This is a genomic window from Agrobacterium sp. CNPSo 3708 (assembly GCF_028674915.1).
GTDB classification, from domain to species: Bacteria; Pseudomonadota; Alphaproteobacteria; order Rhizobiales; family Rhizobiaceae; genus Agrobacterium; species Agrobacterium cavarae.
Window position 1 is genome coordinate 396,454 of record NZ_JAQZSF010000003.1, and the last position, 56,652, is coordinate 453,105.

Sequence of the window (56,652 nt, forward strand, 5' to 3'; positions counted from 1 at the left end):
CCCATGTGCGCCAGTTCTTCTCGCTTCCGGAGAAGACGTTGATGTCGGTCGGGGTGCTGATGCCCGGAATGACGCCCGTGCCGGTATATTGCCAGAAAGCCCATTGGCGCTGCGGATAGATTTCCGATGGATGAGCTGCGACCGAACGAACCCAGAAATGATAGTTCTTGAACTGGCCGACCAGATTGTCCCGGTGGAAATCGACGCTGGTATAGATGATCGGCCGCTTGCCGTAGTAGTTTTCGATGCGGGTAAGGAAGCGCTGGATTTCGGAGCGAACCACATCGGGTGACGGCCGCGTCTTGCAGGTCGGGGAGGCGGGGTTCCACTCCACATCGAGTACCGGCGGCAGCTTCATCGATTCCTTCGGCACGTTGCGGATGAACCAGTCGGCCTGCGCATCGGCGGGCGCACAGAAGTAATAGAAGTGGTAGGGCGCGTGCGGCACACCGGCTGCGGCCGCGCCGCGCCAGTATTCTTCGAATCGGGAATCGAGACGATCGGTGCCTTCGGTCGCCTTGATGAAGGCGAAGGATACGCCGGACTTGCGCACGGTCGCCCACTCGATTTCGCCATTCCATTTGGAAACGTCGATGCCGTGCACCTCGTGCCTGTGCGGCGAGTTGCGCCCGAAATCGTGCGGATCGTTATCCTTGAACTTCGGTCGTGCGACGGAGGCGGTCTCGAGGAAATCGTAACTGGTCGAGGTGCAGCCACTAAGGACCAGCAAGGTGCCAAGAAGAGCCGGAATGAGCCGCCGCATGATGTTCCCAGTTGAATGAGTTCCCGCCGATTGCGCGCGCCGGCTCATTGGCCGACGCGGCATATCGTTAATCCGTATTTACCATAACAGGGTAAACAACCGGTTATGACAAGAGGAAGGATTAAGAATTCATTCCTGAGCGGTGAGGCGGCTTTCTCAAATTTTCGGCATCGTCAGCACCGCACGCCACGCATAGCCGCGGGCGAGCGGCTCGAACTCCAGGGATGCATTATGGCTTCCGGCAAGCGTCTCCAGTACGTAGCGGAGGTTTGAACGCGGTGTGACGTGGAACTTCGTCAGCCACGCCTGCAGCAGGCTGCGGAACCAGACGGGCAGGTGCTCCTGCTGGCCGAAATCGACGATGTGCAGCGATCCGCCCGGTGCCAGCGACAGGAGGGCACGTTCCACGGCCTTTTCCCATTCGGGAATCATCGAGATCGCATAGGAGATCATGATGCGATCGAACCCTTCGCTGCGACCGAACTCTCCCAGCCTGAAGGTGGTGGCGTCAGAAACGCGCAGCGTTGGACGCGCCACCTTGCCCGAGAAGTTCTCTGCCGCCGTGCTCAGCATCTCGGCGGAGATATCGAGACCGTAGAGCTTGGCCAGCGGAAAATGACGGGCGGCGAGCAGGAGATTGCGGCCTGTGCCGCAGCCGACCTCCAGAAGGCTGCCGCCATGGGGAATATCCAGACGTTCAATCGTGCGGTCACGTCCGAGCAGATAGTATTTGCGGGTAATGTCGTAGATGTGCCGCTGATGGCGGTACATTCTGTCCATCAGGGTCGCATGCTGGGCGTTTGCGAGGCCGACGCTGTCTCCGATGCTCTTCATGCCGATGCCCTCTGATAGATGTGGAAGCCGCCATAGATGGCCGACCGGTCTTTAGCATTGAGTTCAAGGGAGCGGTCTTCGAGATAGGACCATTGGGCGCGGATATCAGCAGAGAGGCGGCCTTCGATGACACTCTTTTCTGCCGCCGTGCGGAAGATCACGCGGGCGTCGGGTGTCGCGGTACGGCTGATCTGGGCCCATAGCTCGTTGATCTGCACGTCGCTCATCCAGTCCTGCGCATCGAGCAGCACATAGCGATCCACCGACGAGGCGGGTTTGGACGCCAGAAGCTCGGTGAAGGTGGCGTGGTGGACGGTGACGCGATCGGCATTCTTGCGAATGGCGTCGTAATATTCGGGTTTCAGATAATCCGGTAGCGTCCCTTCACTGGCATCGGGGTAGCGGCGGGCGAAGGCTTGCCAGGCAAAGTAGTTGTCTTTCAGGGAGAAGTCGCAGGCGAGCTTTTCCAAGCGTCTGCGCAAGACGGGCGCGATGGTGTTGCCGTCCGAGAGGCTGGCAAGCTCGTCATATTGGCGCGGTGGAATGCCAAGGCCGAAGAGCGAGCTTTTGCGCTTGGTCAGCCAGCGGATCATCGGCTTGTCAAAGAGAGGTCCCACCTTCTCATCGAAGAACCGGCGCTGCTCTTCTATCGAGCGGGTCTTTGCAATGTCCTGGAGCTTGACGCCGTGCAGGCGCGCCAGCAGGTGTCCGGCGCCGATGAAGCGGCCGAGCAGTCCGGTACGGTAGATGTTGCGATCGAAAACGGAGATGCGACGGCGTCCTGCAATCGTGCGCTTCGACCAATAAGCGCGCGTCTGCGCATCGAGGTTCGGGGCGATAAAGCGGTCATAGCCTTCGCTATTGGAGCCAATATTGGCCTTGCCGAATTGGCGCACGACATCGCCATGGCTCGGCAGGTGGCGGAAGGCCGCGAGCTTCAGCCGATTGAGAGCGATGTGGTGGGGGTTGAGATCGACGACGTCGATGCTTTTCGGGCTCTGCGACAGGTAGGCCAGCGCATTGCAGCCGCCCGAACCGATGGTCACGATGCTATGACCTTCGCAAAGCTCCATGGCCTGCATGTCGACATCCGGGTCTTCCCAGATTTGCGGATAGACGAGGCCGGAAAACAGCATGCCAAACAGCCGCTCCGACAGGCCGCTCGTTGAAAGCGCCTTGTGCTGGAGAAGGGCGGCCTGGAGCTTGGTATTCTTGCTGAAGCCGGTTTTGGGGGCAGCACTCGTCATATGATTCCACCTATCGTTCGGGTGACAGGCGTGTAGCGTCAGGACGCAACAGTTTAATGACGGGAGGAGATGGAGGCAGTCACTCCGTTAGCGCGCGTTGATAAAAGGTTGCCCTGAGCAGTGCCGCAGACGCCAAAAGGCGTTCGACTGCCCTTTGTTCAAGGGCAGGTCAGATCATAGAGAGTTGAGGGAATAGAGCGTTCTGCTACTGACGCAGGACGTGGAGCATGTTCTTGCGCTTGGCGTCGTAATAATAGCCGCGGGCATAAAGACGCACAGCGCCGTCACGATCGTTCTCAGATACCTTCCACGCACCGCTCAGATATTTGACGGCATAGCGCAGATTTGTCTCTGCATCGAAAAGACCGGAGGCGGGGCCACTGAAACCCATGGAACGGGCGGTGGCATGCTTGATCTGCATCAGGCCAAAGTGACCACGATTATAGGCGCCGGGATTGTAGCGGCTTTCGCGCATGACGACGCGGTGCACCAGATCTTCAGGCACGCTGTACATGGTGGCGTATTTGGAGATCAGACCGCTGAGCTTCTCGCGACCGACGGGCTGCGGCCCGGTGCTGAGCCCCTCGCGCGTGCTGATCGCAGCCAATGCTGCGTTCTGCGGGGCGGAAGCGTAGGCGAGAACGGTGCTGTCAGGCTTGGGCAGCGGCACGATCGTTTGCGCGCGCACCATGTCTTCCGTCAACTGCACAGGGGCCGCCGATGGCGTACCGGGTGGTGGCGGGGCCGGTGGGAAGGAGCCCTTGACGGCTACGACCTGCGGCAGGGATGCGGTGGCGGAGGTGTTTGCTGCGGCCTGAAGGCCGGCGGCGTGATTGGTCGTCATTGCCGTCGCGGCAACTGGCGTTGCGCCAAGCGATGCTGCCGTTGTAGCCGATGCCATTTGTGGCGTGCCGGTCGGCGATTGCATCTGTGCGGAGATTGCGGCTGCGGCTGCAATTTCTGCTGCCGGGGGAAGGGCGACACGACCGCCCTTTAGGGCCGGCGTGGAGGGCATAGGGGTTGTCGCGGAATTGGATGCGACCTGAACCGGGGAGGCCGCGTCGGCTGTCGGCGCGTTGGTCGCTGCCGCTGCTACGGTGCCGGGCTGATGGCCCTCGGTCGTCGTTTGCGTGCCGGGCGCTACCGTACCTGCCGCCGTTGCCGGCGCTGCGACGGGTGCGGCTGCAATCTTCGGGGAATGAACGTTGGAATTCGCTGAATATTCGACGCTGGTGCATCCTGCCAATGCCAGCGTCAAGCCCATGGTGGACGACAAAAGTGACGCCGATTTACGGCGCAAATTGCCAGAAAATATCATGCTGCCGCCTCTACTTTGCCTGCCTGTTGATGCCCCCGTATCAAACGAAGCACGCAGTCTCCTGGGCGGATCATTAACCTATCGTAAGGATTCCGGCAAGACGGGAGGCGTCAGATGTGTTTCAGGCGGCGATGCGACGGTAGCCGGCGGAGACGGCGCGACCGGTAATGAAGCGCGTTCCGCGGTTGTTTCGGACCTTTTTCGTCACCGATGCACGACGCACCATGGCGATCGTCGAGCGGGCAAAAGTGGCCTGCAGAGTGAGGCAGAGGAGGGACAGGACCAGGGTCGCGGCCTGCATCTGCGTCAATGTTTCCACCACGTCGCGGGAGCGATTGATGAACTGCGACAGGAAGGCGATGAAGAAGGCGAAGTAGCGTAGGCGCAGCGCCGCCAAGACGAAGCAATCGACAAATATGGTGCCGAGTGTTCTGGCGCGCAGATTGTCATTCTCCGCCTGTGATTCGCGCGCGGCGGGCGTTGCGATCGTCCACAGGCCGAACAGCATCAACCAGCCGATTCCAGCCCATTGGATGACATCGAGAAAGGACGAGGGCACATAGGACGCGCCAGCCACCACGATGGCCGCCGCGGAAAATGTCGTCATGACGCCAAGCGTCGCGCCGCTGACCGACGCGATCATGGTGCGCTTGCCGCGCACCGCTGCATAATTTGCAACCTTGAAAGCAATTGGCGATGGCAGCGCAAAAAGAATGGCACAGGCTGTGCAGAACACCAGCCAGACTTGTGCGGACATGACGACCTCCTTGCCCTTCACATCTTTTTACCAAGCGATGAGGCGATAATAAAGCCTTCGTCACATGGAGTTTGGAACAATGCGGGCTTTCCCGCGCTGCGTTGTGCGAAAGCCACGCATTCCTCCAGGAGAAGACCATGGGGGAATAAAGCATCGGCCCGGAAACCAAAACGGATTTCCGGGCCGATGGATGCATCACGTCAATCACGTCTTCCTAATTATTTAGGGAGACTGGAACTGTTACGCCGCTTTGAAGGGCTGGCCGATATGGTCCATCACCTCGGAGAACCAAGGCGTCGAGATATCGAAATGCTTGCCGCCCTTGATGCGCGGGAACTCGATGGTGCGCAGCTTGCCGCCCTGATCCTCATCATGACCGGTGACGCCGGACACCTTGTTCAGCGCGCTTTCGACCGCCAGATCCACCATGCTGTGGATCAAGCGCAGGTCTTCGCCATTGGCCGGGGCAGACCGTGCATAGTAGCCGGACTTCTGTACCATGGTGCGCTCGGCGCCGATCAGGCTTGCAAACTGCTTCTGGAACCAGCCGCCGACATTGATCGTGTCGATCTTCACATGGCCGAAGGCATCGCGCTTGACCGCTTCGCCGGCCGCTTCACGCTCCGCCACGATCGAATCGAGGCCTGCACCTTCGGAGACGAAGAGGGTGACGAAGCCGTTCTTTTCCATGATTTTCTTCAGGCGGGCCGCTTCTGCCTGGATGTCGAAGGCCATTTCCGGCAGGTAAAGACCGTCGATGCGCTTCAACTCTTCTCCCATCAGCAGGCCCTCGACATAGTCGTTGCCCTTGACCTTCTGGATGTAGGCGCGTGCGGTGGCCGCCGTGAGCCAGCCGCAGTGACGCCCCATGACTTCGTGAATGACGAAGGTCTTGGGCGCCGCACTCTGTTCATTGCCGACATTGTCGAAGAAATTTGCGCCGACTTCGGCAGCCGTCCAGGCGCCAAGCGACTGCTTGATCGGGACCACGTCATTATCAACCGTCTTGGGAAGACCGACGACCGTCAGGTTATAGCCATTGGCGCCGAGATAGGCGGCAAGGTCTGCCGCGGTCGTGTTGGTGTCGTCGCCGCCAATGGTGTGAAGAATGGTGACGCCATCCTTGGCGAGGCGATCGGCGGCAACCTGCAATGGGTTTTCGCCTTCCTTCACCAGTCCACGCTTGGCGCAGTCGGCCGCATTGGTGAGCTTCACGCGGCTGTTGCCGATCGGAGAGCCGCCATAGCGATGCAGCAGGGGAGCCTTCTCACGCATCTCTTTGGTGATGGCGACGCTGTCGCCGAGAAGCATGCCCTGATAGCCGGAGCGGTAGGCCACGATGTCGATTTCGGGAGCGATGTCGGTGTAACGCTCGATCAATCCGCCCACGGCAGACGAGAGGCAGGGCGCCAGTCCGCCTGCGGTCAACATTGCGACTTTCTGTTTGGCCATTGGGGCTCTCCTTTGTCGGTTCTCAATGCGTGTTGGGGCAAATGGATGCGACAGCCTGTTTTGCATGTAAAGTTAATTTCTCAAGAAAAACGGGTATTTCGCGGTATTTTCGAATATCGGTGAACTGCTTGGCGAATATAATCGTTTCAATGCCAAGAAGTGTCGACGACCTCGGAACCGGCTTGTGGAAAAGCTGTTACGGCGGTGTCAGACAATCAGCATAAAGCGAAGCTAAGATGACGAAAACTTAATGATCTGCGACCTTTATGCGTCTTGCATTCACACCATGGAGCCGTCATGCTGAGAGACATGATGTTCGATTTCGCCTGTTTGCACATTTCATCCCTCTGGGAGCGGCTGCTCGGCGCGATCGGCGAAGCGGCAGGAAATGTGCTGGGTCGAGTGATCGAAGCGGTTAGAACCGTTTTCGAAGGCGATCCGGAAACCCGCCGCAAGGTTTCCTTCTCAGTCGCGATCATCGCTCTTTCCGCCAAGATGGCGAAGGCTGACGGTGTCGTGAACGATGCCGAGGTGCGCGCCTTTCGCCAGATATTCGATTTTCCGGAGGAGGAAGCCAAGAACGTCGCAAGGCTCTATAACCTCGCGCGTCAGGACGTTGCCGGTTATGAGGCCTACGCCGAGCGGCTTGCGGGTCTCTGCGGTACGGGCCGTGAAAATTGCGAGATGCTGGAAAGCGTCGTCGATGGTCTGTTCCACATTGCCAAAGCCGATGGCCTGATTCATGAGCGTGAAATGGCCTTTCTCGGACGGATCGCGGAAATCTTCCGGATCACCGAGGATCATTTCGAAACGATCATGGCGCGCCATGTCCACATGGACGGCCGAGATCCCTACCGCGTCCTCGGCGTTTCGCCATCCGACGACTTCTCCGATATCCGCAAGCGCTACCGTCTGTTGGTGGCCGAGCATCACCCCGACAAGCTCATTGCCCGTGGCGTTCCGATGGAATTGCATGCGGCCGCGAATGAGCGTATGGCGGCACTCAATGCCGCCTATGCGGCCATCGAGAGAGAACGCCGCGTCGCATGAGTGACTTTCTGCCGGATTATGCCGGTGCCAGCGTCCAGCCCTCGCCAAACCATGGCGAGCGGGTGGGGGTGAGCGCACCCGACTCCATCATTCTTCACTATACGGGGATGGAAAGCGCCGAGCGCGCGCTGTCCTGGCTTTGCGAGCCGGAAAGTCAGGTTTCCAGCCACTATCTCGTTTTCGAAGACGGACATGTCATTCAGATGGTGCCGGAGAGCCGTCGGGCCTGGCATGCGGGCAAGAGCTTCTGGGCGGGCGAAATCGATCTGAACTCGCGTTCCATAGGCATCGAGATCGCCAATGGCGGCCACCCTGCTGGCCTTCCGGATTTTCCTAAAGCCCAGATCGACGCCGTTGCCGAATTATGTCGCGACTGTGGCGCGCGGTGGTCGATTGCGCCGGAGCGGGTGCTCGCGCACTCCGATATTGCCCCTGTTCGCAAGGTGGATCCGGGCGAGAAGTTCCCATGGGACATCCTGTCGCAGAAGGGCGTCGGCCACTGGGTCCAACCCGCGCCAATCGGCGGCGGACGCTTCTTCCAGCGCGGCGACAGCGGACAACCGGTTGAGGCCTTGCAGTCCATGCTGTCGCTCTATGGCTACGGCGTTGAAATTTCGGGCAGTTATTGTGAAAAGACGGAAGGCGCAGTTGCAGCTTTCCAGCGTCATTTCCGGCCTGCGCTGGTGGATGGCATCGCCGATTTCTCCACCATCGACACGCTGCACCGGTTGATTTCGCAACTGCCCAAGTTCAAGCGCGCGTAGGCGTCGTTGTCGATAAAAGCGGCGTGATCGGCGCTGGTCCACATTGCGTTCCTAGGCCCTTGCCACAGTAAATCCTTATTGGCCGACTTTAAACGCCGCATCGAAATGCGGCCGGCTGGGTGTTGTCCTAGACGCCGTCAATATCAATGACGAAGACTTTCCGAAGGATTGTTCCCGTGACTTTCCCGATGCGTGCCCTTGCGCGTCCATTACTGGATGTCTTTGTGACTGGAGACTATTTCTACTGATGAGAAGAGTGATTGTTGCTGTCTCGGTCTGCATCTCGATGCTGGCCGTGCAGACCGGAATTGTTGTTGCCAAGGATGACGTGAAAACCAAGACCGTGACGCTGCAGACCTATTTCCGCAAACCCGGTTACCCCATCCCTGAGCGGACCCTTCCTGCCACGCTGAAGAACGATTACTCCGATCTTATCGTCAAATATGCCAAGCGTTACGGCGTACCGACGAACCTGGCGCACGCGGTCGTTTCGGTGGAAAGCCGGTTCAATCCGAAGGCCCGCGGAAGTGCTGGCGAAGTCGGGCTCATGCAGATCAAGCCAGCTACCGCAAGGATGATGGGCTATCGCGGCACGGTGAAGGCGCTCTACGATCCGGAAACCAATATTCGCTGGGGGATGCAGTATCTCGCCACGGCGCATCAGCTGGGCGGCGGCGAAGTCTGCAGCACCATTTTGCGCTACAATGCAGGTCATGGGGCAACCCGTATGAACCCGGTGTCGAAGGCCTATTGTGGCAAGGTGCAGGCGCTGCTCCAGGGATGATCGTATCGGTGCGGTTTGGGCTTCTTTCTGCCGGCAGATTTTGTTAGTCGAGAACGGCGATAGCATCGGCCCGAAAATTGGATGCGATTTTCGGAAAGCACGATGCGTCCATTCAAAAAGGTAAAGCGTCCTTCGTGCGTCCAATAGGACGCACGGCGCTCTACGACGGAGCGCAGGATGACCGACTTCAGATACATCGTGATCGGAGCTGGAATGATGGGGGCCGCTGCGGCACGCCATCTTTCTTCGCAGACGGAGGGCGTGGCGCTGATCGGTCCTGCCGAGCCGACAGACCGCAAGAGCCACTACGGCGTGTTCTCCAGCCATTATGATGAGGCGCGGATCACGCGCGGTTTTGACGGCGACCCGGTATGGGCGGAACTCGCGAAGCGCTCGATCGAACGATATGCCGAGATCGAGCAAAAGAGCGGCATCCGGTTTTATCACGAGTTGGGCTGCCTCTTCACCGGCAATGGCAATGGGCTGGGCGGTGATTATGTCTCGGGCGCCATGGGCAGGAAAGACGCGCTGGGTCTGACAGTCGAGACCTACGAGCCGGACGCGCTTTCCTCTCGTTTTCCAATGTTCTCTCTGCCGGACGATCACCATGGCTGGTTCGAGCCGCACAATGCCGGTTACGTCAATCCACGCGCCTTGGTGAAGGCTCAAATCACGATTGCCGGGCAACAGGGTGCCTCGATCCTTCGTCAGACGGTGGTGAAGGTTTTCGATGGCGGTTCAGGCGTCGAAATAGAGACCTCGGAGGGGCATCGATACACGGCGGAGAAGGTGATCGTCGCAGCGGGCGGCTTCACCAATATGGCCGACATTCTGCCTGTTAAAGTGGACATGGCGGCAACCGGCCGCACCATCGCCTTCTTCGAACTGGACGATGAGAAGCAGGAAGCCTTTGCCGGCATGCCCTCCACCATCGTGCTGGCGGCGAGCGAAGACGACATCGTTTACATTCTCCCACCTGTTCGCTATCCGGATGGCAAGGTCTATTTGAAGATTGGCGGGGAAAGCGAAAAGGGCAGGCTGGAAACACTCGATCAGGCGGTCCAGTGGTTTCATTCCGACGGGACTGCGAGTGAGGTGGATTTCCTTGTCCGTCGCGCCATCGAGTTGATGCCCGCTCTTGCCGGATGCCCCGTGACGTCCGGCTCCTGCGTTGCCTCCATTACCCGCACTGGCTATCCGTATATCGGCTACACATCGTCTTCCAATATTGCGGTGCTGACCGGTGGCAATTTCGTTTCGGCGAAATCTTCCGATGAGATTGGCCGGCTTGGGGCGGTGCTTCTGCTTGAGGGGCAGTTGAGCGAGGATAATTTTGCGGCGCAGATGGCGCCGGTGCTCGTCTGACGGCCTATGTGTCAGGAGGCAGTCCTTCATCAAGACACTCAAATCCCTCTGGCGGTGAATCAGGAAGCCGCTACAAGTCTTTGACGCAGAATCTGAAATCGGTTGAGAGCAGTTATGGCAGCGCAGTTCAAATATATTGTCGTCGGTGCGGGCATGATGGGGGCTGCTGCTGCTCGGCATCTTTCTCTCGAATCGGATGGTGTGGCGCTGATCGGGCCGCATGAGCCCGCCGACATCCGACATCATCAGGGTGTGTTTGCCAGCCACTACGATGCGGCGCGGATCACGCGGACCATCGATGATGATGCGGATTGGGCGCGGCTCGCCAATCGCTCGATTGAGCGCTACCGGGAGATCGAGCGCGAGAGCGGGATAGGCTTCTACCACGAGGTCGGTTGTCTGATTGTCGGCAAGGCGCGTGGCACCGGTGTGCCCTATATAGAGAATGTCTGCGCTGCGGCCGAGACGCTTGGGGTTGATACCGACGTTTTTGAAGATGCCGAGTTGATCGAGCGCTTCCCTTATTTTTCCTTCGAAAGTGGTTGCGAAGGTGTCTTCGAAAGGCGCAATGCCGGTCACATCAATCCACGCGAAATGGTGCGCGCGCAAATCCTGGCAGCGCAGAAGCGCGGCGTGATGCGCTATGACGATATTGTCGTTTCGGTCCGGGACGAGGGTGGTGTGGCGACCGTCACCACTGCCTCCGGCAAAAGCTATACGGCGGAAAAGGTGCTCGTGGCTGCGGGCGGATTTTCGATTGCGGAAGGGCTGTTGCCGCAGGCACTTTCGATGAATGTGTATGCTCGCACCGTTGCATTCTTCGAGGTCGATGATGCCGATCTTCGAGGCTTTTCAGAAATGCCGTCGCTGATCTATGAGCCGAGTGACCCGACCAAGCACATCTATCTTCTGCCGCCGGTCGTCTATCCCGATGGCAAGGCCTATCTGAAGATTGGCGGCGATCCGGAAAATATTCTGCTCGGTACGGATGCGGAGATCCGCGCCTGGTTTCGGACTGGCGGAAAGCCTGAGGTGCGGAATAATTTCGCAGCCATCATAGAGACGCTTGTTCCCAGCATCGATGTGACACGACTGTCGATGGCGGCCTGTGTCACGTCCTATACGCCAAGCGGATATCCGGCGATAGGTTATTGCGGATCTGGGCGGATTGCGGTTCTGACCGGCGGCTGTGGCGCAGCGGCGAAGAGTTCAGATGAGATCGGGCGGCTCGGCGCGGTGCTGTTGGCCCAAGGCCATATCGAGGACGAAGGTTACGAGACGGATTTCGCACCGGTCTTCGCCTCGTAAGTCTGGCGGCTCCCTTTAACCGCAGCTCAACTTGCGACGATTTTCCGTTGGCTTTTCATCTTGAACCCGTCTAAGGAGCGCGTGCCAGTTGGCCGGGCAGCCGCGCTTTATCAATGTCGAAAGACGGTGAGGTGAGGAAAGTCCGGGCTCCACGGAAACACGGTGCCGGATAACGTCCGGCGGGGGCGACCCTAGGGAAAGTGCCGCAGAGAGTAGACCGCCACCTTTCAGGTGGTAAGGGTGAAAGGGTGGGGTAAGAGCCCACCGCGCCGCTGGTAACAGGGGTGGCATGGTAAACCCCACCGGGAGCAAGACCGAATAGGGATGACGTGGGGTGCCGCGGAAGCAGCGCCTACAGCCTGTTTCTGGGCGAGTCATCCGGGTGGGTTGCGCGAGGCGGCATGCAAATGTCGTCCCAGATGAATGGCTGCCACGTTCCGGGTCAAACCGGGGCCATACAGAACCCGGCTTACAGGCCAACTGGCGATTTCTCTCTTTTTCACTCCTCATGCGAAGCCGATTCCGGCGATCGCAATAGGTCATTGTTATCGTTCAACTATTTTTCATTAAAACTTCCGTTACGGAAGGCAGAGATGCCGCGTGAAACGGTTGCCGGTAAACCATTCGTTAAACTTAACGGGATATGAATATTCGAATCCGAAGTCGGTTCGCGCCGCCTTCTCCCATTGACGCCCATAGTGTCCCATGGTATCCCAAATGCACACCACAAGGGGTCGTGTTTTTGACCCGCAATCGCTGAAACGGAGACAAGGCCTTTCCAAGGCTGCAGGACTTTTTGTTCTGCCGGTCAGCGATTTGTCGTGCGTATCGGTGTCGCCTGAGCATGCGGCTTCAGGCGTTTCTGGCGAGTTGTCATATGGGGCGCTTTTTATCGAACGTGACGAACAGGATCGACGCCAAGGGGCGCGTTTCGGTTCCATCGGCGTTTCGTTCGGTGCTGGCACAACGCGACATCCAGGAGCTTTATTGTCTTCAGGATTTCGCTTTTCCGGCCATCAGCATTGGCGGGCCGGACCTGTTGGATCGCTACGAGCGGCAGATCGCGTCGATGGACGCGTTTTCGCCGGAAGCCAATGCAATGTCGCTGCTGGTTCACGGTGGCGGCGTGTTCATGAAGCTCGACGGGGAAGGGCGGTTGATGGTCACGGATTTCATCCGGGACTTCACCGCTATCACCACCGAAGTGACCTTTGTCGGTCGGGCGGATCATTTTCAGTTGTGGCAGCCGGAAGCGTTTCACGAGGCGCAGACGGCGGCAAGAACGGGGCGCAGTTTTTCTGCTGTTCGTCCCGTATAAGGCGGGGACACGGAATGGCGGCGAATTCTGGCGGACGATCTTCTGATGCCGGTGGCGGACCTGTTCGCCACATTCCGGTTCTCCTTCGCGAAGTTCTAAGCGCGCTCGATCCCGCGGAAGGCAAGATCATTCTCGACGGTACATTCGGCGCTGGCGGCTATACCCAGGCGATCCTCGAGCGCGGTGCGAATGTCATTGCTCTCGATCGTGATCCCACTGCCATCGCTGGGGGCCAGCCGATGGTTGCCGCCAATGGCGGGCGGCTCTCTCTCATTCAATCGCAGTTTTCCGATCTGGCAGCGCATGCGCCTGCACAAGGCCTCGATGGCGTGGTCTTGGATATCGGTGTCTCCTCCATGCAGATCGATGAGGCCGAGCGCGGCTTCTCCTTTCAGAAAAACGGACCGCTCGACATGCGCATGTCGGCATCCGGCGTCTCCGCGGCCGATGTCGTCAACCGCTGCAAGGTCGGCGACCTGATCCGTATCTTCGGCTTTCTCGGTGAGGAAAAGCAGTCAGGGCGTATTGCCCGTGCCATCGAAAAGAAGCGCGCGGAAGAGCCCTTCCGCACGACGCGCGACCTTGCCGGGCTGATCGAAATCGTCACGCCGCGCAAGGCGAAGGACAAGATCCATCCCGCAACCCGCGTCTTCCAGGCGCTGCGCGTCTTCGTCAATGACGAGTTGGGCGAACTGGCAAAGGCCTTGTTTGCGGCCGAACAGGTGTTGAAGCCCGGCGGACGCCTCGTCGTCGTTACCTTCCACTCGCTAGAAGACCGTATCGTGAAGAAGTACTTCGCCGATCGTTCCGGTCGCGCGGCAGGGTCTCGCCACATGCCGATGGTGGAAGACAAGCCGGCGATCTTCGATTCGCTCGGCAAGCCTATGATTGCGGCGAGCGAGGAAGAGGCGGAGTTGAACCCGCGCGCCCGGTCCGCCAAGCTGCGCGCCGGCATTCGCACCACCGCTCCGGCACGTCCGGCAGATATTTCCATTTTCGAACTTCCCGATCTCGCCAGCCTTGAAAAGATGGGAGGCTGACCATGCTGCGTACACTCGACCTCATTCTCGTCGGCGTGATGGTGTCAGCGGCCGTCGTCACCTATTCCATCAAGCATCAGGCCGATCTCAAGCTTGAATCCGTCAAGAAGCTTGAAGCCGAAATCAAACTCGAGCGCGATACGATCGATCTTCTGCGCGCCGACTGGGCGCTTCTGACACAGCCGAACCGATTGCATCGTCTGGTCAACGCCTATCAGGCCGATCTTCAATTGACGCCGACGCTGCCGACGCAACTCGCACAGCCGCAGGAGCTGCCGATGTTGCGTTCGCAACTGCCGCAGCCGCCAGAGCCGGAGGGCATGAGCGTCGAGGATGTGATCGCTGCTGCGGTCAACGGCTCCAAGCCGGGCGCCACACTTGGTGGTGCCAAGCCGAAATCGGCACCTGCCGGCCAGATCGTCGCCACTGGCGGCAAGCCTGTTCCGGCACCAGCGCCGCGCTCGCATGTGGCCCGTGTGCCCAAGCAGCCAATGCCTGCTGCGAAAGCGCCGATTGGCGACGAGTCCGGCGAAATGGATGAAACGATAACAGGATCGGTGGACTGATGTCTTTTCTCTCTCGCGTCATGGTTTTGAAGAGCAAGGCCCATTTTTCCGCCAGCACGATCGGTGGGGCGGACCATGCTGCCTTTGAGGGCGCACGCAAGAAGCGCGCTTCGCAGGCCAAGAGCCGCGTTGGCCTGTTGATCTTCGGCTTCGTCTGCTTCTACGGCGTTATCGGCGGTCGTCTGGTGCAATATGGCTTGGCCCAGCAGGAAACCGTTTCCAGTATTGCGCCCGCCGACAGGCTGATGGCCTCGCGTCCCGATCTTCTGGATCGCAACGGCGAAGTGTTGGCCACCGATATCCGCACCGTGTCGCTTTTTGCCGAACCGCATCGCATCGTTGACGTGGATGAGGCGATCGAGAAGCTGCGCACCGTTCTGCCCGATCTCGACACGCGCGGCACCTATCAGAAGCTGACAAACAATTCGCGCTTCCAGTGGTTGCGCCGTCAGTTGACACCGAAGCAGCAGAGCCAGATCCTGGCGCTTGGCATTCCCGGCATCGGTTTCCGTCCTGAAAAGCGCCGCTTCTATCCGGGTGGTCCGACGGCGGCCCACGTTGTCGGCCACGTGAACATCGACAACCGCGGCGTTGCCGGCATGGAGCGCTATCTCGACAGCCAGGGGCTGGCCGATCTGACAGCGCTTGGCATGACCTCCGACCAGCCGCTTGAGCCGGTGAAGCTTTCCATCGATCTGCGCGTCCAGGCGATCGTGCGCGAAGTGGTGGTCAATGCCATTCAGAAGTTCCAGGCGATTGGCGCAGGTGCTGTTGTCATCAACGTGCATACGGGCGAAATCCTCGCCATGGCGTCGCTGCCGGATTACGATCCGAACAACCCGGCGGAAGGCGCCAAGGAAGGCTGGCTGAACCGCATGTCGAACGGCACGTTCGAGATGGGCTCGACCTTCAAGTCCTTCACCATCGCCATGGGTCTGGACGAAGGCGGCATCTCGCTCGGCTCCACCTTCGATGCGCGCTTCCCGATCCGCATCGGTGGCTTCACCATCAAGGACTTCCACGGCAAGGGACGCATCTTGTCGGTGCCGGAAATCTTCCAATACTCCTCCAACATCGGTACGGCGAAAATTGCCGATACGGTTGGGACCGAAGGGCATAAGGAGTTCCTGACCCGTCTTGGCCTGCTGTCCCGGATGCAGACGGAATTGCCGGAAGTGGCGATGCCCACACAGCCGCGCCAGTGGAAGAAGATCAATTCCATCACGATTTCCTTCGGTCACGGTGTATCGACCACGCCGCTGCAGACGGCGATTGCCGGTGCGGCCCTCGTCAATGGCGGCAAGCTGATCGAACCGACCTTCCTGCCGCGCACCGTCGAACAGGCCGACCTTGTGGCGAAGCAGGTGATCAAGCCGACCACCAGCCGCGACATGCGCTTCCTGTTCGAATGGAACGGCGTCAATGGCTCCGGCCGCAACGCCCGCGTCGAAGGCTTCAACGTCGGCGGAAAGACCGGAACGGCCGACAAGGTTGTCAATGGCCGCTATGTCCACGACAAGAACTTCAACGCTTTCCTATCGGCCTTCCCGATGGATAAGCCCGAATATGTGGTTCTTTCCTTCATCGACGAACCGAAGACGGACAAGGGCAATGGTGCGGCACTTGCAGGCACGTCCGCGGCCCCGATGGTGCATGACATCATCACCCGCTCGGCTGCGATCCTCGGCGTGAAGCCGAAGTTCGGCAAGGATGGCTCGGCCTTGCTCGTGTCTTATTGATTGGTACAGCTTATGATGGACCGGCGATTCGCGTCGGGGGGACATGACGGACACATCAATGAATTTGCGAGATCTATCGGGACAGTCGTTTCCGGAACTGAATGAATTGCTTCGCGCAGATGCCGGAGCGCTGACCATCACCTCAATCACGGCGGACAGCCGCAAGGTTGAGCCGGGCGCGCTCTTCGTCGCCGTTTCCGGCAACAAAGCGGATGGCGCGACCTTCGTGCAGGACGCGGTTGCCAAGGGTGCTGCCGCGATCGTTTCGGGCCAGCCCGTTTCCGCAGATGTGCCGGTTCTCGTCGTTTCCGATCCAAGATTGTATCTCGCGCTTGCCGCTGCCCGCTTCTACTGGAAGCAGCCTGAGACGATGGTTGCCGTCACCGGCACGGCCGGCAAGACGTCGGTTGCGTCCTTCACCCGACAGATCTGGGCTTTCGCTGGTCATCCAGCCGCGCAGATCGGCACGACCGGTGTGATTGCGCCCGGCCGCGAAGAATATGGTTCGCTGACGACGCCCGACCCGGTTTCGCTGCATGCGCTTCTGGCTGAGTTGGCATCGGAAGGCGTGACCCATGCGGCAATGGAAGCATCCAGCCACGGTCTTGATCAACGTCGTCTGGATGGCGTGAAACTCTCTGCTGCCGGCTTTACCAATCTCGGTCGCGACCACATGGATTACCATCCAACGGTCGAGGACTATATGGCCGCGAAGATGCGGCTGTTCGATACGCTGCTTCCGAAGGGCTCACCCGTCGTCATCTTTGCCGACGATCCATGGTCGGCTCAGGCGATAGAGGTGGCGACGAAGGCCGGTCACGATGTGCGCACGGTTGGCCGTAAGGGCGATTATCTGGCGTTGAAGCGTGTCGAGCACTTCCGCCATAAGCAGATGATCGAGGTGCATCACGAAGGTGCAATCCACGAAGTTGATATCCCGCTTGCGGGCGATTTCCAGGTTGCTAATGCACTGGTCGCGGCGGGTCTTGCCATGTCGACCGGCGTGTCCGCATCGGTGGCGATGAAGGCGCTGGAAAAGCTGATCGGTGCTGCCGGTCGTCTCGAACTCGTCGGACAGACGAAGAATGGCGCGCTGGCTTATGTGGATTATGCCCATAAGCCCGACGCGCTGGAAAATGTTCTGAGCTCGGTGCGTCCCTTCACCTCGGGCCGCATCATCACTGTGTTTGGCTGCGGCGGTGATCGCGACAAGGGCAAGCGTCCAATCATGGGCGAGGTGGCAACACGGCTTTCGGATGTGGTGATCGTCACGGACGACAACCCACGCTCCGAAGAGCCTGCCACCATTCGATCCGAGATCATGGCGGCGGCGCCCGGTGCAATGGAAATCGCAGACCGCGCAGAGGCGATCCGCCATGCCGTGTCGATGCTGGGGAATGGAGACACATTGATCGTTGCGGGCAAGGGGCACGAGGAAGGTCAGATCATCGGCGGCGTAACACTGCCGTTTTCGGACCATGAACAGGTGCGTTCGGCGCTGGAAGGATTGAAGATTTGAACTGGTTATGGACAGTTGCGGACATGATTGCCGTTACGTCGGGACGTCCGGTCGGCAATCTGCCGCAAGGTATCACGGGCATTTCCATCGACAGCCGCACGGTGCAGCAGGGTGAAGCCTTCTTCGCCATCAAGGGCGACCGGGTCGACGGCCATGATTATGCAAGTTTTGCCGTTGCCAATGGCGCGAGCCTGATGGTTGTCGCCGAGGCCAAGCTGCCGGCACTTGGACGCCTGACGGTGCCGATGATCGTCGTCGATGACGTTCTCTCCGCCCTCGTCAAGCTTGGTATTGCTGCGCGTGAAAGGACCTCAGCACGCATCATTGCGGTTACCGGCTCGGTGGGCAAGACGACGACCAAGGAAATGCTGCGGCAGGTGCTGGCCCCATCGGGCAAGGTGCATGCCGCGGTCTCGTCCTTCAACAATCACTGGGGCGTGCCGCTGACGCTGGCGCGTATGCCCGCCGATACCGAATTCGGCGTGTTCGAAGTGGGAATGAACCATCCGAACGAAATTCGTCCACTGGTAAAGCAGGTGAAGCCGCATGTGGCGATCATAACCACCATTGCAGCGGCGCATCTCGGCAACTTCAACAGTCTCGAAGAGATCGCCGACGCAAAGGCTGAAATTTTCGAGGGTGTTCTGCCCGGCGGTGCGGTGATCCTCAACCGCGACAATGCGCAGTTCGAGCGGCTGGAGGCGGCAGCACTTCATGTCGGCATCGACCATATTCTGACTTTCGGCCAGCATGCCAAGGCTGATTTCCGGCTTGCAGATTTCGAAAGCACGCCGAATGGCTCGACCATCTGGGCGATCATCAATGGCGAGACCAGCGAGCTGAACATCGGTACGCCGGGTCGTCATGTCGCAGAAAATGCCATGGCTGCCCTTGGCGTCGTCGCTGTGACCGGTGCCAACCTCGATCGCGCTTTCCATGCGCTCGGCAATCTTCGAGCCGTCAAGGGCAGGGGAGAGCGCCACCGCTTGTCGGTTGGCGATGGGTCATTCCTCCTGATCGACGAGAGCTATAACGCCAACCCGGCCTCCATGCGCGCGGCGATCGCGCTCCTGGCGCAGGCGGAAGTGCGCGGCAACGGACGGCGCATTGCGGTTCTCGGCGACATGCTCGAGATGGGCGAGTTTACCGCGGAGGTGCATGAAGAGCTATCCGGTCCGATCCTTTCTGCCGGCATCGAACATGTGTGGCTTGCCGGAGAATCGATGGCGCATCTTCGCGATGCGCTTCCCGAAAGCGTCAATGTGTCCTGGTTCCCGACGACCGCTGAGCTGGCTGACTTCGTGTTGAAATGGGTGCAGCCGGGCGATGTGGTAATGATAAAATCGTCACTTGGCATCGGTTTTGGCAAGATTGTCTCGGCTCTTCTTGACAAGTATCCGGCATTCCCCGAGACGGAGCGCCAGAATTAGGAAGCCTGAAAGCCCGAATTTTTCGGCTTTCTGCGCTCGATACGGAAACAAGGACCTTGAAGCGGCGCTGGCATTACCTCCCGCCCGCCGCTTCGACCGCCTTTCGAAAGGGCAAACATGCTGATCTGGCTCGTTGAACTGTCGGACAAAATTCAAATCTTCAACCTGTTCAGGTACATCACGTTCCGGGCGGGTGCAGCGCTCTTCACCTCCGCTCTCATCGTCTTCCTGTTTGGACCGGCCATCATCAATTCGCTGCGCATTCGCCAGGGCAAGGGTCAGCCGATCCGCGCCGATGGCCCGCAGACCCACTTCAAGAAGGCCGGTACGCCGACCATGGGCGGCCTAATGATCCTCGCAGGCATTCTTGGCGGGTCGCTGCTCTGGGGCGATCTGTCGAATGTCTATGTGGTTGCGGTTCTTCTGGTGACGCTCGGCTTTGGCGCCATCGGCTTTTACGACGACTACCTGAAGGTGACCAAGCAGAGCGACAAGGGCTTTTCCGGCAAGGCGCGTCTCGGCATCGAATTCGTTATTGCTGCCATCGCCACCTTTTTCATGATGAAGATTGCGCTTGCGACGGCACCGCATGGCGGAACGCTTGGAAGCTCGGTCGCCTTTCCCTTCTTCAAGGAATTCGTGATCAATCTCGGCTATTTCTTCGTTCTCTTCGGCGCGTTCGTTATCGTGGCGGCCGGTAACGCGGTCAACCTGACCGATGGTCTCGATGGTCTTGCCATCGTGCCGGTGATGATTGCGGCTGCGACCTTCGGCGTGATTTCCTATCTCGTCGGTAATGCGATCTTTGCGAACTACCTCCAGATCAATTTCGTGCCCGGAACCGGTGAGCTTGCGGTGATCGTCGGTGCCGTAATCGGTGCCGGTCTTGGCTTCCTCTGGTTCAATGCGCCGCCCGCTGCCATCTTCATGGGGGACACCGGTTCTCTGGCGCTTGGTGGCCTGATTGGCTCCATCGCCGTCGCTGTCAAACATGAGATCGTGATGGTGATCGTCGGCGGTCTCTTCGTCATGGAGACGCTCTCCGTCATCATCCAGGTGTTCTGGTTCAAGCGCACCGGACGGCGCGTGTTTTTGATGGCGCCGATCCACCACCATTTCGAAAAGAAGGGCTGGACGGAGAGCCAGGTGGTCATCCGCTTCTGGATCATCTCCGTCGGTCTCGCCATGCTCGGCCTCGCCACGCTGAAGCTGAGGTAAGCGATGATCCCCGTCACCACACTTGCGGACAAGAAGGTTGCTCTCTTTGGTCTTGGTGGCTCCGGCCTCGTGACCGCCAAGGCCCTGGTCGCCGGCGGCGCCGATGTCATTGCCTTTGATGACAACCCCGACAGTGTTGCGAAGGCGCAAAGCGAGGGTATCCCGACTGCTGACCTGCGCACGCTGGACTGGTCGAAGCTTGCCGTTTTCGTGCTGGCGCCGGGCGTGCCGTTGACGCATCCGAAGCCGCACTGGTCTGTCGATCTTGCCAAGGCGGCGGGCGTCGAGGTGATTGGCGATATCGAGCTTTTCGTTCGCGAACGCCGCGCTCATGCGCCGAAGTGCCCTTTCATCGCCATTACCGGCACCAATGGCAAATCCACCACGACGGCATTGATTGCGCACATTCTGAAATCGGCAGGCCGCGATACACAGCTTGGCGGCAATATCGGCACGGCCGTTCTCAGCCTCGACCCGCCGAAAGCAGAACGCTTCTATGTCGTCGAGTGCTCGTCCTATCAGATCGATCTCGCTCCGACATTGAACCCGACCGCTGGTATTCTGCTCAACCTGACGCCGGATCACCTCGATCGCCACGGCACGATGCAGCACTATGCCGATGTGAAGGAGCGTCTCGTTGCAGGAAGCGATACCGCCATCGTCGGCGTCGATGATAGCTACTGCACGCTGATTGCGGACCGCATCGAACGTGCTGGCGTCAACGTCACCCGGATATCCAAGCGCAATGTCGTGGCGGACGGGCTTTATGCCGAAGGCAGCCGGGTCATGAAGGCCGCGGGTGGCACGTCGTCGCTGCTCGTCGATCTTGACGGTATCCAGACGCTGCGCGGCAGCCACAATGCCCAGAACGCGGCCGCTGCGATTGCGGCTTGCCTGGCGGTCGGCATCTCCGACGATGAGGTGAGGGCAGGCTTGACATCATTCCCGGGCCTGAAGCATCGCATGCAGCCTGTCGGGCGGCGTGGCAATGTCACCTTCATCAATGACAGCAAGGCCACCAATGCAGACGCTTCGGCACCGGCGCTTTCGAGCTACGACCGGATTTACTGGATTGCTGGCGGCTTGCCCAAGGCCGGCGGCATCACCAGCCTGTCACCGCTCTTTCCCCACATCGCCAAGGCCTATCTGATCGGCGAGGCGGCGGCGGAATTTGCTGCGACGCTGGGTGAGGTGGTGCCTTACGAGATCTCCGGTACGCTGGACAAAGCGGTACAGCATGCCGCGGCCGATGCCCTTGCCGATGGTGCGAGCGGCAATGTCGTGATGCTCTCCCCGGCTTGCGCAAGTTTCGATCAATATAAGAATTTTGAAATACGTGGTGATTCGTTCGTTTCCCACGTCGCTGCACTCGATGGTGTGACGATGCTGGTGGAAGTGCAAAAGGAGCACTGAAGACATGGTAAGCCGTACTGACCGCGGTCCAGTCGCGGAGTGGTTCTGGACAATCGACCGCTTTTTCCTGGCGGCCTTCATTGCTCTCATCGGCATTGGCCTGATGTTGTCTTTTGCTGCGTCCCCCGCAGTTGCCGAGCGCATCGGTCTCAATAGCTTCTTCTTCGTCGAGCGCCAGGCGATGTTCATCGTCCCGTCGCTGGCGATCATGATCGGTCTGTCGTTTCTGTCGCCGCGCCAGGTGCGGCGCGTCGCCATCGTGCTGTTGATCGCCTCGCTGCTGATGATGATCTTCGCGCTGTTCTTCGGCATCGAGGTCAAGGGTGCCCGCCGCTGGATTTCGATCGGCAGCTTTTCCATCCAGCCGTCCGAATTCATGAAGCCGGCCTTCGTCATTGTCTGCGCCTGGCTCTTCGCCGAGCGGGCTCGTCATCCGGAAATCCCCGGCAATCTTTTCGCCATCATCACCTTCGGCATTGTTGCAGCCCTTCTGATTGCACAGCCGGACTTCGGGCAGACGATTCTGACATCCGTCGTCTGGGGCGGCATGTTCTTCATGGCTGGTGTGCCGTGGTTCTGGATCATCATGCTCGGCGGTCTTGGTGTCGGTGGTATCGTCACCGCGTATCTGATGCTGCCACACGTTGCGGGTCGTATCGACCGTTTCTGGACGGGTGAGGGCGACACGTTCCAGGTGGACACGGCGCGTGAAGCGATCATTCGCGGCGACTGGTTCGGCCAGGGACCGGGTGAAGGCATCGTCAAGCGCATCATTCCCGATAGCCATACCGACTTCATCTTCTCCGTTGCTGCGGAAGAGTTCGGTATCGTCTTCTGCATGGCCCTGGTTGCGATCTTCGCCTTCATCGTGCTGCGGGGCTTAAGCCACGCCTTCAAGGAAAAGGACGATTTCGTCCGCTTTGCCGTGGCAGGTCTGGTTCTTCAGATCGGTATCCAGTCGATGATCAATATTGGCGTCAATCTCGAACTCATGCCGGCCAAGGGCATGACGCTGCCGCTGATTTCCTATGGCGGTTCTTCGATGATGGCGATATGCGTGACGGCTGGCTTCCTGCTGGCGCTGACACGACACAGGCCCGAGAAGCGCGCACAGGAGCGCAGCTTCTTCCGCGTCGGCGCGGGTCTTCCTGCGGAGTAAAAGAGTGATGAGCAAGGGTATCGTTTTGCTTGCCGCCGGTGGAACCGGCGGCCATGTTTTTCCGGCAGAGGCACTTGCCTACGAGTTGAAGGCGCGCGGTTACTCCGTGCATCTGGTGACCGATAGCCGCGCCGAGCGCTATGCGGGCAAATTTCCTGCCGACGAAATTCACGTCGTGCCGTCTGCGACGATCGGCTCGAAGAACCCGATCCGCGTCATCAAGGCGCTTGCCACGCTCTGGACCGGTCTTCGCTCTGCGCGCAAGCTGATGACGCGCTTGAAGCCGGTTGCCGTCGTTGGCTTCGGCGGCTATCCGACAGTGCCGCCGCTTCTCGCCTCGACCGGCATGGGTGTTCCTTCGCTGCTGCATGAACAGAATGCTGTCATGGGTCGCGCCAACAAGGCGCTGGCAAAGCGGGTGAAGGCGATCGCCGGTGGCTTCCTGCCGGAGAACCAGGGCGAGTTCGGTGACAAGATCGTCATGACGGGCAACCCTGTCCGCCCTGCGGTGCTGTCTGCTGCCGAGATTGCCTACACGCCATCTCAGGCGGGTGAAGATTTCAACCTCGTGGTATTTGGCGGAAGCCAGGGCGCGCAGTTTTTCTCGGCTGCTGTCCCGGCGGCGATCTGCCTGTTGCCCAACGATCTGCGCAACCGTATCAAACTGACCCAGCAGGCGCGGGTCGAGGACAAGGACAGCGTCGTCGAGTCCTACAAAAAGCTCGGCGTGAAGGCGGATATCTCGCCCTTCTTCGGTGATATGGCCGAACGGCTCGCGCAAGCAGATCTGGTGATCAGCCGATCCGGCGCTTCGACCGTCTCGGAGCTTTCCGTAATCGGCCGTCCATCTGTTTTGGTTCCCTATCCGCACGCTCTCGATCACGATCAGGCGGCCAATGCGGCGGCCCTTTCTGCCGCTGGCGGTGCCAGCGTCATCAAGCAGCCCGAGCTTTCGCCAAAAGCACTTTCTGCCCTGCTGGCAGACGCGATGAACGACCCAGCACGACTGGAGAAGACTGCCGCCGCCGCCAAGGCCACCGGCAAGCCGGATGCCGCCAAGCGCCTTGCCGATCTTGTGGAGGCGATCGCCGCGGGGACAAGTGTTCAGCAATTCAAATCGAAGAATGAAGGAGTGCATCCATGAAGATGCCGAAAGCCATCGGTCTTGTCCATTTCATCGGAATTGGCGGCATCGGCATGAGCGGTATTGCCGAGGTGCTGCACAATCTCGGCCATCGCGTTCAGGGTTCCGATCAGGCAGACAGCGCCAATGTGCAGCGTCTGCGCGACAAGGGCATCGAAGTTTTCGTCGGTCACAAGGCCGAAAACCTGGGTGACGCGGAAGTGGTCGTCGTGTCGACCGCCATCAAGAAGAACAATCCGGAACTGGTTGCCGCGCGCGAAAAGCACCTGCCGATCGTTCGCCGTGCCGAAATGCTGGCCGAACTGATGCGCTTTCGCAATGCGATTGCCATTGGCGGCACGCATGGCAAGACCACGACGACCTCCATGGTGGCGACGCTCTTGGAAGCCGGCAATCTCGATCCGACCGTGATCAATGGCGGCATCATCAACGCCTACGGCACCAATGCCCGCATGGGCGAGGGTGAGTGGATGGTGGTGGAGGCCGATGAATCCGACGGCACCTTCCTGAAGCTTCCCGCCGATGTTGCGGTCGTGACCAATATCGACCCGGAGCATCTCGACCACTACGGCAATTTCGATGCCGTGCGTGAGGCCTTCCGCCAGTTCGTGGAAAACGTGCCATTCTATGGCTTCGGCGTCATGTGTCTTGACCATCCAGAAGTGCAGACGCTGGTCGGCAAGATCGAGGACCGCAAGGTCATCACCTATGGTGAGAACCCGCAGGCCGATGTGCGCTTCTCCAATGTCCGTATCGACGGCACGAAGTCCGTCTTCGACGTGGAGATCCGCCGCCGCCGCACGGGCAAGGTGTTTTCCTTCAAGGATCTTGTCCTGCCGATGCCCGGCCGTCACAATATCTCGAACGCCACGGCGGCGATCGCTGTTGCCAACCGTCTTGGCATTTCAGAGGCCGACATCAAGAAGGGGCTCGGATCTTTCGGCGGGGTCAAGCGTCGCTTCACGCTGACGGGAGAATCGAATGGCGTTCAGGTCTTCGACGATTACGGTCATCATCCGGTGGAAATCAAGGCGGTGCTGAAGGCCGCACGTGAGGCCTGCCAGGGCCGTATCATCGCCGTGCATCAGCCTCACCGCTTTACGCGCCTGTCGAGCCTTTTCGAGGATTTCGCCCATTGCTTCAACGATGCGGACACGATTCTTCTTGCTCCGGTCTATGCTGCGGGTGAAGATGCCATTGAGGGCGTGAACTCCGAGACGCTGGTTTCCGCAACCAGAGCTGCGGGACATCGCGATGCCCGATACCTCGCTTCGCGGGACGATCTGGCAAAGACGGTCGCAGCCATTGCGAATCCGGGTGATTTCGTGGTTCTCTTGGGGGCTGGTAATATTACGCAGTGGGCGGCAGCGCTGCCCTCGGAATTGGATAGCATTTCAGGAAAGTCTGCATGAGACAGGTGGATGGGGTAAAGTTGCTGGGAAGGCTCGGCGACGGAGTAAAGGAACTAAGAGGACGTGTGACGCCGGACTCGCCAATGGATCGCGTGACGTGGTTCAGGGCCGGTGGTCTTGCGGAACTGATGTTCCAGCCCCACGATACGGATGATCTCATCACTTTCCTCAAGCTTCTGCCGGACGATGTGCCGCTGACAGTCGTTGGCGTCGGTTCCAACCTGCTCGTGCGTGATGGCGGCATTCCAGGCGTGGTCGTACGTCTGTCCGCCAAGGGTTTCGGTCAGGTGGAGCTTGCAGGCGAGAACCGCATCAAGGCCGGTGCCATCTGCCCGGACAAGCATATCGCTGCCATGGCAATGGACAACAGCATTGGCGGCTTCCATTTCTACTATGGCATTCCAGGCTCCATCGGCGGCGCGCTGCGCATGAATGCCGGCGCCAATGGTGGCGAGACCCGCGATCGCGTTGTCGAAGTCTATGCTTTGGATCGCAAGGGCAACAGCCATGTGCTCTCCAATGCCGATATGCAGTATAGCTACCGCCACTCGGGTGCGGACAAGGACCTGATTTTTACCGGTGCGCTGTTTGAGGGCTATCCGGAAGACCGTGCGAAGATCCGGGCCGACATGGACGCTGTGCGTCATCACCGCGAGACGGTTCAGCCGATCCGCGAACAGACGGGCGGCTCGACCTTCAAGAACCCGGAAGGTCATTCCGCCTGGGAACTGATCGACGAGGCGGGTGGTCGCGGCATGGTGATCGGCGGCGCACAAATGTCGTCGCTACATTGCAACTTCATGATCAATACCGGTCACGCGACGGGCTACGATCTCGAATATCTTGGTGAAGCCGTGCGCAAGCGGGTCTTCGAAAATTCGGGTATTCGTCTTGAATGGGAAATCAAGCGCCTCGGACTTTTCATGCCGGGCCGGGAAGTCGAGCCGTTTCTCGGCGCATAAGCGCCGTCATTAGCAATCAAAGAAAAGCCCGCGGAGTCAGAAACTTCGCGGGCTTTTTTGTGAGCTTGATTCAGGGGCAAGCGGCGCATCCGTGATGGTGCGCCGCTTGTCCGTGGTCCTTAGACTTCGTCCTTGCCGGAGGCCAGGATGCAGATCAGCGTGATGACGGCAGCAAGGCCGAGATAGTAGCCGACGGCTGCCATGCCGTAAGTCGTCTGCAGCCACGTCGCGATGTAAGGAGCGAGTGAGGCGCCGACGATGCCTGCGAAGTTGAAGGTCAGCGACGCGCCGGTGTAGCGCACGCTGGTGGGGAAGGGTGCCGCGAGTGCTGCACCGATCAGCGCGTAGGTCATACCCATCAGCGCCATGGCGGAAGCTGCGAAGATCGCAACACCTGCTTCACCGCCGCCCAGCAGAACCGGAAGCAGGAAGGAGAAGGCGGCAATCAGGACCGTGATGACGATCAGCGACAGGCGACGACCGACCTTGTCACCGACGATGCCGGTCAGCGGAATGAAGATGCCGAAGACGACGGCGCTGAGGATCTGGATTTCCAGCGCGTCGAGGAAGGGGATCTTCAGAACCTTGACGTTGTAGGACAGCAGCCAGGCGGTTGCGATGTAGAACAGCACGAAGGTGACGAGCGCTACGAAGGTGCCGAGGAACAGGCTGCGCTTGTACTTGGTGAAGATTTCCTTGGCAGGAACCGCAACGCGCTCATGCTTGTCGATGGCCTTCTGGAAGGCAGGTGTTTCCGAGATGGAGAAACGGACCCACAGACCAACGGCGATCAGCAGCGTGGAAGCGATGAATGGAATACGCCAGCCCCAGGAAATCAGCGCTTCATTCGACATGACATGCAGAAGCAGCCAGAAGATGCCGGAGGACAGGAAGAGACCGACCGGTGCGCCAAGCTGCGGGAACATGGCATACCAGTTGCGTTTGCCGGGAGGCGCGTTTTCCGTTGCCAGAAGAACGGCACCGCCCCATTCACCGCCAAGACCAAAGCCCTGACCGAAACGACATAGTGCCAGCAGCAGCGGAGCGAGAACGCCGGCTGTCTCATAGGACGGCAGAAGACCGATCACGACGGTGGAAATGCCCATTGTCAGAAGAGCCGCAACGAGCGTCGTCTTGCGGCCGACGCGGTCACCGTAGTGGCCGAACACCAGCGCGCCGAGCGGACGGGCAAAGAAGGCGATCGAGAAGGTGGCGAAGGATGCAAGAAGCGCCGTCATCGGATCGCTGTTGGGGAAGAACAGCGTCGGAAACACGAGCACGGCTGCGGTCGCATAAACGTAGAAATCGAAGAATTCGATGGTCGTGCCGACCAGGCTGGCAGTGAGAACTCGTGCAGGCGAATTTGTCTTTACATCGTTCGGCTTGTCAGCTGTCGGCGATACAGGCGATATCGCGTCAGTCATTATATTCGTTCCATTGTTAAGTAGGACTTATGACCTTCAAGAGGCTGCGGTTGCGTTAACGCAATTTTCGATCCTTTGAAACGCTTAAAGCGCAATAAGCAGCAAAAAATATGAGGGAATGCAGGGTGTTTCCGTTCGTGGCGACTTCAACCGGCTTGTCGTTTGCCCGTGATCGGCATGACGAACGGTGTCGCGAGGCGGTGTCAAAAACCCTGGGGACAAGCCGGCGATCTTAACGAATCGATCTTGCTTTCGATGCCGATGCTCAAACTCCGCGCAACGGTTTTATTTGATCCGGTTGAAATTCTGAATCTTGCATCGACCGCAACACTCTGATTCCAAGGAAGGAATCCGTGCCTCATGTGATTCTTTAACAAAAATCGCATCGCGGGCCGTTTCGGTTAAGGAAAGTAAACGCTTCGTTAACCTTAATGACGTTTAAGTGGCTCGTACGGGTCGGGCGAGAGAATCGCGAACCATTCCGGTTCCGGTGCCTCGTCTGAAATTTCAGGTGTTAGAGGTTTTTATGAGCGGCAAGCACGTAGCTGTTCTTATGGGTGGGTTTTCTGCGGAGCGGCCGGTCAGCCTCTCGTCGGGAGAGGCTTGCGCGTCCGCGCTGGAAGGCGAGGGCTATAAGGTCACGCGTGTGGATGTCGACCGCAACATCGCTGCCGTTCTTGCGGATCTGCGGCCCGATGTCGCCTTCAATGCGCTGCATGGCCCATTCGGTGAAGACGGTACGATCCAGGGCATCCTGGAATATCTTGAAATTCCCTATACGCATTCTGGTGTCGCGGCGTCTTCTCTGGCGATGAACAAGTCGCAGTCCAAGAAGATTGCTGCTGCCGCCGGCATTCCTGTTGCTGCTGAAAAGCTGATGAACCGTTTCGATATCGGTTCGGAGCATCCGATGGCGACGCCTTACGTCGTCAAGCCGGTCCGCGAAGGCTCGAGCTTCGGTGTCGTCATCGTCAAGGAAGATCAATCTCATCCTCCGCAAGTGCTGGGCTCGACCGAATGGCGTTATGGTGATTCGGTCATGGTCGAGCGCTATGTTCATGGCCGTGAAATGACCTGCGGCGTGATGAATGGCGAAGCCCTCGGTGTCACGGAAGTGGTGCCGCTCGGCCATAATTTTTACGATTACGACGCGAAATACGCCAAGGGTGGCTCAAAGCATGTCATCCCGGCGGAAATTTCACCGAATATTTACCAAAAAATCCAATCATTGGCAGTCATGGCGCATCAGGTGATTGGCTGCCGTGGCGTGAGCCGTTCGGATTTTCGCTACGACGACCGTTTCTCAGAAGATGGCGAACTTATCTGGCTGGAGATCAATACCCAGCCGGGCATGACGCCAACCTCCCTCGTGCCCGAAATGGCGGCTCATCAGGGCCGTTCCTTTGGTGAGCTTGTCCGGTGGATGGTGGAGGACGCGTCGTGCTTGCGGTAAACGGCAAAAGATCGACAGCTAAAAAACGTGTGAACAACGCATCGGTCGGTGCGGACGATCGCCTCGTCCTTCCGCGTCCGCTACGTCGTGTGTTCCGTTTTTGCGCCAGCCTTGCGACCGGGCGCATTCACATTCCAGCTCACACCGGTACGGCTTCGACACTGGTATTCTTCTCCGCCGTTGGTCTCTATGGCATGTCGCTTGGTGGCCACACGGAACTGGTCGCTCAGGCGACGACCTCTGCTGCCGGTTTTGCCGTCGAAGACGTGAAGGTCTCCGGCAATCTGCAGACGTCGGAGATCGAAGTCTTTCAGCTTCTTGGTCTCGATGGCGCGACGTCGCTGATCGCTCTTGACGTCAATGCAGCGCGCAAGAAGCTGACCGAGCTTCCCTGGGTTGAAGATGTCGAAGTTCGCAAGGTCTATCCGAAGACGATCGAAGTTCGTCTGAAGGAGCGCCAGGCTTTCGGCATCTGGCAGCACGGTTCGGAACTGTCGCTGATCGAAAAGAGCGGCAGCGTGATTGCGCCGTTGCGGGACAACAAATATGCCGGTCTACCGCTCTTCGTCGGCCGTGACGCCGAAACGGGCGCTGCGGGCTTCGTCGACGAGTTGGCCGACTGGCCGGAAATCCGCAACCGCGTTCGCGCTTATGTGCGCGTCGCCGGTCGTCGCTGGGATCTGCATCTCGACAACGGTATCGTCGTCAAGTTGCCGGAAGAAAATGTGCCGAAGGCGCTGCAGCTTCTTGCTCGCCTCGATATGGAGCAGAAAATCCTCTCGCGCGATGTCGCTGCCGTTGACCTGCGCCTTTCCGACCGCACCACGGTGCAGTTGACGGAAGGTGCGGCCGAGCGTCGCCAGACCGCCGTTGACGCCCGCAGCAAAGCCCTCAAGAAAGCGGAGAAGAGCACATGAGCTTGTTCGGTTCTTCTCAGTTCGGTCTTCCGCGCCTGAAGCCCTTGTCGTCGAAGCGCAACCATGTGGTTTCCGTTCTCGATATCGGCTCCACCAAGGTGGTCTGCATGATCGGCCGCCTGACGCCGCGTCAGGAGAGCGAAGTTCTGCCCGGTCGCACCCATAAAGTGGATGTGATCGGCATTGGTCATCAGCGCTCGCGTGGCGTGAAATCCGGCGTGATCGCCGATCTCGACGCGCTGGAAGGCGTCATTCGTCTTGCGGTCGATGCGGCCGAGCGGATGGCGGGTCTGACCGTCGACAGCCTGATCGTCAATGTTTCGGCTGGCCGTCTGGCAAGCGACATCTACACCGCCTCCATCGATCTCGGCGGCCAGGAAGTGGAAGCTGGCGATCTTCGCAAGGTTCTGATTGCCGCAAGCCAGCAGTCGCTGCGCCAGGACCGTGCAATCCTCCACTCGCTGCCGACCGGCTATTCGCTGGATGGCGAGCGTGGCATTCGCGATCCGCTTTCCATGTATGGCGACCTTCTGGGCGTGGACATGCATGTTGTCACCGCTGAGCGCACGGCGCTGAAGAACCTCGAGCTCTGCATCAACCGCGCGCATCTGTCGGTCGAAGGCATCGTTGCAACCCCTTATGCCAGCGGTCTTGCGGCACTTGTGGATGACGAAGTCGAACTCGGATGTGCTGCCATCGACATGGGCGGCGGCACCACGACGATTTCGGTTTTTGCCGAAGGTCGCCTGGTTCACACCGATGCTATCGGTCTTGGCGGTCATCACGTCACCACCGACCTCGCACGTGGTCTTTCCACGCGCATCGAGGATGCCGAGCGTCTGAAGGTCGTTCACGGTTCCTCGCTTGCCAATGGTGGCGTGGACGATCGCGAGATGATCGCCGTTCCGCCGATTGGCGAGGACGATCGCGATCAGCCATCGCAGGTTTCGAAGGCTCTGGTCAGTCGCATCATTCGCGCTCGCATCGAAGAGACGCTCGAACTGATCCGCGACCGTATCCAGAAGTCCGGTTTCAGCCCGATCGTGGGCAAGCGCGTGGTGCTGACGGGTGGCGCAAGCCAGCTCACCGGTCTGCCGGAAACGGCGCGTCGCATTCTGGCTCGCAATGTGCGCATCGGTCGTCCGATGGGCGTGGCGGGCCTGCCGGTTGCGGCCAAGGGCCCGGCCTTTTCCACGGCTTGCGGATTGATGATCTATCCGCAGATCGCGGACATTGAAATTCACGCGGCGCAGAGCGGAATGTTCTCGCCGTTTGGAATGGGCAGCGGGCGGATCGCCCGTGTGGGGCAGTGGCTGAAAGAAAGTTTCTGATCCTTTTCCTGCGTATCACGGAAGAGGAATGAGTGAAGTTCAAAGAAATTGGCCAGCGGGGCGTTGCCGGCCATCAAAAGAAGGAATGGTAAAATGACAATACAGCTGCAAAAGCCGGATATCACCGAGCTGAAGCCACGCATCACCGTTTTCGGTGTTGGCGGCGGTGGCGGTAACGCTGTCAATAACATGATCACGGCAGGTCTGCAGGGCGTCGATTTCGTCGTCGCCAACACTGACGCGCAGGCCCTGACGATGACGAAGGCCGACCGGGTGATCCAGCTCGGCGTCAACGTCACCGAAGGTCTCGGCGCGGGTTCTCAGCCGGAAGTCGGTCGCGCTGCTGCCGAAGAGTGCATCGATGAAATCATCGACCACCTGAATGGCACCCACATGTGCTTCGTCACCGCCGGCATGGGCGGCGGCACGGGCACGGGTGCGGCTCCGGTCGTTGCTCAGGCTGCCCGCAACAAGGGCATCCTGACGGTCGGGGTTGTTACCAAGCCGTTCCATTTTGAAGGTGGACGCCGCATGCGTCTGGCCGAACAGGGCATCGAAGAGCTGCAGAAGTCTGTCGATACGCTGATCGTCATTCCGAACCAGAACCTCTTCCGCATTGCCAACGACAAGACGACCTTTGCCGATGCCTTCGCGATGGCCGACCAGGTTCTCTATTCCGGCGTTGCCTGCATCACCGACCTGATGGTGAAGGAAGGTCTCATCAACCTCGACTTCGCCGACGTTCGCTCGGTCATGCGCGAAATGGGCCGCGCAATGATGGGTACGGGTGAAGCGTCCGGCGAAGGCCGCGCAATGCAGGCTGCGGAAGCGGCAATTGCCAACCCGCTGCTCGACGAAACCTCGATGAAGGGCGCACAGGGCCTCCTGATCTCCATCACCGGTGGTCGCGACCTGACCCTCTTCGAAGTCGACGAAGCTGCAACGCGTATTCGCGAAGAAGTCGATCCGGATGCCAACATCATCCTCGGCGCGACTTTCGACGAAGCGCTCGAAGGCCTCATCCGCGTCTCCGTCGTTGCCACCGGCATCGACCGTGTACCGGGCCAGATGGAAAAGAACATCGCCGAGATGCGTGCAGCCGCCGCTGCAGCAGCAAAGCCCGTTATCCGTCCCTCCGCGGCCGTTGCATCCGCTCCGGCCGCAGTTCAGCCTGCCCCAGTTATGCAGGCACCAAAGTCCGTAGATCCGATTGCTCAGACCATCCGCGCTGCGGAAGTCGATATGGAGCGCGAACTCGCTCTGGCCGCTGCTGAACAGCAGTTGCGCCAGGCACAGGCAGAAGCCGAGTTCCGCCCACAGAGCAAGCTGTTCGCATCTGCTCCGGCCGAAGCGCCGGTCGTTGCTCGCCCCGCAGCACCGGTTCAGGCTGCTCCGGCACCTGTATACCACGCTCCGGAGCAGGTCGCAGCGCCGGCTCCGCGCATGGCACAGCCACAGGCTCAGGTTTATCATGAACCAGCTCCTGTCGCGCGCCAGCCGGAGCCGGTTCGCATGCCAAAGGTCGAGGACTTTCCGCCAGTGGTGAAGGCTGAAATGGATCACCGTGCACAGGTTGCTCACGCAGCACCTGAAGAGCGCGGCCCCATGGGACTGCTGAAGCGAATCACAAATTCGCTCGGCCGTCGCGATGAAGAAGAAACTGTTCCTTCCGATATGATGGATGCTCCGAGCCTCGCTCCGCAGCAGCGCCGTCCGATGTCTCCGGAAGCGAGCATGTACGCACCGCGTCGCGGCAACCTGGATGACCATGGTCGCCAGTCGCCGGCTTCTGCCAGCCATCACGAAGACGATCAGCTCGAAATTCCGGCCTTCCTGCGCCGTCAGTCGAACTGATCGGATAGCCGGTCGGTGAACCGATCAGGCGATTCTGCGTTAAGCGAATACCCGGGTCTAAAAGGCCCGGGTATTCGTGTTTCACCGCCTCGGTGCGAGGGTGCTTCTCTCAATTCTTTCAAATGCTTGGGTCTGTAACAAAGCGAAATCAACAGTGATTTGTGATGGCGCTGCAGTGTGCGTATGTAAGAACATGGGAATGGGAAATAACGTCTCCGTGAGCGCTTCATTTCCCCTCTTTTGACTTCGGACCAAGCCGGCATTGCTGGCGGGGTCACATGAAAAGGCTTGATACGCATGACCATCGGATTGCTCGGTTTTCAGACAACTATCGCCAACCCTGTTCAACTCAAGGGTATCGGCGTGCATTCGGGCAACCCGGCTTCCATGACGTTTCAGCCGGCGGAAGCCGGAACGGGCATCGTCTTCAGCCGCACGCTGGAGAACGGTACCGTGGTGGAAGTGAAGGCGGTTTCTGCCAATGTCGGCAACACCGATCTTTGCACCGTGATCGGTCGTTCACCCGCACAGTCCGTTGCAACCGTTGAACATGTTATGGCCGGCATCTACGCGATGGGCATCGACAACCTGATCGTTGAAGTCGACGGTCCGGAAGTGCCGATCATGGATGGCAGCTCCGCACCGTTCATCGAAGCGATCGAATCGGTTGGCATCGTCAATCTTGGCGTGAAGCGCCGCTACATCCGCGTCATCAAGCCGGTTCGCATCGATGCTGGCGCGTCCTGGGCGGAGTTCCGCCCATATGATGGTACGCGCTTCGAAGTCGAAATCGATTTTGATACGCCGCTGATCGGTCGCCAGACCTGGAAGGGCGACCTGACGGCTGAGACGTTCAAGAACGAGCTTTCGCGTGCTCGCACCTTTGGCTTCATGCGTGATGTGGAGCGCCTGTGGGCTGCCGGTTACGCGCTTGGCTCCTCGCTGGAAAATTCGGTTGTCATCTCCGACGACCATACGGTCATCAATATGGAAGGCCTGCGCTACGAGAAGGAAGAGTTCGTCCGTCACAAGACGCTCGACGCCGTTGGCGATCTGGCGCTCGCCGGCGCACAATTCATCGGCTGCTACCGTTCCTATCGCGGCGGTCACAAGGTCAATGCGAACGCGCTGAAGGCGCTTCTTAGCGACCCGACCGCCTATGAGATCGTCGAAGCGCCTGCCGCGCGTCAGCCGGTCGTTCGTGCGCGTGAATTCGTGGCGATCAACCAGTCGGAATTTGCGCCCTGGTCCGCATAAGATCATAATTCTATTCGACTTTTCATAAAGGCTGTCCTCCAGGCAGCCTTTTCTCTTTTGTCCGTGCTGAGGCGTGATCGAGTGCTGCCGAAGGGCGGTGGCGTTGCCAGATGGGAGGCTGGCAAAAGCGATGACAACCGTCAGAGAGTTTCCCGAGGTGAGGGTGGTTTGTCGGGGAATTGTTTGCCGCGGCCACGGTGATCGGCTTTTCTGTACCTGTGGGTACGCTCTTAGGTAGTCACCTTCGGCGCAAAGGAAATCTGCTCCGGCAGAACGCTTCCATTTAAAAAGGAAACGCTCTAATAGGAGTTGCAAGGGTGGAGGCCGGGATTATCGCGTTTGATGCGTGAGCCTGCCATAAAAATGCGTTAATGCGTCATCATTGCGTTGCCCTGCTGGTGCTTTTGCGGCTAGAACCGCCTGCGAAAGCCTAAGCTCTGTAGTGACGCGGGAAGTGGGAACTGTCGAATGAAGCGTGTTGGGTCTGGTGCAATGAATGGAACGGTGCGGGTTGGGCTCGTATCGCTGATGCTGCTTGGCGCCGGAACGCTGGTCACTGCCTGCCAGTCCGATCCCGATATTGACATTACCAAGCTCGGCGTTGAAACCGATCCGCCGGATGTGCTTTACCGCCAGGCGCTTGCCAATATGAACAAGGGCAACATGACGGAAGCCGGTCGCAAGTTCACCGCGATCGATAAGCAGTACCCGTTTACCGAGTGGGGCCAGAAGGCTCTGGTGATGAACACCTTCATCGCCACGCGTCAGAACAAAAACGAAGCAGCGATCACATCCGGTCAGCGCTTCCTCAAGCAATATCCGCGCGCCAAAGACGCAGCCTACGTTCAGTACATGATTGGTCTTGCTTACTCCAAGCAGATCGCCGACGTGACGCAGGACCAGCGCGCTGCGCAACGTACCATCGAAGCGATGAGCAAGGTGGTCAACGACTATCCGAATTCGGAATATGTCGCCGATGCGCAGGCGAAGATCCGCTTCGCGCGTGACCAGCTTGCCGGTCGCGAAATGCAGGTCGGTCGCTACTATCTTGAGCGCAAGGAATATCTGGCTGCTGTGTCCCGCTTCCGCATCGTCGTGGAGCAGTACCAGAACACCAACCAGATCGAAGAGGCGCTCGCACGTCTCACAGAAGCCTATTACGCCATGGGACTGGTGGATGAAGCCCAGACGGCAGCTGCCGTTCTCGGCAACAACTACCCGGACAGCCAATGGTATGCCGATTCCTACAAGCTCTTGAAGGGCCAGGGTCTGGAGCCGCGTGAAAACCGCGAATCCTGGATTTCCCGCGCCGGCAAGAAGCTGATCGGAGCGTAAGGCAAAGGCGTTCCCATGCTGGTCCAGCTTTCGATCCGCGACATCGTTCTGATCGAACGGCTCGACCTTGGGTTCGAGGCCGGTCTCTCCGTGCTGACCGGCGAAACCGGCGCCGGTAAATCCATTCTTCTCGACAGCCTGTCGCTTGCCCTTGGTGGGCGTGGCGATGGCGGTCTCGTGCGCCATGGCGAAGATAAGGGGCAGGTGACGGCCACTTTCGAAGTTGGCATGGATCATCCTGCGCGCCTGCTGCTGCGCGAAAACGGTCTCGACGATGATGGCGATCTGATCTTTCGTCGCGTGCAATCCGCCGATGGGCGCACCAAGGCCTATGTGAACGATCAGGCCGTGTCGGTACAGATGATGCGCCAGCTTGGCCAGCATCTGGTGGAAATTCACGGGCAGCATGACGATCGGGCACTGGTGGACACCAATGCGCACCGTGCGCTTCTCGATGCCTTTGCAGGCCTCAGCGATGAGGTTACCTCCGTTCAAGCCCTTTACCGCACCTGGAAGGACGCCGAGCGCGGCTTGAAGGTGCACCGCGCCAAGGTGGAGGCGGCTGCCCGAGAGGCGGATTATCTGCGCTCGTCCGTCGAAGAGTTGGAAGCGCTTTCTCCTCGCGATGGCGAGGAGGAAGAACTGGCGGAACGCCGTTCTGTGATGCAGAAATCCGAACGCATTGCCGGCGATATCGCCGAGGCCAGCGAATTCCTGAACGGCAATGCCTCGCCTGTGCCGATCATCGCCTCGATGATGCGGCGGCTGGAGCGCAAGAGCCATGAGGCTCCGGGTCTGCTTGAAGACACGGTGCAACTGCTCGACGCCGCGCTCGACAATCTTTCCAATGCGCAGATGGAAGTGGAAGCGGCGCTTCGCCGGACCGAGTTCGATCCGCGCGAGTTGGAGCGCGTCGAAGAGCGTCTCTTTGCCCTTCGCGCTGCGGGCCGCAAATATTCCGTTCCCGTAAGCGATCTTCCAGCGCTCGCCGAGCGCATGGTGACGGATCTTGCCGATCTGGATGCCGGCGAAGAGAAGCTGGCGAAGCTCGAAGCGCAGCTCGGCGTCGTGAAGGCCGATTTCGACCGAGCGGCACTGTCGCTTTCCGACAAGCGGCGCAATGCGGCCGCGGCACTGTCCGAGGCGGTGATGGCGGAGCTTCCGGCCTTGAAGCTGGAGCGGGCGCGCTTTACCGTGGAAGTCACGAGCGATGCCTCGTCAGCCACAGCAGACGGTATCGATGTGGTCGAATTCCACGTTCAGACCAACCCCGGCACCCGACCTGGCCCGATCATGAAGGTGGCGTCCGGCGGCGAGCTTTCACGCTTCCTGCTGGCGTTGAAAGTGGCGCTTGCCGATCGCGGTTCGGCCCCGACACTGGTCTTCGATGAAATCGACACCGGCGTGGGTGGTGCGGTGGCGGATGCCATTGGCCAGCGGCTGAAGCGGCTATCAAAGACAGTTCAGGTCTTGTCGGTCACCCATGCGCCACAGGTGGCAGCACGTGCCTCAACCCATCTGCTGATCGCCAAGGGACCGGCGGGCGATGGCACCGAGCGGATCGCGACCCGCGTTGCGACCATGCAGCCGGAACATCGCACCGAAGAGATTGCGCGCATGCTCGCCGGTGCGTCGGTGACGGATGAGGCGAGGGCGGCTGCTGCGCGACTGCTGGCCGCACAGGACTGAGCTATCGATCGAAGCTTCCTTTAAAATTATGCGGCAGGTGCCAGCACATCCGCGATCGTGCTGGGCACGGTTACGGATTCGAAAGCGGGCTTTGCCAGGAGATATCCCTGCATCAGGTTGACGCCAAGGTCGCGGAGTGCCGCAAGTTCGTCAGCTGTTTCGACGCCCTCGCAAAGCGGCGTGATGTTCAGATCGGCCAGCATGTTCAGCGTGTTGCGCAGGATCACGCGTCTGACCGGATCGCGATCGATGCCGCGGATCAAGTCCATGTCGAGCTTGACGATATCGGGCTGGAAATGGGTGAGAAGGTTGAGGCCGGAATAACCTGCACCAAAATCGTCAATCGCTGTCATGAAGCCGATGTCCCGGTAGGTGCGCAGGATGTTCAGCACATGCACCGAGTCCAGCTTTTCCGTTTCTGTGAACTCGAAAATGATGCGGTTCAGCGGGAAGCCGGTCTTCATGGCGGTTGCCAGCGTCAGGCGGATGCAGGCGCGCGGTTCATAGACGGCGTTCGGCATGAAGTTGATGGAAAGCTTGGTGGTATCCGTCGGATCGAATAGCCGCGCGGCGAGCTCAATCGCCTTGACGCGACATTGCTGATCGAACGTATATCGGTTGCTCTCGTCGACCTTTGATAGAACCGTTCCCGCACCCTCGCCATTTGGGCCACGCACCAACGCTTCATTGGCAAACACCACGCCGGTGTTGACGTCGAAGATAGGCTGAAATGCCATCGAGAATGGGAAGTCGAGGTCTTTGCCGTCGCGGCAACCTTCACATTTTGTCGACATGTCCGCCTTTTCTCCGTGATTTTTGCGGACAATCTAGCCGGGTAGTCTTAAGTATTCGTGTGAAGAAGATGCTATATCTGCGTCCTAAAACGTACAGTTGGAGGGCGCTCTCAACCCTCTTCTTCGTGAGACAAGATATTGATCAGCCGGCCGAAGGGATCACGGAGGTAGATGCGCTTCACGCCCCATGGCTCACGGGCAGGGCCGTATTCGAGCTTCAGGCCTGCCGCTTTCACGCGCCGAAGCACCTCCTCAAGATCGTCAACCTCAATCGACAAATCCGGGACGGGGGTTCCTGATCCGCCTTGCGTCGCGATGCTCACTTGTGGTCGCGCCTCGATCACGGGCGCTGCAAAGGTGACGATCCAGCCATGGTCCATGGCAAGGTCGAGGCTGAGGATATCGCCATAGAAGGCTTGGGCGGCTTTGACATCCGGGGCGGCGATATTGGCGATGATCCTTTTGACGACCATGATCGCTTCGCTCGTTTCAGCGGCTGGCCGCAACAGCCACGCCGGAGCCGATCATAACGCCCCCCGCCACGCGGTTGACGCGGCGAACGATGCGTTCCGAGCGCAGCAGCTTTCGTGCTCTCACCGCAAGCAGCACGTGCCCGCCGATCACCACCACCTCGACGCAGAGGATGACGGCGGCGAGCGCTGCCAGATGATCCACGGTCAGCGATGCACCGACGATATTGGGCAGGAGCGCGACATAGAAGAGCGGCATCTTCGGATTGCCGAGATTGAGGACGAAGCCAGTGAGGAAGATGGAGAAGAGGCGACGTCTCTCACTCACGGGCTGAAGCTGCGGTACGACCGCTGGCGCCGTCCACATCTTCACCCCCATCCAGATCAGATAGGCCGCACCGCCATAGCGTAGGACCGTCATGGCGACGCCCATTTCCTGCGCGATCAGCGACAGACCAAAGGCGGCCAGCGTTAGGAAGATCAGAATGCCTGCAACGGTACCAAGCCCATAGGCGATGCCGGAGGGCGCGCCATGGGTGATGGTTCGCGCAACGATGGTCATATTGTCGGGGCCGGGACTGGCTGCGAAGACGAAGAAGGCAGCGGCGAAGGCAATCAGGGTCGTCATGTCCATGGGCGGCTCCGGAACAGAGGGATTATCCGGATGTTCAGAGTAATCGATTCCGTCCTGATGAAAAGGGGCCGTTTCGCCAGCTCCAATAATTGGATAAAAGCTCAGGCAGATTCCCGAATGAGGCCGCCATGTCGAACGACCAGACACCCGTCGAAAACCTGACCGAGCTTGAAGCGTCTTCCGAGCTTGCATTTCTCGCGGCGGAAATTGCGCGGCACGATGCGCTCTATCACGGCAAGGATCAGCCGGAGGTTTCGGACGCAGAGTATGATGCGCTGAAACGGCGCAACGATGCGATCGAGGCGGCTTTTCCGGCAATGGTGCGCGCCGACAGCCCATCGAAAAAGGTGGGCTTTGCGCCGCTGCCGACTTTTGCGCCCATCGTTCATGCGCGCCCGATGCTGTCGCTCGACAACACCTTTTCGGACGAGGATGTCGCCGACTTCGTCGCGTCGGTCTACCGCTTCCTCGGGCGGCTGCCGGATGACTCGATTGCCTTCACCGCCGAGCCGAAAATCGATGGGCTTTCCATGTCCATTCGCTATGAGCGTGGCAGGCTGGCGACGGCGGCGACGCGTGGCGATGGCACGACGGGTGAGAATGTCACCGCCAATATCCGCACCATCAAGGAAATCCCAAACGAGCTTCCCGCCGGGGTTCCGGAAGTGGTGGAAGTGCGTGGCGAAGTCTATATGGCCAAAAGCGACTTTCTGGCGCTGAATGCGCAGATGGAGGCGGAGGGCAAGCAGACCTACGTCAATCCGCGCAACACGGCGTCCGGATCGTTGCGCCAGCTCGATCCGATTGTCACCGCACGGCGCAAGCTGAAGTTCTTCGCCTATGCGCTGGGTGAGGTCTCCAATGGCGGGCAGCCGACGCGCATTGCCGACACGCAGCATGGCATTGTCGAAGAATTCCGCGACTGGGGTTTTCCGGTGAACCCGTTGATGAAGAGATTCACTTCAGCCGCGCAACTGCTTGAGCACTATCATGAAATCGGGATTGCGCGACCGGACCTCGATTACGATATCGACGGCGTCGTCTATAAGGTCGATGAGCTTGATCTGCAGGAACGTCTCGGCTTTCGCTCGCGCAGCCCCCGCTGGGCAACGGCGCATAAGTTTCCCGCCGAGCAGGCTTTTACCACCGTCGAGGCGATCGACATTCAGGTCGGTCGCACTGGCGCGCTGACGCCGGTTGCGCGGCTGACGCCGATTACCGTTGGCGGTGTGGTGGTGACGAACGCCACCCTACACAATGCCGATTACATCGAGGGGATCGGCAATCACGGTGAGCGCATCCGACCGGAGGAGCATGATATCCGCATTGGCGACACCGTCATCGTCCAGCGCGCTGGCGATGTCATTCCGCAGGTTCTGGATGTCGTTCTGGAAAGGCGCCCCGACAATCTCAAGCCTTACGAGTTTCCCAAAAAATGTCCTGTCTGCGGCAGCCATGCGGTGCGCGAGCGCAATGAGAAGACCGGCAAGCTCGACTCGGTCACACGCTGCACCGGCGGCTTTGTCTGCCGGGCGCAGGCGGTGGAGCACCTTAAGCACTTCGTCTCGCGCAATGCCTTTGACATTGAGGGGCTCGGCACCAAGCAGATCGAGTTCTTCTTCGAGAGCGAAGATCCCGCGCTGTCGATCAAGACCGCTCCCGATATCTTCACGCTGAAAGAACGGCAGGAGCAGAGTCACCTGACCAGGCTTGAGAATATCGATGGTTTCGGCAAGGTCAGCGTCAAGAAGCTGTTCGATGCCATCGATGCCAGGCGCGAGATCGATCTGCACCGGCTCATTTTTGCGCTCGGCATTCGCCATGTGGGAGAGACGACCGCGAAGCTTCTGGCCCGCAGCTATGGCACCTATGCGCATTTCGAGGAGTCGATGAAGGCTGCCGCTGATTCGTCCGGCGACGCCTGGAATGAACTCAACAGCATCGATGGCATCGGTGAAGTGGTGGCGCGCGCCATTGTGGAGTTCTACAAGGAGCCGCGCAATCTCGATGTCATTGACCGGTTGATGAAGGAGCTTCGCCCGAAGGAGGCGGATAAGCCATCGACGGAGGGAAGTCCTGTGGCTGGAAAGACGGTGGTCTTCACCGGCTCGCTGGAAAAATTCACCCGCGACGAGGCAAAGGCGCGGGCCGAAAGCCTTGGCGCCAAGGTCGCAGGCTCGGTGTCGAAGAAAACCGATATCGTCGTGGCGGGTCCCGGTGCGGGATCGAAACTCGACAAGGCACGCGAGCTTGGCGTGCAGACCATGGATGAGGATGAGTGGTTGGCTTTGATCGGCGGGTGACGATGCTGACGTCATCCGGTCGGTCTGGCTAAAGCCTTAGGGGGCCTTATGAGCGATCGGCTGGATGTGTCGATAGAGACAGTGGCGCGGCTGATTGCCGAGCAGTTTCCGCAGTGGGCCGATCTACCGGTCTGTTCTGTGCGTCATAGCGGCTGGGACAATCGCAGCTTCCGTCTGGGCGAGGCGATGCTGGTGCGCCTGCCGAGCGCTGCGGGCTACGTTCCTCAGGTGGAAAAGGAACATCGCTGGCTGCCATATCTTGCAAAGCGCCTGCCGCTGCCCATCCCGGAGCCACTGGCGAAGGGCAAGCCATCGCATGACTATCCGTTTCCGTGGTCCGTCTATCGCTGGCTGGACGGTGAGCCACTGGCGCTGCAATTGCCCGGTACTGATCTGGTGCAACTGGCCCGTGATGTCGCGGCATTCCTGAGCGTGCTTCATGCCGTCGATGCCAGCAACGGGCCGCCTGCGGGCGCACACAACTTCCACCGCGGCGGTTCACTGCTGGTCTATGATGCGGAAGCGCGGGCCGCGATTGAGGCGGTGAGCGATGAGGTGGATGCAGGCCTCGCGCGGGAGATCTGGGAGGTCGCTCTCAAAAGCCGCTGGCAGGGCAGGCCGGTCTGGGTGCATGGCGACATCGCCGAGGGCAATCTTTTGATGCAAGCCGGGCGGCTTTCCGCCGTCATCGATTTCGGCAGTTCAGGTGTCGGCGATCCCGCTTCCGATCTCATCATAGCCTGGAATGTGCTCGATGCCCAAAGCCGCGCCGTTTTCAGGCAGGCGCTTCCCCTCGATGCTGAGACATGGCAACGCGGTCGCGGTTGGGCGCTGTGGAAGGCGATGATCGTGCTTGCGGCGGAGCGGGAACGAGACGCGAGACTGAGCGAATGGTCACGCAGGACCATTCGCAACGTGGTGGATGACCACCTGGAGCACAGTGGGTCTTAACGAAGCCTCGCCATCAGATAGCAGTCGGCATAGACGCCATTTCGAAGAGCGTATTGGCGCATCGTGCCTTCCTTCTCGAAACCAAACTTCTCGTAAAGCCGAATGGCGGGCGCGTTGTCGGTGAAGACGTTGAGTTCGATCCGTTTGAGATCGTGCCAGTTATCGGCCGCGTCCAGTAGGGTTTTGATGAAGAGCGTTCCGAGGCCCTTGCCGGTAAAATCATCGTGGATGCCAAGCCCGAGCGACGCAGCGTGTCGTCGGCGGCCGCGCTGGGCGTGAAGACCGGCATTGCCGAGAAGCCGGCCGCGCCACTCGGCAGCGATGACGATATCGGCGGGTGTCAGGGATTCAATGTGTTTGCGGGTGTGGGCCACGCTCTGGAAGGGCTGGCGCAGCGTGCCGTGGCGCACGCCCGGCATGTTCAGCACTTCTGTCAGAGCCTCGGCATCATCCGGGCGAATGCCGCGAATGATAACATCATCGAGGGAAAAATCGGCGGGTGAGGGTGGTTCCTGGGATTGCGACATGCTGTTTCCTTTCAATCGGAAGAGCAGGTGCATTCTGTTGCCCTGCTGCTTCGGCAGGGCTTCGGTGGAATGATCGCGAGACCTATCGCGAAAAGGCTCCACACAAGGCTCCACCGTCCACCGGCGCGCCGGTGGTCCCCACGGTAAGCATCATTGTGTTGGTCTTTGCGATCATGGCCGCAGGATGCGGTGGCCGGGCGGTGCTGTCAAGTCTTGAAGGACTTGCGCTGCAACAGCCGTCCGTCGATGGCGACGAGACCGGCGGCGATCATTGCCATGCCGATAAAGTGCTTCAGGGCCAGCTGTTCTCCCAGGACCAGCGAGCCGAGGACGATGGCGCTGACCGGAATGAGAAAGGTAACGAGCGCAAGGTTCGTCGCGCCCGCCGAAGAGAGAATGCGGAAGAAGATGAGATAGGCGAGTGCGGTGGAAAGAAGCGCAATGCCGAAGAGGGCGGCCCATGTTTCGCCGCTCGGCATGGCAAGCGTCCAGGGCTGGTCGACAAGGAGTGCAACGGGGATGAGGACGAGGCTTGAGGCGGAGATCTGGCCTGTGGCCGTCACCAGGGGCGGCACGCCCATGGCCTTGAACCGCCGTCCGAAAATACCCGCGAAGGCGTAGGAGATGGCAGCACCGAGGATGGCAAGTTGACCCCAGAGGCTCGAGCGCTCACCTGTGAGTGCCGCAGGACCGATCATGGTCGCGACGCCGACAAAGCCGATGATGACGCCGGCAAGCTTGTTGGCGCTGAGCTTCTCATCGGTCGTCATCATATGGGCGACAAGCACGGTGAAGAGCGGCGTCGTGGCGTTGAGAATAGAGGCGACGCCGCTGGCAATATGGGTCTGCCCCCAGACGATCATGGAGAAGGGGATAATGTTGTTGAGGAGGCCCATGATCAGGAAGGCGCGCAGCACCTCCGGCTTTCGTGGCAGGCTGTAGCCGAGGACACGGCAGACAGTGAGAAGCGCGAGCGCGGCGATGGTGACCCGCAGCGTGACGATGGTGATCGGTGGCAGTTCCTTGACCGCGATGCCGACAAAGAAGAAGGAGCCGCCCCAGAGGATAGAGAGCGCGACCAGCATTGCCCATTCCGTTGCATTCATTCGGCTGTGTACGCTCATCTCGATCACCCCCATCGCGTTATCGGGTTCTAAGCTGGGGAGGTTGTCGTTCCCACCCGTTTCTTGCCTGGTGGTTCATTTCCAAGCCATTTTGTTCTATGCCGTTTGCAACGCACCGGGAATCGCCTCTTGAAAACAATCGCCATCGATTTTGAAACCGCCAATGAAGAGCGTGGCAGCGCCTGTTCCGTCGGGCTGGCATGGATCGAGGATGGCGTAATCACGCGGGTGGAAGAGCGGCTGATTCGACCGAAGGAGATGCGATTTTCCCACTTCAACATTGCGGTGCATGGCATTCGCCCGGCCGATGTGGAAGATGCGCCTGAATTTCCCGAAGTCATGGAAGAGTTTGTCGACGAGTTTCGTGAAGCGACGATGATTGCCCATAACGCGGCCTTCGATTTCAGCGTCATGCGTGCGAGCTTCGACAAGTACCGCCAGAGCTATCCGTCGCTCTCTTACTTCTGCAGCGTGAAGATGGCACAGCGCGTCTGGCCGTCGCTGCCGTCGCACAAGCTCAACATCATTGCCCATCATTTGCAGCTTCGCTTCGTCCACCATAATGCGGCGGAAGATGCCGTGGTCTGCGCCTCTGCGGCCATTGCCGCTGCGAAGTCGCTGGCCTTGCAGCATGTGCGCGACATACCGGCAAAGATCGGCATGGTGGCGGGGCGTCTGCACGCGATGGGTTATGAGCCCTGCACGATGAGAAAACGCTAACACGCCGATCTTGTTACGCTGACGCGCCATCCTATCTGTTGTCTCAGACATGGAGGTAAAGGCGATGACATCACGAAAACTTCGGGCGATCCTGGTTGCGGGACTGGCACTTTTCCCACTTGGCGCATTAGCGCAAGTGGTGGGCAAGGTCGGTGTCGACTGGACAGGCAATGATATCGTGGTGGAAGCCATCGCCGATCCCAAGGTGAAGGGCGTCACCTGCCACATCACCTATTTCGAGCGCGGCGTGATTGATCGCCTGAAAAATGGCAATTGGTTCGAAGACCCATCGAACAACGCCATTTCCTGCAGCCAGACAGGGCCGGTTGACGTGGGCGATATCGATCTCTCAAAGGGCGGCGAAGAGGTCTTCCGCCAGGGCATGTCGCTGGTCTGGAAGAAAATGGTGGTCAACCGGATCTACGATAAGACCAACGACACGCTGGTCTACTTGGTCCATACGCGCGAACTGACGGACGGTTCGGCGAAGATGGCGATCTCGACCGTGCCGCTCTATGGGCAGACCGTGACGTGGAAAAACGGCAAGCCATAACAGTCTGTCCAATAATCGCGTTTGGTCGCCTGCAAATGGTAATTTCTGCGCTTCCGGTGCTCACGTACCGAAGTACGCTGCGCTCCGGTTCTCGAAATCACCCTTTTCGGCAGACCAACCACAATTCTTGAACAGACTGTAGGTACGGGTGGGTATACAGGAAGTCGCGCAACGAAAAACGGCGGACCAAAGGCCCGCCGTTCTAGGAAAATCCAAGGTGCCTGACGTTATGCGGCTTCGCGTGACAATTCGTCGGCAATGACCGTGTCGAGGTTGAGGAAGCAGACCATGCTCTTTTCCAGCGCCACGATGCCGCGGCAGAAATTGCGCTGCTCTTCCGGAATGATTTCCGGGGCGGGCTGGAGGTCTTCGGAACGGATGGTCATCATGTCGGAAACCTGTTCGACCAGAAGGCCGACCAGCTTGCCGCCGATGTCTGTAACGATGATCGCGGAACGCTCGGAGGGTTCGGTCATCTTCATGCCGAGGCGGCAGGCCATGTCGATAACCGGGATCACCGCACCGCGAAGGTTGATGAGGCCGAGAACGTAAGGCGGAGTATGGGGCATTGGCGTCACCGGCGCCCAACCGCGGATTTCGCGGATCGCCATGATGTCGATGCAGAATTCCTGATCGCCGAGATGGAAGGAAACGATTTCGAGGTATGCGCCGGATTGTTTGATGGCGTTCGACATGGTCGTTGCTTGTCCTGGCGGCTCTCTGGCGGGCCGTGTGCTGGGAAGGATGAATGCGGCGTCCAGGTGAAATCCGGTGACATCATGTCGTGCGCTTGCGCGGACCGCTGGCGACGATGATGGCAAGAATCGTTTAAACTTTCACTAACGGGTGTGAAAGCTTACAATCGAGGACTGTCCGCGCTTCTCCTTGGGGCCGCCGTGGAGTATAACAGGAAGATGAGCGCATTATTGTCCCATTCCGGCAAGCTTCTGCTTGCAGCTCTTGCCACGGGCGCTGTTCTTTTCGGCGTGATCGCCACCTTTGACGGCTGGCTGCGACACGGCACCGATATCTTTATTGCGTCTGTGCAGAATGGCATCGCCTGGTGCTTCTGACAGGCGGCTCTCGAGGCTGCGGCATAGCGCGGTATTGAGACAAAAGAGCGCGGTTGCGCTTTCCAGCCGTTCTTGATTTGCGCAACCTCAATGGCTTGGCTATCACTCGCAAAGGGCGTTTGCCGCCAATTATCGCATGGTGAGGAACAGCATGAAATCGATCCGTCTCGCGCTCTGGGGTGCTGTCGTCGTTCTCTTGGGCGTCATGGGCTGGTTGACGATGGAATTGACCAACAGCCGTGAGCAGATGGTGGAGGAGGCCTATGGCACGCCCTTTCAGCTCGTTGCGCAGAACGGTCAGCCGATCACCGAGAAAGCGTTTCAGGGCAAGCCGACAGCGCTGTTCTTCGGCTTCACCCATTGCCCTGAAGTCTGCCCCACAACGCTGTTCGAGCTGAATGGCTGGATGGAGAAGGTCGACCCGGCGGGCGACAAGCTGCAGGCCTATTTCGTTTCGGTCGATCCCGAACGCGACACGCCCGAGGTGATGAACCAGTATATCTCCAACGTCTCCAAGCGTATTACCGGCATTACCGGTACACCGGACAAGATCGCCGAAACGCTGAAGGGTTATCGCATCTACGCCAAGAAGGTGCCTGTCGACGAGAAGGACCCGAATGGCGATTACACCATGGACCATACGGCCTCGGTGATCCTGCTTCGCCCGGACGGCTCCTTCGGCGGCACCATTGCTTACGGCGAAAATCCTGATGTGGCCGTTCAGAAGCTGCAAAATCTCGTCAAGTCCTGACAGGTCGCTGTAAGAAACGCCTTTCGCTCCATTGGATTGCCGCGTGTTTTGTGGCAAAGGCTGACGCTTCAACCAGCTGAAGCGTGTGGCGATTGATCCTCACGCTTGAAGCCCTCGTTTCGTTGCATGTCATCATCGCAAGACCGCTTCCCGGGATTGCGCAACATGCCTTAGGGAAAGCGTCTGTCGTGAGCGAAATCCGTCTCTATGTCACCACAACCGAAGTTCAGGCAGGCGACGTGCTTGATGTGATGTCGGAGGTCTTCGGCGAGGAAGATATTGCGATCGCGACCACCGAGGTCGATGAGAAGCGCGATATCTGGGAAGCATCGATCTATTTGCTTCTGGAGCAAGAAGACGAGATCACCGAGCGCTTTCAGACGCTGTTGCAGGCTTCCTTTCCGCATCTTGCGATCGAGCGCGAAGTCATTCCCGATGTCGACTGGATCGCCAAGTCGCTCGAGGGACTAAAGCCGGTGCGGGCAGGGCGCTTCCTGGTGCATGGTTCGCATGACCGCGACAAGGTTCGTCCAAACGATCTCGCCATCGAAATCGAGGCCGGTCAGGCTTTCGGCACTGGGCATCACGGCACCACGTCAGGCTGCCTGGAGATGATCGAGGACGTTCTGCGTTCGCGCACGATCCGCAACGCGCTGGATCTCGGCACGGGCAGCGGTGTTTTGGCAATTGCGACGGCAAAGATGCGCAAGGTGCCGGTACTGGCCACCGATATCGATCCGATCGCGACGCGTGTCGCCAAGGAGAATGCGAAGCTGAACGGCATCGCCTCCGGCATTGCCTTCGAGACAGCGCCCGGTTTCCACTCGGATTCCTTTCGCCGTCATGGGCCATTCGATCTGATCATCGCCAATATTTTGGCGCGACCGTTGATCAAGATGGCGCCGCAACTCGTGGCGCATCTGGCGCCCGGCGGCACGGTCATCCTATCGGGTATTCTCAGCACCCAGCGCTGGAAGGTTCTGTCCGCCTATAACGGTATGAAGCTCAGCCACATCCGCACCATCTGGCGCAACGGCTGGGTCACCATCCATCTCCGTCGCGACATGCTCTGACGACATGAAAAAGGCGACGCTTGCGCGCCGCCTTTTCAATCGGTCCTGCCGACCGAATCCGCGAGCCTTGGGAGGAGAGGCTCAAGCGGATAAACGTATTCCTTGTTCAGCGAGCCGGGAGGAAGCTCGCCTCACGATCAGAATACGTAAGTGGATTTCGCCTTGCGACGCAGCTCTTCGCGCGTAGTGCCGAAAGCGGCAATGGTGGTGTCGTCCAGGTTCAGCATTGCGCTGCTGACATAACGGTCTGCCTGCCGCTGACGGGCTTCGACGACGCGTTCAAATGCGGTGCGAAAGATCGACTTCGACATGTTGGACATCCTTGTTCTGCGGGGTTTTCGTTGCCCCTTCGATGCTTTGGAATTTAAGACAGTGCAGCTCCTGACGCCATAGCCGCTTCGACATTCGTGCTATGCGTTAAATGCAATCCTGAGCTTGATCGCCCTTCAGATTTTCGCGATCTGCCTAAGTATTGGGCGGATGGAGGTGCCGTGGGACGGCGTTCGCTTTGATCTGGACCTGCGAGATGCCGTCGGGCTATGGTCTGTAAAAGATGCGTAGATTCCAAAAGACAGAGCGTCCTTTGTGCGTCCAATAAGACGCACGGGGCTCTGGACAATCCAGAAAGCATGCCATGTTCCAGTCCTTTGACAACAAGTCCACTCCGCAGTTCGGCAAGGCCCGCGTGGAGGCGTTGCGCTCGACCTTCGATGCGCTCGACATAGACGGGTTTCTCATTCCCCGCGCCGATGAGTATCAAGGTGAATACGTACCGGAATGTGCCGAGCGGATGGCGTGGCTGACGGGCTTTACCGGTTCTGCCGGTGTGGTGCTGGTCACCCGGTCGCAAGCCGTCGTGTTTGTCGATGGGCGCTATACGACGCAGCTTTCGTCACAGGTCGATCCGGCGGTGTTCACGTGCGGCGATCTTGTCGGCGCGCCGCCAGCAAAGTGGCTAGGTGAGCATGCGCCGAGCGGCTTCCGTCTCGGTATCGACCCCTGGCTGCACACGAGCGCGGAACTGCTACGGCTGGAAAAGGCTCTTGCCGAAAAGGGTGGCTCCGTCGTGCTGCTGGCTGCCAACCCGCTCGATCCTCTGTGGGAAGGGCGCCCTGCAGAACCTCTGGAGTTGGTCACGATTCAGCCGGACGCCTTTAGCGGCACGCCCGCGCGGCAGAAGATCGACAACATTGCCGAGGATGTGAAAGGTCGCAAGGCGGATGCGGTTCTGGTGACCGATCCATCGTCGATTGCGTGGATCTTCAACATCCGCGGCAACGATGTGCCGCACACACCCCATCCGCTGGCTCGCGCGATTATCCATGCCGATGGCAAAGCCGATCTGTTTGTGGATGAGCGGAAATTGAACGGCGAGGTCAAAGCATATCTCAATGACCTCGTGAAGCGTCACGCGCCAACAGAAATCGAGCCGACTCTTCGCGGACTTGCCGAGAAGGGCGCGTCGATCCTGGTGGATGCCGACGTGGTGCCGGTGGCGCTGACGCGTGTCATCAAGGACAATGGCGGCACGGTTGTCGAGGCGATCGACCCCGTCAAGCTGCCGCGTGCCTGCAAGAACGAAGCGGAGCTGGCCGGTTCCGCTGCTGCCCATGTTCAGGATGGCGCGGCGATGGTGGAGTATCTGGCATGGCTCGACAGCCAGCAGCCAGGTAGTGTCAGCGAAATCCAGGCGGTAACGAAGCTGGAGCAGGCACGGGCGCGCCTTGGCGAAGCGATGCAGAACCCGCTCAAGGACGTTTCCTTCGATACGATTTCCGGCTCCGGCCCGAATGCCGCGATCATCCATTACCGCGTGACCACCGATAGCGACCGCCGCCTGCAGGATGGCGAGATGTTCCTTGTGGACTCCGGTGCGCAATATGTGAACGGCACCACCGATATCACGCGCACCGTCGCCATCGGCAATGTGCCAGACGAGCAGAAGCGTTTCTTCACGCTGGTGCTGAAGGGCGTCATCGCCATCAGCGACGCGAAGTTTCCGAAGGGAACGCGCGGTTGCGATCTCGATCCGCTGGCGCGCATTGCGCTGTGGAAAGCAGGCGCCGATTACGGCCACGGAACCGGTCACGGAGTCGGCTCCTATCTGTCAGTGCATGAAGGCCCGCAGCGCATTTCCCGCGTGTCGCAGCAGGAAATCCTGCCGGGGATGATCCTGTCCAACGAGCCTGGCTATTACCGTCCCGGCGCTTTCGGCATCCGCATCGAGAACCTGATCTATGTGCGAGAGGCCGTGGCAATCGAAGGCGGTGATCAGTCAATGCTCTCCTTCGAGACGCTGACCTGGTGCCCGATCGACCGCAGACTCATTATCGTTGCGCTGCTGACAGAAGACGAGCGCACCTGGCTGAACGACTATCACGCCAAGACACGCGAGAAGCTGATGCCGCTGATCAGCGATGAGAGTGTAAAGCAGTGGCTCGTGGCTGCGACCGAAGCCCTTTGATGTGAGCCCGTGACGGCATTTTCAATTCACGCGAGTTGAAAATGCCGGAGCGCCACGACCAGCGCCCAGCCGGCGAAGAGCATTATCAGGCCGGGGAAGCGCAGACCAACGATCAGCGCCACGATCAAGCCGAGCTTCACATCATATCCGCCTTCGAAAAAGGCGGGTGCGACGAGCGTCGTCAGAACGGCGACGGGGACGGCATTCAACCCGGCTTCCACGCGCGGCGGAATGGATTTCATTCGCGTCATCAGCACGTAACCGCCCACGCGGGTGAGGTAGGTCGCAACAGCACCGGCAACGATGATGATGAGTGTCTGGAGGTGGAAGAACTCGCTCATGGGGTCTGCACCTCGGGCTCTTCGACGGGTTCACTTTTCGCAGGCGGCAGGATGACGGCGATGATGATACCGGTCATCGCGCCGATGCTGACATGCCAGGGCGAGCCGACGAAGTGGAAGGAAGCGATCGCGCCGATCGCGCTTGCCAGCATGACAGGGTAGAAGCTGTTGCGCTTGCGAAAGCCGAGCACCATGCCCATGAAATAGATCGGCAGCAGCACGTCGAAGCCAAGCGCTTTTGGATCGCCGACAAGATTGCCGAGCGAGGCGCCGACCACGGTCGAGATCATCCACAGCGCATAGACGACGAAGGCGTAGCCCATATAGAGCGAATAGCTCACCTCGCCATGCATTTCCTTCTGCCGGACGGATTCGGCAAATTGCGGATCAACCAGGAAGAAGAAGCCGATGGCTTTGCGGGCAAAGGACCATTCCGGAACAATGCGGACCATTGCGGCGGAATAAAGCACATGCCGGAAGTTGACGGCAAAGATCGACAGCACCACGAGCCATGCGGGCAGGTTTTGATTGAAAAGCTCGATGCCGACCAGCTGGCTGGCCCCGGCATAGATGATGCCGCTCATCAGCGTCGCTTCATAGATGGTCATGCCGTTGTCGATCGCGACAGCGCCAAATAGCGCGCCGAAGGGCAAGACGGCAAGAGCAACGGGGAGGCCAAGGCGGATGCCCGACCTGAAGGGTGACTGTGTCATGGGGTAGCCGGTCCTGTACCGGAGAACATGGGATGTTTGTCTCCTACAGCCTCGGGCGTATGCGCACAAACAAAAATAAGGAATGGCTTGATTGATTTATTTGAAGCTTGGCCTACCCTTCCACCTCTTGTTCTGCCGCATATCGTTGTCGCACAGTCGCTTTATGCTTTGCACGACCGGCGAGAGGAGGACCGCATCTTGGAACTGAAAATCGACAAGCAACAGAAAGCAGAGCTGGCCAAGGCAGTCCAAGATTATCTGGTGAATGAGCTGGATGTCGATGTCAGCGGGCTGCAATGCGAGATGTTGCTGGACCACGTGGCGGAGGTGATCGGTCCGGCATTCTACAATCAGGGACTACGGGACGCGCAGGCGGTGATCTCACGGCGAATGGACGACGCAGCGGCTGATATCGACGTGCTGGAGCAGCCATTGAACGGTCGCTGAGGGGCCTAAAGCGCGTTGCGATCTTTCAGAGTCGCTCACCCGCGCTTTCATCCTTCCTATTGTCGCATGTCGTGATCACAACACCGTCGCACAGTTTTGCGCGATCGCGCTCTAAGCTTTCAGAATATCGCTGCTGTTGACCACCGCAATGCCCTTGGCACGCATCGCGGCAATCGCCGCCTTGATGCCTTCCGGGTCGATGCCGCGGCTGGCATCTTCGATGAAGCGCACTTTCACATCCGGCAGCATGTCGCGCGCATCGAGTGCGGAGAAACTGACGCAGTAATCCGTTGCAAGCCCGCAGATGTCGAGAACGGTTACGCCCTGGCGGTTGAGGTAATCGGCAAGGCCCGTTGTTGCCGACTGATCGTTATCGCGGAAGGCCGAGTAGCTATCGACGGCTGGGTTCTCGCCCTTTTGCTGGACGTGATCGAAGGCTTGAGTATTGAGATCCGGGTGGAAGTCCGCATCCGGCGTTTCCTGAACGCAGTGATCCGGCCACATGACCTGCGGCTTGCCCGACAGTTCGCCCATCTCGAAAGGCTGCTTACCGGGGTGTTGAGATGCGAAGCTGCCATGATTGGCCGGGTGCCAATCCTGCGAGGCGACGATCAGGTCGTAGCCGCCATTTTCGATCAGCGCATTGGCAATCGGCACGATCTTGTCGCCATCGGCCACGGGAAGATTTCCGACGGGGCAGAAGCCGTTCTGGATGTCGATCAGCAGCAGCGCCTTCATGTGTCGTTCCTTCAAGTCAATCGCTTGTGGCCGAGCTTAGAAGGTTTTCGTCAAAATGAAAACTACGGGATGACCGGGGTCGCCCTCATCGCCGCATTTTAGGCAAAGTCGAAAGATACAGGCTTTGCCCAGAAGAGGGGACCCCGACTCAGCCATATGTGTGCTGCACGGACAGCCTTGCTCTTCGGTTTCGACGCCCGAAAAACAATGGGGCGCGAACATCGGATCTTACCTGCATGAACATGGCTTGCGCTTTTAGGGACAGCGTTTTCAGGGGACTCGTAAAGACTTTGGTTACCATAATTCGGCATGCTTCGAACCTGTTCGCTTCGAGGATGGTGCGATTCGCATCTGACGATCGAGGCCAACGCCAAGTCGCCGGCGATAAGCCGGTTTTGCGTAAACGGTTCGAGTAACGAGTATCATGGCGTCATCAGTCGTGACCTATCAGGGCGTGCCCATTCGCGGTGCAGCCCATGCAAAAAAACGTGCTGGCCTGTCGTCAGGCGGCCTCTCCGCTCTTCTGGGCGGCGGGATCCTTGCCAGTGTCTGCGCTGTGGCCGCTTTTGCTTCGCTGCATGGTATGGCGCAGGCGTCGCATGGCACTCAACGTTTTGACAAGATGCTGCTGGCTCAGCTGGATCGGCCCGTGGGCGAGGCGCCCGATGACGTGCAGCCCACCATTCACGTCCACAAGTTCTCGCGCCTTTCGGCCAATCCCGAAGGCCACCAGAAGATGACGCGCCTGGCAGCAGAGCACCATCTCAATGCCAAGCTCTTTGCAGCGCGCTTCGGCACGGCAGCGGCCATCGACGCGCAAGGCCAGGCGACGGTCAAGGAACTGGCAGCGCTTCGCCCATCGGCAATCGTCGATTCAGCGCTTGGTCGCGGGCCTGAGACCGCGATGCTGGAAACACAGGAAGCGAAAGAGCATCCTGCGTTTGAGGCCGCGCTCGGTCGCCCGCAGGCGAAGGCCGATGAAGAGATCGATCTTCTACCGGAAACCGTCCCGCTCCCGAATTTCCGGCCCGAGATCGCAAGAGCTTTTGAGGTCGAGCCGACACCGCGTCCTGCCAGCCCATCTGTCGTCGAGAAGGAAATCGCTGCGCAAGCGACCGTTCCGACGCCCGCTAAACCACCGGTGCAGCAGCCCGCGACATCGACGATGGTTGCCTTCGCGCGGCCCGACAATCCGATGCGCGAAACGAAAATGGACGCCGTCGTTCCGTGGCCGGATCGCGGTAATGGCACCGCCATCTACGATATTTCTGCAGGTGTCGTGCATCTTCCAAGCGGCGAGAAGCTTGAGGCCCATTCGGGTATCGGCAAGATGCGTGACAATCCCGATTTCGTGCACGTTAAGATGCGCGGTGCGACGCCACCGTCAAGCTATCGCCTGACCATGCGCGAATCGCTCTTCCACGGCGTGGAAGCCATTCGCCTGACGCCAGAAAGCGGCGTCAATCCGCATGGCCGTAACGGGCTTCTGGCGCATACCTATATGCTGGCGAAGCGCGGTGAATCGAATGGATGCGTCGTTTTCAAGGAATATCCAAAGTTCCTGGCAGCCTTCAAGCGCGGTGAGGTCAAGCGTCTCATCGTCGTGCCGAAGCTGAACGGTCGTCCGTCCGCTGTTGCAGCCAGCAGCAGTGGAAAGAGCGGCGGCAAGACATTGTTCGGCAGCCTGTTCGGCAAGAGCTGAGGTCGCGGACCAGATTTAACGGCGGCGTTGGGTCAGTACCATGCCGCCGAGAATGAAGATCACGCCGAGCGCAGTCGCCCAGATTTTCGGCGGCTGGTCGCTGAAGAAATCCAGGACGACGCCTGAGACCATCTGGCCGCTGATGACGAGGAGTGCCGTGTTGACGGCACCGATGCGCGCGATCAGCCAGCTGCCGGAGGCGATGAAGACAACGCCGATCGGCCCGCCAATGAAGGCGTACCATGGCGCATCGCCCGCACCTGGCGGGAAAAGACCGACAATCACCAGTCCCGCCAGCGTCAGCACGACCAATCCGACAAAGTGATTCCAGAAGGATGCGGTCAGCGGTGACGTGGACAGGCTGAGGCGGCCATTGATCTGGCGGCTGAGCGAAACGAAGACGCCGCCGACAAAGGCCATTGCGATCCAGACGATCATGCCGCTCTCCCGACCAGAATGATGAGAGCGCTGCCGCCGAGGATGAGGGCGATTGCGAGAATGTCCTGTCCCTGTGGCCGGCGCTTCGGAAAGCCGAACAGGCCCCAGAAATCCGCCGCGAGGCTGAAGATCACCTGCCCAGCCAGTCCAAGTGCGATTGTGCCGGAAAGTGCGAGAGGCGAATTCACCGCTGTGGAGGTCAGCATGACGAGGACAGCGCCGATCATCCCGCCCATATAGGCCCAAAGTGGGGCCTTAGGTTTTGCCGGCTGTCCCGGCTCCGGTTTGCGGTAGAGCAGCCCCATGACGATGATTGCCGCGACCGTTCCTGTGGCGTGAGCCGTCCAGGAGGAAAACAGCGCGTTGCCATAATGGGCGAGCATTCCGTTGAAATGCACCATCAAGGTCAAAAGACCGCCGCTAGCGAAAGCGGCCGCCAGGTGAAGCGGATTGGAACGTGTCGGCGTCATGGGAAACTTTGTCTGTTTGAGATGGCCCTTAAGAAGTCATCTGGCTTTAGAACCTTACGGCGCAAAAACAAAACGAAATGCGTTGATGGGTCCCGCCATTTGCAGTGATGGGTGAGGCATCACCAAAGCGCCACGCGTTTATTTCTATACACAAAGGACGCTTCATCTCTTTTGAGACGACGCATCGTGCTTCCGATGTTTTAGGGAACAAAATCAGCGCAAAGCTGTTGTTTGCGCATGAAGAAAACGACACGCAAACCACTAAGCCGGATGACGATCTTTGTCATCTCGATCTTTATCATCGCCGCTATCGTTGCGGCAGTTTACCTGATCGGGTTTACGCCGGGCGAGACGACCGCGTGAACCGGTGCCGGGTCGTAGGAGGCCGGGTGGGTCGACACTGATGTGACCGAAGAATCACTCTTCCTCTTTGCAGCTGGCAGTGCGCGCGGCGTGCGCATATTTCCCGCATAGCCCAAAAGAAGCCTCGCCCCTCTGAACACGAAGCGGGTCACCTCCAGATATGCGCGGAAGGGCAGGACGG

54 protein-coding genes and 1 other RNA gene (2 of these 55 cut by a window edge) are annotated in these 56,652 nt (G+C 59.3%); 35 read left to right on the forward strand and 20 right to left on the reverse strand.

What is annotated here, in order from left to right; translation table 11 throughout:
* The 6 genes from PVA19_RS09350 to PVA19_RS09375 all read right to left on the reverse strand — a co-directional run.
* On the reverse strand, positions 1-763 hold the 5' portion of the coding sequence (locus PVA19_RS09350; RefSeq protein WP_153311914.1) for a glycoside hydrolase family 25 protein. It extends 29 nt beyond the left edge of the window; the window shows 763 of its 792 coding nt (coding positions 1-763); its start codon is at positions 761-763; its stop codon lies beyond the left edge, outside the window.
* Positions 764-919: 156 nt separating this feature from the next.
* Positions 920-1,597, reverse strand: coding sequence for a class I SAM-dependent methyltransferase (locus PVA19_RS09355; RefSeq protein WP_274102172.1), 678 nt, complete (start codon positions 1,595-1,597; stop codon positions 920-922).
* Entirely contained in the window at positions 1,594-2,844 is a 1,251-nt protein-coding gene (locus PVA19_RS09360) for a DUF3419 family protein (protein WP_274102173.1), read from the reverse strand. The genes PVA19_RS09355 and PVA19_RS09360 overlap by 4 nt, the downstream gene beginning before the upstream one ends.
* Before the next feature lie 205 nt (positions 2,845-3,049).
* Positions 3,050-4,162 carry a lytic transglycosylase domain-containing protein gene (locus PVA19_RS09365; protein ID WP_274102175.1) on the reverse strand — a complete coding sequence of 371 codons (1,113 nt, stop codon included), beginning with the start codon at positions 4,160-4,162 and terminating at the stop codon, positions 3,050-3,052.
* Between the two features lie 121 nt (positions 4,163-4,283).
* Positions 4,284-4,919 carry a LysE family translocator gene (locus PVA19_RS09370; protein WP_274102176.1) on the reverse strand — a complete coding sequence of 212 codons (636 nt, stop codon included), beginning with the start codon at positions 4,917-4,919 and terminating at the stop codon, positions 4,284-4,286.
* A gap of 240 nt (positions 4,920-5,159) precedes the next feature.
* A complete protein-coding gene (locus tag PVA19_RS09375) occupies positions 5,160-6,371 on the reverse strand; it encodes a pyrophosphate--fructose-6-phosphate 1-phosphotransferase (protein WP_274102177.1) in 1,212 nt (403 codons plus the stop codon).
* A gap of 309 nt (positions 6,372-6,680) precedes the next feature.
* On the opposite strand from PVA19_RS09375, the gene PVA19_RS09380 reads away from it, so the two are divergent.
* The 18 genes from PVA19_RS09380 (at position 6,681) to murB (ending at position 26,562) form a co-directional block, all read left to right on the forward strand.
* A complete protein-coding gene (locus tag PVA19_RS09380; RefSeq protein WP_062426508.1) occupies positions 6,681-7,421 on the forward strand; it encodes a J domain-containing protein in 741 nt (246 codons plus the stop codon).
* Positions 7,418-8,185, forward strand: coding sequence for an N-acetylmuramoyl-L-alanine amidase (locus PVA19_RS09385; RefSeq protein ID WP_062426509.1), 768 nt, complete (start codon positions 7,418-7,420; stop codon positions 8,183-8,185). Before PVA19_RS09380 ends, PVA19_RS09385 begins: the two co-directional genes overlap by 4 nt.
* A 247-nt stretch (positions 8,186-8,432) precedes the next feature.
* The gene (locus tag PVA19_RS09390; protein WP_062426510.1) at positions 8,433-8,969 is read left to right on the forward strand and encodes a lytic transglycosylase domain-containing protein; all 537 of its coding nucleotides are present in this window, start codon (positions 8,433-8,435) and stop codon (positions 8,967-8,969) included.
* A 177-nt stretch (positions 8,970-9,146) separates the two neighbouring features.
* Positions 9,147-10,334, forward strand: a complete 1,188-nt coding sequence (locus PVA19_RS09395; RefSeq protein WP_274102179.1) for an FAD-dependent oxidoreductase — start codon at positions 9,147-9,149, stop codon at positions 10,332-10,334.
* 114 nt (positions 10,335-10,448) lie between these two features.
* Positions 10,449-11,642, forward strand: a complete 1,194-nt coding sequence (locus PVA19_RS09400) for an FAD-dependent oxidoreductase (RefSeq protein WP_274102180.1) — start codon at positions 10,449-10,451, stop codon at positions 11,640-11,642.
* An 84-nt stretch (positions 11,643-11,726) separates the two neighbouring features.
* Positions 11,727-12,130, forward strand: an RNA gene (rnpB, locus tag PVA19_RS09405) — RNase P RNA component class A.
* A 389-nt stretch (positions 12,131-12,519) separates the two neighbouring features.
* Entirely contained in the window at positions 12,520-12,960 is a 441-nt protein-coding gene (gene mraZ / locus PVA19_RS09410) for a division/cell wall cluster transcriptional repressor MraZ (RefSeq protein ID WP_062426513.1), read from the forward strand.
* A gap of 14 nt (positions 12,961-12,974) precedes the next feature.
* A complete protein-coding gene (gene rsmH / locus PVA19_RS09415; protein ID WP_113327896.1) occupies positions 12,975-14,000 on the forward strand; it encodes a 16S rRNA (cytosine(1402)-N(4))-methyltransferase RsmH in 1,026 nt (341 codons plus the stop codon).
* Between the two features lie 2 nt (positions 14,001-14,002).
* The gene (gene ftsL / locus PVA19_RS09420; RefSeq protein WP_062426515.1) at positions 14,003-14,566 is read left to right on the forward strand and encodes a cell division protein FtsL; all 564 of its coding nucleotides are present in this window, start codon (positions 14,003-14,005) and stop codon (positions 14,564-14,566) included.
* On the forward strand, positions 14,566-16,305 hold the full coding sequence (locus PVA19_RS09425; RefSeq protein ID WP_062426516.1) for a peptidoglycan D,D-transpeptidase FtsI family protein: 1,740 nt from the start codon (positions 14,566-14,568) through the stop codon (positions 16,303-16,305). The genes ftsL and PVA19_RS09425 overlap by 1 nt, the downstream gene beginning before the upstream one ends.
* A 58-nt stretch (positions 16,306-16,363) precedes the next feature.
* On the forward strand, positions 16,364-17,824 hold the full coding sequence (locus PVA19_RS09430; RefSeq protein ID WP_274102182.1) for a UDP-N-acetylmuramoyl-L-alanyl-D-glutamate--2,6-diaminopimelate ligase: 1,461 nt from the start codon (positions 16,364-16,366) through the stop codon (positions 17,822-17,824).
* Positions 17,821-19,254 (forward strand): UDP-N-acetylmuramoylalanyl-D-glutamyl-2,6-diaminopimelate--D-alanyl-D-alanine ligase, encoded by a 1,434-nt coding sequence (locus PVA19_RS09435; RefSeq protein ID WP_274102183.1) that lies wholly within the window; start codon positions 17,821-17,823, stop codon positions 19,252-19,254. Before PVA19_RS09430 ends, PVA19_RS09435 begins: the two co-directional genes overlap by 4 nt.
* A 117-nt stretch (positions 19,255-19,371) precedes the next feature.
* The gene (mraY, locus tag PVA19_RS09440) at positions 19,372-20,472 is read left to right on the forward strand and encodes a phospho-N-acetylmuramoyl-pentapeptide-transferase (RefSeq protein WP_062426519.1); all 1,101 of its coding nucleotides are present in this window, start codon (positions 19,372-19,374) and stop codon (positions 20,470-20,472) included.
* 3 nt (positions 20,473-20,475) lie between these two features.
* Positions 20,476-21,885 carry a UDP-N-acetylmuramoyl-L-alanine--D-glutamate ligase gene (gene murD / locus PVA19_RS09445; RefSeq protein ID WP_274102184.1) on the forward strand — a complete coding sequence of 470 codons (1,410 nt, stop codon included), beginning with the start codon at positions 20,476-20,478 and terminating at the stop codon, positions 21,883-21,885.
* Between the two features lie 4 nt (positions 21,886-21,889).
* Complete coding sequence (gene ftsW / locus PVA19_RS09450; protein WP_062426521.1) at positions 21,890-23,044, forward strand: putative lipid II flippase FtsW; 1,155 nt, start codon at positions 21,890-21,892, stop codon at positions 23,042-23,044.
* Between the two features lie 7 nt (positions 23,045-23,051).
* Positions 23,052-24,188, forward strand: a complete 1,137-nt coding sequence (gene murG, locus PVA19_RS09455; protein ID WP_274102185.1) for an undecaprenyldiphospho-muramoylpentapeptide beta-N-acetylglucosaminyltransferase — start codon at positions 23,052-23,054, stop codon at positions 24,186-24,188.
* Positions 24,185-25,600, forward strand: coding sequence for a UDP-N-acetylmuramate--L-alanine ligase (murC, locus tag PVA19_RS09460; protein WP_062426523.1), 1,416 nt, complete (start codon positions 24,185-24,187; stop codon positions 25,598-25,600). The genes murG and murC overlap by 4 nt, the downstream gene beginning before the upstream one ends.
* Positions 25,597-26,562 carry a UDP-N-acetylmuramate dehydrogenase gene (murB, locus tag PVA19_RS09465; protein ID WP_062426524.1) on the forward strand — a complete coding sequence of 322 codons (966 nt, stop codon included), beginning with the start codon at positions 25,597-25,599 and terminating at the stop codon, positions 26,560-26,562. The genes murC and murB overlap by 4 nt, the downstream gene beginning before the upstream one ends.
* 119 nt (positions 26,563-26,681) lie before the next feature.
* Here murB and PVA19_RS09470 read toward each other — a convergent pair whose 3' ends face one another.
* The gene (locus PVA19_RS09470) at positions 26,682-27,986 is read right to left on the reverse strand and encodes an MFS transporter (RefSeq protein ID WP_062426525.1); all 1,305 of its coding nucleotides are present in this window, start codon (positions 27,984-27,986) and stop codon (positions 26,682-26,684) included.
* A gap of 526 nt (positions 27,987-28,512) precedes the next feature.
* On the opposite strand from PVA19_RS09470, the gene PVA19_RS09475 reads away from it, so the two are divergent.
* The 7 genes from PVA19_RS09475 to recN all read left to right on the forward strand — a co-directional run bounded on the left by PVA19_RS09475 (position 28,513) and on the right by recN (position 37,822).
* Positions 28,513-29,439, forward strand: a complete 927-nt coding sequence (locus PVA19_RS09475) for a D-alanine--D-alanine ligase (RefSeq protein ID WP_062440555.1) — start codon at positions 28,513-28,515, stop codon at positions 29,437-29,439.
* Positions 29,427-30,356 (forward strand): cell division protein FtsQ/DivIB, encoded by a 930-nt coding sequence (locus PVA19_RS09480; protein WP_162693843.1) that lies wholly within the window; start codon positions 29,427-29,429, stop codon positions 30,354-30,356. Before PVA19_RS09475 ends, PVA19_RS09480 begins: the two co-directional genes overlap by 13 nt.
* Entirely contained in the window at positions 30,353-31,687 is a 1,335-nt protein-coding gene (gene ftsA / locus PVA19_RS09485; RefSeq protein WP_062426528.1) for a cell division protein FtsA, read from the forward strand. Before PVA19_RS09480 ends, ftsA begins: the two co-directional genes overlap by 4 nt.
* Positions 31,688-31,780: 93 nt before the next feature.
* Entirely contained in the window at positions 31,781-33,541 is a 1,761-nt protein-coding gene (ftsZ, locus tag PVA19_RS09490) for a cell division protein FtsZ (RefSeq protein WP_274102186.1), read from the forward strand.
* A gap of 297 nt (positions 33,542-33,838) precedes the next feature.
* Positions 33,839-34,798 (forward strand): UDP-3-O-acyl-N-acetylglucosamine deacetylase, encoded by a 960-nt coding sequence (gene lpxC / locus PVA19_RS09495; RefSeq protein WP_116492242.1) that lies wholly within the window; start codon positions 33,839-33,841, stop codon positions 34,796-34,798.
* 468 nt (positions 34,799-35,266) lie between these two features.
* Complete coding sequence (locus tag PVA19_RS09500) at positions 35,267-36,133, forward strand: outer membrane protein assembly factor BamD (RefSeq protein WP_062426531.1); 867 nt, start codon at positions 35,267-35,269, stop codon at positions 36,131-36,133.
* 15 nt (positions 36,134-36,148) lie between these two features.
* Positions 36,149-37,822 (forward strand): DNA repair protein RecN, encoded by a 1,674-nt coding sequence (gene recN / locus PVA19_RS09505; RefSeq protein ID WP_274102187.1) that lies wholly within the window; start codon positions 36,149-36,151, stop codon positions 37,820-37,822.
* 26 nt (positions 37,823-37,848) lie between these two features.
* On the opposite strand, the gene PVA19_RS09510 is transcribed toward recN, so the two are convergent.
* The 3 genes from PVA19_RS09510 to PVA19_RS09520 form a co-directional block, all read right to left on the reverse strand.
* Positions 37,849-38,616, reverse strand: a complete 768-nt coding sequence (locus tag PVA19_RS09510; protein ID WP_274102188.1) for an EAL domain-containing protein — start codon at positions 38,614-38,616, stop codon at positions 37,849-37,851.
* A gap of 110 nt (positions 38,617-38,726) precedes the next feature.
* Positions 38,727-39,089 (reverse strand): VOC family protein, encoded by a 363-nt coding sequence (locus PVA19_RS09515; protein WP_274102189.1) that lies wholly within the window; start codon positions 39,087-39,089, stop codon positions 38,727-38,729.
* Positions 39,090-39,105: 16 nt separating this feature from the next.
* Positions 39,106-39,720 carry a LysE family translocator gene (locus tag PVA19_RS09520; RefSeq protein WP_274102190.1) on the reverse strand — a complete coding sequence of 205 codons (615 nt, stop codon included), beginning with the start codon at positions 39,718-39,720 and terminating at the stop codon, positions 39,106-39,108.
* Between the two features lie 128 nt (positions 39,721-39,848).
* Here PVA19_RS09520 and ligA point away from each other — a divergent pair, with 128 nt between their 5' ends.
* Together ligA and PVA19_RS09530 are read left to right on the forward strand one after the other, a co-directional pair.
* A complete protein-coding gene (ligA, locus tag PVA19_RS09525) occupies positions 39,849-42,023 on the forward strand; it encodes an NAD-dependent DNA ligase LigA (protein ID WP_274102191.1) in 2,175 nt (724 codons plus the stop codon).
* A gap of 48 nt (positions 42,024-42,071) precedes the next feature.
* Positions 42,072-42,974: an aminoglycoside phosphotransferase family protein gene (locus PVA19_RS09530; protein ID WP_274102192.1), complete on the forward strand. Its 903-nt coding sequence runs from the start codon at positions 42,072-42,074 to the stop codon at positions 42,972-42,974.
* On the opposite strand, the gene PVA19_RS09535 is transcribed toward PVA19_RS09530, so the two are convergent.
* Both PVA19_RS09535 and PVA19_RS09540 read right to left on the reverse strand, forming a co-directional pair.
* Positions 42,971-43,501: a GNAT family N-acetyltransferase gene (locus PVA19_RS09535; RefSeq protein ID WP_274102193.1), complete on the reverse strand. Its 531-nt coding sequence runs from the start codon at positions 43,499-43,501 to the stop codon at positions 42,971-42,973. The genes PVA19_RS09530 and PVA19_RS09535 overlap by 4 nt on opposite strands.
* A 206-nt stretch (positions 43,502-43,707) precedes the next feature.
* A complete protein-coding gene (locus PVA19_RS09540) occupies positions 43,708-44,607 on the reverse strand; it encodes a DMT family transporter (protein ID WP_440598605.1) in 900 nt (299 codons plus the stop codon).
* A 147-nt stretch (positions 44,608-44,754) separates the two neighbouring features.
* On the opposite strand from PVA19_RS09540, the gene PVA19_RS09545 reads away from it, so the two are divergent.
* Positions 44,755-45,345 carry a 3'-5' exonuclease gene (locus PVA19_RS09545; protein ID WP_062426538.1) on the forward strand — a complete coding sequence of 197 codons (591 nt, stop codon included), beginning with the start codon at positions 44,755-44,757 and terminating at the stop codon, positions 45,343-45,345.
* 64 nt (positions 45,346-45,409) lie between these two features.
* A complete protein-coding gene (locus PVA19_RS09550; RefSeq protein ID WP_062426539.1) occupies positions 45,410-45,898 on the forward strand; it encodes a CreA family protein in 489 nt (162 codons plus the stop codon).
* A 227-nt stretch (positions 45,899-46,125) separates the two neighbouring features.
* Here the strand turns inward: PVA19_RS09550 and PVA19_RS09555 are convergent, their stop codons facing one another.
* Positions 46,126-46,593, reverse strand: a complete 468-nt coding sequence (locus tag PVA19_RS09555; RefSeq protein ID WP_062426540.1) for a chemotaxis protein CheW — start codon at positions 46,591-46,593, stop codon at positions 46,126-46,128.
* Positions 46,594-46,812: 219 nt separating this feature from the next.
* Between PVA19_RS09555 and PVA19_RS09560 the strand changes: the two genes are divergently transcribed.
* The 3 genes from PVA19_RS09560 (at position 46,813) to PVA19_RS09570 (ending at position 48,795) form a co-directional block, all read left to right on the forward strand.
* Positions 46,813-46,971, forward strand: a complete 159-nt coding sequence (locus PVA19_RS09560) for a hypothetical protein (protein ID WP_162686510.1) — start codon at positions 46,813-46,815, stop codon at positions 46,969-46,971.
* A 151-nt stretch (positions 46,972-47,122) separates the two neighbouring features.
* Positions 47,123-47,722 carry an SCO family protein gene (locus PVA19_RS09565; RefSeq protein WP_274102197.1) on the forward strand — a complete coding sequence of 200 codons (600 nt, stop codon included), beginning with the start codon at positions 47,123-47,125 and terminating at the stop codon, positions 47,720-47,722.
* A 188-nt stretch (positions 47,723-47,910) separates the two neighbouring features.
* On the forward strand, positions 47,911-48,795 hold the full coding sequence (locus PVA19_RS09570; protein WP_130979412.1) for a 50S ribosomal protein L11 methyltransferase: 885 nt from the start codon (positions 47,911-47,913) through the stop codon (positions 48,793-48,795).
* Positions 48,796-48,932: 137 nt separating this feature from the next.
* Here PVA19_RS09570 and PVA19_RS09575 read toward each other — a convergent pair whose 3' ends face one another.
* Positions 48,933-49,106 carry a hypothetical protein gene (locus tag PVA19_RS09575; protein ID WP_062426638.1) on the reverse strand — a complete coding sequence of 58 codons (174 nt, stop codon included), beginning with the start codon at positions 49,104-49,106 and terminating at the stop codon, positions 48,933-48,935.
* 323 nt (positions 49,107-49,429) lie between these two features.
* On the opposite strand from PVA19_RS09575, the gene PVA19_RS09580 reads away from it, so the two are divergent.
* Positions 49,430-51,259, forward strand: coding sequence for an aminopeptidase P family protein (locus PVA19_RS09580; protein ID WP_274102199.1), 1,830 nt, complete (start codon positions 49,430-49,432; stop codon positions 51,257-51,259).
* 26 nt (positions 51,260-51,285) lie between these two features.
* On the opposite strand, the gene PVA19_RS09585 is transcribed toward PVA19_RS09580, so the two are convergent.
* Together PVA19_RS09585 and PVA19_RS09590 are read right to left on the reverse strand one after the other, a co-directional pair.
* Complete coding sequence (locus tag PVA19_RS09585) at positions 51,286-51,600, reverse strand: AzlD family protein (RefSeq protein ID WP_113327913.1); 315 nt, start codon at positions 51,598-51,600, stop codon at positions 51,286-51,288.
* Positions 51,597-52,313 (reverse strand): AzlC family ABC transporter permease, encoded by a 717-nt coding sequence (locus PVA19_RS09590; RefSeq protein ID WP_274102201.1) that lies wholly within the window; start codon positions 52,311-52,313, stop codon positions 51,597-51,599. Before PVA19_RS09590 ends, PVA19_RS09585 begins: the two co-directional genes overlap by 4 nt.
* Before the next feature lie 198 nt (positions 52,314-52,511).
* Between PVA19_RS09590 and PVA19_RS09595 the strand changes: the two genes are divergently transcribed.
* Complete coding sequence (locus tag PVA19_RS09595) at positions 52,512-52,760, forward strand: DUF2164 domain-containing protein (RefSeq protein WP_236769633.1); 249 nt, start codon at positions 52,512-52,514, stop codon at positions 52,758-52,760.
* A gap of 111 nt (positions 52,761-52,871) precedes the next feature.
* Here PVA19_RS09595 and pncA read toward each other — a convergent pair whose 3' ends face one another.
* The gene (gene pncA, locus PVA19_RS09600) at positions 52,872-53,498 is read right to left on the reverse strand and encodes a bifunctional nicotinamidase/pyrazinamidase (RefSeq protein WP_274102202.1); all 627 of its coding nucleotides are present in this window, start codon (positions 53,496-53,498) and stop codon (positions 52,872-52,874) included.
* A gap of 424 nt (positions 53,499-53,922) precedes the next feature.
* Here pncA and PVA19_RS09605 point away from each other — a divergent pair, with 424 nt between their 5' ends.
* Positions 53,923-55,200 (forward strand): DUF2778 domain-containing protein, encoded by a 1,278-nt coding sequence (locus PVA19_RS09605; RefSeq protein ID WP_274102203.1) that lies wholly within the window; start codon positions 53,923-53,925, stop codon positions 55,198-55,200.
* A 15-nt stretch (positions 55,201-55,215) separates the two neighbouring features.
* Here PVA19_RS09605 and PVA19_RS09610 read toward each other — a convergent pair whose 3' ends face one another.
* The 3 genes from PVA19_RS09610 to PVA19_RS09620 form a co-directional block, all read right to left on the reverse strand.
* Positions 55,216-55,638 carry a DMT family transporter gene (locus PVA19_RS09610; RefSeq protein WP_274102205.1) on the reverse strand — a complete coding sequence of 141 codons (423 nt, stop codon included), beginning with the start codon at positions 55,636-55,638 and terminating at the stop codon, positions 55,216-55,218.
* Positions 55,635-56,108, reverse strand: coding sequence for a DMT family transporter (locus PVA19_RS09615; RefSeq protein ID WP_062598571.1), 474 nt, complete (start codon positions 56,106-56,108; stop codon positions 55,635-55,637). Before PVA19_RS09615 ends, PVA19_RS09610 begins: the two co-directional genes overlap by 4 nt.
* Before the next feature lie 323 nt (positions 56,109-56,431).
* Positions 56,432-56,652 carry the final stretch of a glycosyltransferase family 25 protein gene (locus tag PVA19_RS09620; protein ID WP_274102207.1) on the reverse strand. It continues 688 nt past the right edge of the window, so the window shows 221 of its 909 coding nt (coding positions 689-909); the start codon falls outside the window, past its right edge; the stop codon is at positions 56,432-56,434.

Coding starts and splice junctions, on each gene's coding strand:
- PVA19_RS09355 (WP_274102172.1), bottom strand. CDS start 1,597: ATGAAGAGCATCGGAGACAGCGTCGGCCTCGCAAACGCCCAGCATGCG.
- PVA19_RS09360 (WP_274102173.1), bottom strand. CDS start 2,844: ATGACGAGTGCTGCCCCCAAAACCGGCTTCAGCAAGAATACCAAGCTC.
- PVA19_RS09365 (WP_274102175.1), bottom strand. CDS start 4,162: ATGATATTTTCTGGCAATTTGCGCCGTAAATCGGCGTCACTTTTGTCG.
- PVA19_RS09370 (WP_274102176.1), bottom strand. CDS start 4,919: ATGTCCGCACAAGTCTGGCTGGTGTTCTGCACAGCCTGTGCCATTCTT.
- PVA19_RS09375 (WP_274102177.1), bottom strand. CDS start 6,371: ATGGCCAAACAGAAAGTCGCAATGTTGACCGCAGGCGGACTGGCGCCC.
- PVA19_RS09380 (WP_062426508.1), top strand. CDS start 6,681: ATGATGTTCGATTTCGCCTGTTTGCACATTTCATCCCTCTGGGAGCGG.
- PVA19_RS09385 (WP_062426509.1), top strand. CDS start 7,418: ATGAGTGACTTTCTGCCGGATTATGCCGGTGCCAGCGTCCAGCCCTCG.
- PVA19_RS09390 (WP_062426510.1), top strand. CDS start 8,433: ATGAGAAGAGTGATTGTTGCTGTCTCGGTCTGCATCTCGATGCTGGCC.
- PVA19_RS09395 (WP_274102179.1), top strand. CDS start 9,147: ATGACCGACTTCAGATACATCGTGATCGGAGCTGGAATGATGGGGGCC.
- PVA19_RS09400 (WP_274102180.1), top strand. CDS start 10,449: ATGGCAGCGCAGTTCAAATATATTGTCGTCGGTGCGGGCATGATGGGG.
- mraZ (WP_062426513.1), top strand. CDS start 12,520: ATGGGGCGCTTTTTATCGAACGTGACGAACAGGATCGACGCCAAGGGG.
- rsmH (WP_113327896.1), top strand. CDS start 12,975: ATGGCGGCGAATTCTGGCGGACGATCTTCTGATGCCGGTGGCGGACCT.
- ftsL (WP_062426515.1), top strand. CDS start 14,003: ATGCTGCGTACACTCGACCTCATTCTCGTCGGCGTGATGGTGTCAGCG.
- PVA19_RS09425 (WP_062426516.1), top strand. CDS start 14,566: ATGTCTTTTCTCTCTCGCGTCATGGTTTTGAAGAGCAAGGCCCATTTT.
- PVA19_RS09430 (WP_274102182.1), top strand. CDS start 16,364: ATGAATTTGCGAGATCTATCGGGACAGTCGTTTCCGGAACTGAATGAA.
- mraY (WP_062426519.1), top strand. CDS start 19,372: ATGCTGATCTGGCTCGTTGAACTGTCGGACAAAATTCAAATCTTCAAC.
- murD (WP_274102184.1), top strand. CDS start 20,476: ATGATCCCCGTCACCACACTTGCGGACAAGAAGGTTGCTCTCTTTGGT.
- ftsW (WP_062426521.1), top strand. CDS start 21,890: ATGGTAAGCCGTACTGACCGCGGTCCAGTCGCGGAGTGGTTCTGGACA.
- murG (WP_274102185.1), top strand. CDS start 23,052: ATGAGCAAGGGTATCGTTTTGCTTGCCGCCGGTGGAACCGGCGGCCAT.
- murC (WP_062426523.1), top strand. CDS start 24,185: ATGAAGATGCCGAAAGCCATCGGTCTTGTCCATTTCATCGGAATTGGC.
- murB (WP_062426524.1), top strand. CDS start 25,597: ATGAGACAGGTGGATGGGGTAAAGTTGCTGGGAAGGCTCGGCGACGGA.
- PVA19_RS09470 (WP_062426525.1), bottom strand. CDS start 27,986: ATGACTGACGCGATATCGCCTGTATCGCCGACAGCTGACAAGCCGAAC.
- PVA19_RS09475 (WP_062440555.1), top strand. CDS start 28,513: ATGAGCGGCAAGCACGTAGCTGTTCTTATGGGTGGGTTTTCTGCGGAG.
- ftsA (WP_062426528.1), top strand. CDS start 30,353: ATGAGCTTGTTCGGTTCTTCTCAGTTCGGTCTTCCGCGCCTGAAGCCC.
- ftsZ (WP_274102186.1), top strand. CDS start 31,781: ATGACAATACAGCTGCAAAAGCCGGATATCACCGAGCTGAAGCCACGC.
- lpxC (WP_116492242.1), top strand. CDS start 33,839: ATGACCATCGGATTGCTCGGTTTTCAGACAACTATCGCCAACCCTGTT.
- PVA19_RS09500 (WP_062426531.1), top strand. CDS start 35,267: ATGAAGCGTGTTGGGTCTGGTGCAATGAATGGAACGGTGCGGGTTGGG.
- recN (WP_274102187.1), top strand. CDS start 36,149: ATGCTGGTCCAGCTTTCGATCCGCGACATCGTTCTGATCGAACGGCTC.
- PVA19_RS09510 (WP_274102188.1), bottom strand. CDS start 38,616: ATGTCGACAAAATGTGAAGGTTGCCGCGACGGCAAAGACCTCGACTTC.
- PVA19_RS09515 (WP_274102189.1), bottom strand. CDS start 39,089: ATGGTCGTCAAAAGGATCATCGCCAATATCGCCGCCCCGGATGTCAAA.
- PVA19_RS09520 (WP_274102190.1), bottom strand. CDS start 39,720: ATGGACATGACGACCCTGATTGCCTTCGCCGCTGCCTTCTTCGTCTTC.
- ligA (WP_274102191.1), top strand. CDS start 39,849: ATGTCGAACGACCAGACACCCGTCGAAAACCTGACCGAGCTTGAAGCG.
- PVA19_RS09530 (WP_274102192.1), top strand. CDS start 42,072: ATGAGCGATCGGCTGGATGTGTCGATAGAGACAGTGGCGCGGCTGATT.
- PVA19_RS09535 (WP_274102193.1), bottom strand. CDS start 43,501: ATGTCGCAATCCCAGGAACCACCCTCACCCGCCGATTTTTCCCTCGAT.
- PVA19_RS09540 (WP_440598605.1), bottom strand. CDS start 44,607: ATGAATGCAACGGAATGGGCAATGCTGGTCGCGCTCTCTATCCTCTGG.
- PVA19_RS09550 (WP_062426539.1), top strand. CDS start 45,410: ATGACATCACGAAAACTTCGGGCGATCCTGGTTGCGGGACTGGCACTT.
- PVA19_RS09555 (WP_062426540.1), bottom strand. CDS start 46,593: ATGTCGAACGCCATCAAACAATCCGGCGCATACCTCGAAATCGTTTCC.
- PVA19_RS09560 (WP_162686510.1), top strand. CDS start 46,813: ATGAGCGCATTATTGTCCCATTCCGGCAAGCTTCTGCTTGCAGCTCTT.
- PVA19_RS09565 (WP_274102197.1), top strand. CDS start 47,123: ATGAAATCGATCCGTCTCGCGCTCTGGGGTGCTGTCGTCGTTCTCTTG.
- PVA19_RS09575 (WP_062426638.1), bottom strand. CDS start 49,106: ATGTCGAAGTCGATCTTTCGCACCGCATTTGAACGCGTCGTCGAAGCC.
- PVA19_RS09580 (WP_274102199.1), top strand. CDS start 49,430: ATGTTCCAGTCCTTTGACAACAAGTCCACTCCGCAGTTCGGCAAGGCC.
- PVA19_RS09585 (WP_113327913.1), bottom strand. CDS start 51,600: ATGAGCGAGTTCTTCCACCTCCAGACACTCATCATCATCGTTGCCGGT.
- PVA19_RS09590 (WP_274102201.1), bottom strand. CDS start 52,313: ATGACACAGTCACCCTTCAGGTCGGGCATCCGCCTTGGCCTCCCCGTT.
- pncA (WP_274102202.1), bottom strand. CDS start 53,498: ATGAAGGCGCTGCTGCTGATCGACATCCAGAACGGCTTCTGCCCCGTC.
- PVA19_RS09605 (WP_274102203.1), top strand. CDS start 53,923: ATGGCGTCATCAGTCGTGACCTATCAGGGCGTGCCCATTCGCGGTGCA.
- PVA19_RS09610 (WP_274102205.1), bottom strand. CDS start 55,638: ATGATCGTCTGGATCGCAATGGCCTTTGTCGGCGGCGTCTTCGTTTCG.
- PVA19_RS09615 (WP_062598571.1), bottom strand. CDS start 56,108: ATGACGCCGACACGTTCCAATCCGCTTCACCTGGCGGCCGCTTTCGCT.